General features: G+C 71.5%; 52 protein-coding genes (2 of these 52 cut by a window edge). 29 read left to right on the top strand and 23 right to left on the bottom strand.

Features of this window, described 5'->3' with window-relative positions; translation table 11 throughout:
* The 4 genes from tilS to folE form a co-directional block, all read left to right on the top strand.
* On the top strand, window positions 1-712 hold the 3' portion of the coding sequence (tilS, locus tag AB0N14_RS25535) for a tRNA lysidine(34) synthetase TilS (RefSeq protein WP_366028025.1). It extends 335 nt beyond the left edge of the window; only the last 712 of its 1,047 coding nucleotides appear in the window; its start codon lies beyond the left edge, outside the window; its stop codon occupies window positions 710-712.
* A gap of 231 nt (window positions 713-943) precedes the next feature.
* On the top strand, window positions 944-1,504 hold the full coding sequence (gene hpt / locus AB0N14_RS25540; RefSeq protein WP_103840506.1) for a hypoxanthine phosphoribosyltransferase: 561 nt from the start codon (window positions 944-946) through the stop codon (window positions 1,502-1,504).
* Between the two features lie 234 nt (window positions 1,505-1,738).
* Window positions 1,739-3,760, top strand: coding sequence for an ATP-dependent zinc metalloprotease FtsH (gene ftsH, locus AB0N14_RS25545; protein ID WP_366028026.1), 2,022 nt, complete (start codon window positions 1,739-1,741; stop codon window positions 3,758-3,760).
* Between the two features lie 134 nt (window positions 3,761-3,894).
* The gene (folE, locus tag AB0N14_RS25550; RefSeq protein ID WP_366028027.1) at window positions 3,895-4,500 is read left to right on the top strand and encodes a GTP cyclohydrolase I FolE; all 606 of its coding nucleotides are present in this window, start codon (window positions 3,895-3,897) and stop codon (window positions 4,498-4,500) included.
* 72 nt (window positions 4,501-4,572) lie between these two features.
* On the opposite strand, the gene AB0N14_RS25555 is transcribed toward folE, so the two are convergent.
* From AB0N14_RS25555 to AB0N14_RS25580, 6 genes are all read right to left on the bottom strand, one after another.
* Complete coding sequence (locus AB0N14_RS25555) at window positions 4,573-5,067, bottom strand: DUF3180 domain-containing protein (protein WP_366028028.1); 495 nt, start codon at window positions 5,065-5,067, stop codon at window positions 4,573-4,575.
* 77 nt (window positions 5,068-5,144) lie between these two features.
* Window positions 5,145-5,756, bottom strand: coding sequence for a 2-amino-4-hydroxy-6-hydroxymethyldihydropteridine diphosphokinase (gene folK / locus AB0N14_RS25560; protein ID WP_366028029.1), 612 nt, complete (start codon window positions 5,754-5,756; stop codon window positions 5,145-5,147).
* Complete coding sequence (gene folB / locus AB0N14_RS25565) at window positions 5,753-6,112, bottom strand: dihydroneopterin aldolase (protein ID WP_366028030.1); 360 nt, start codon at window positions 6,110-6,112, stop codon at window positions 5,753-5,755. Before folB ends, folK begins: the two co-directional genes overlap by 4 nt.
* 258 nt (window positions 6,113-6,370) lie before the next feature.
* On the bottom strand, window positions 6,371-6,871 hold the full coding sequence (locus tag AB0N14_RS25570) for a nuclear transport factor 2 family protein (RefSeq protein ID WP_366028031.1): 501 nt from the start codon (window positions 6,869-6,871) through the stop codon (window positions 6,371-6,373).
* Window positions 6,868-7,755 carry a dihydropteroate synthase gene (gene folP, locus AB0N14_RS25575; RefSeq protein WP_366028032.1) on the bottom strand — a complete coding sequence of 296 codons (888 nt, stop codon included), beginning with the start codon at window positions 7,753-7,755 and terminating at the stop codon, window positions 6,868-6,870. The genes AB0N14_RS25570 and folP overlap by 4 nt, the downstream gene beginning before the upstream one ends.
* Before the next feature lie 305 nt (window positions 7,756-8,060).
* Window positions 8,061-9,899 carry a phosphatidylglycerol lysyltransferase domain-containing protein gene (locus AB0N14_RS25580; protein ID WP_366028033.1) on the bottom strand — a complete coding sequence of 613 codons (1,839 nt, stop codon included), beginning with the start codon at window positions 9,897-9,899 and terminating at the stop codon, window positions 8,061-8,063.
* Between the two features lie 210 nt (window positions 9,900-10,109).
* Here AB0N14_RS25580 and AB0N14_RS25585 point away from each other — a divergent pair, with 210 nt between their 5' ends.
* The gene (locus tag AB0N14_RS25585) at window positions 10,110-11,237 is read left to right on the top strand and encodes an alpha/beta hydrolase-fold protein (RefSeq protein WP_366028034.1); all 1,128 of its coding nucleotides are present in this window, start codon (window positions 10,110-10,112) and stop codon (window positions 11,235-11,237) included.
* Between the two features lie 384 nt (window positions 11,238-11,621).
* Entirely contained in the window at window positions 11,622-12,788 is a 1,167-nt protein-coding gene (locus AB0N14_RS25590; protein WP_366028035.1) for a hypothetical protein, read from the top strand.
* Between the two features lie 93 nt (window positions 12,789-12,881).
* On the opposite strand, the gene AB0N14_RS25595 is transcribed toward AB0N14_RS25590, so the two are convergent.
* Both AB0N14_RS25595 and AB0N14_RS25600 read right to left on the bottom strand, forming a co-directional pair.
* Window positions 12,882-14,213 (bottom strand): PH domain-containing protein, encoded by a 1,332-nt coding sequence (locus AB0N14_RS25595; protein ID WP_366028036.1) that lies wholly within the window; start codon window positions 14,211-14,213, stop codon window positions 12,882-12,884.
* On the bottom strand, window positions 14,210-14,701 hold the full coding sequence (locus tag AB0N14_RS25600) for a PH domain-containing protein (RefSeq protein ID WP_366028037.1): 492 nt from the start codon (window positions 14,699-14,701) through the stop codon (window positions 14,210-14,212). Before AB0N14_RS25600 ends, AB0N14_RS25595 begins: the two co-directional genes overlap by 4 nt.
* A gap of 31 nt (window positions 14,702-14,732) precedes the next feature.
* Here AB0N14_RS25600 and AB0N14_RS25605 point away from each other — a divergent pair, with 31 nt between their 5' ends.
* Window positions 14,733-15,884, top strand: coding sequence for an NADH-quinone oxidoreductase subunit D (locus AB0N14_RS25605; protein WP_366028038.1), 1,152 nt, complete (start codon window positions 14,733-14,735; stop codon window positions 15,882-15,884).
* A 79-nt stretch (window positions 15,885-15,963) separates the two neighbouring features.
* On the opposite strand, the gene AB0N14_RS25610 is transcribed toward AB0N14_RS25605, so the two are convergent.
* The gene (locus tag AB0N14_RS25610; RefSeq protein ID WP_366028039.1) at window positions 15,964-16,968 is read right to left on the bottom strand and encodes an SAM-dependent methyltransferase; all 1,005 of its coding nucleotides are present in this window, start codon (window positions 16,966-16,968) and stop codon (window positions 15,964-15,966) included.
* A gap of 129 nt (window positions 16,969-17,097) precedes the next feature.
* On the opposite strand from AB0N14_RS25610, the gene AB0N14_RS25615 reads away from it, so the two are divergent.
* On the top strand, window positions 17,098-18,303 hold the full coding sequence (locus AB0N14_RS25615) for a sensor histidine kinase (RefSeq protein ID WP_366028040.1): 1,206 nt from the start codon (window positions 17,098-17,100) through the stop codon (window positions 18,301-18,303).
* Window positions 18,304-18,354: 51 nt separating this feature from the next.
* Window positions 18,355-19,026, top strand: coding sequence for a response regulator transcription factor (locus tag AB0N14_RS25620; RefSeq protein WP_366028041.1), 672 nt, complete (start codon window positions 18,355-18,357; stop codon window positions 19,024-19,026).
* A gap of 40 nt (window positions 19,027-19,066) precedes the next feature.
* Here the strand turns inward: AB0N14_RS25620 and AB0N14_RS25625 are convergent, their stop codons facing one another.
* Window positions 19,067-20,173: a DUF5937 family protein gene (locus AB0N14_RS25625; RefSeq protein ID WP_366028042.1), complete on the bottom strand. Its 1,107-nt coding sequence runs from the start codon at window positions 20,171-20,173 to the stop codon at window positions 19,067-19,069.
* A gap of 51 nt (window positions 20,174-20,224) precedes the next feature.
* Window positions 20,225-21,445, bottom strand: a complete 1,221-nt coding sequence (locus tag AB0N14_RS25630) for a beta-eliminating lyase-related protein (protein ID WP_366028044.1) — start codon at window positions 21,443-21,445, stop codon at window positions 20,225-20,227.
* Between the two features lie 196 nt (window positions 21,446-21,641).
* Between AB0N14_RS25630 and AB0N14_RS25635 the strand changes: the two genes are divergently transcribed.
* The 10 genes from AB0N14_RS25635 to AB0N14_RS25680 all read left to right on the top strand — a co-directional run bounded on the left by AB0N14_RS25635 (window position 21,642) and on the right by AB0N14_RS25680 (window position 30,065).
* Entirely contained in the window at window positions 21,642-22,574 is a 933-nt protein-coding gene (locus AB0N14_RS25635; RefSeq protein WP_366028045.1) for a DUF2520 domain-containing protein, read from the top strand.
* A complete protein-coding gene (panC, locus tag AB0N14_RS25640) occupies window positions 22,571-23,611 on the top strand; it encodes a pantoate--beta-alanine ligase (RefSeq protein ID WP_366028046.1) in 1,041 nt (346 codons plus the stop codon). The genes AB0N14_RS25635 and panC overlap by 4 nt, the downstream gene beginning before the upstream one ends.
* Window positions 23,608-25,341 (top strand): L-aspartate oxidase, encoded by a 1,734-nt coding sequence (locus AB0N14_RS25645; RefSeq protein ID WP_366028047.1) that lies wholly within the window; start codon window positions 23,608-23,610, stop codon window positions 25,339-25,341. Before panC ends, AB0N14_RS25645 begins: the two co-directional genes overlap by 4 nt.
* Before the next feature lie 5 nt (window positions 25,342-25,346).
* The gene (gene nadC, locus AB0N14_RS25650; protein WP_366028048.1) at window positions 25,347-26,324 is read left to right on the top strand and encodes a carboxylating nicotinate-nucleotide diphosphorylase; all 978 of its coding nucleotides are present in this window, start codon (window positions 25,347-25,349) and stop codon (window positions 26,322-26,324) included.
* A 10-nt stretch (window positions 26,325-26,334) separates the two neighbouring features.
* On the top strand, window positions 26,335-27,138 hold the full coding sequence (locus tag AB0N14_RS25655) for a type III pantothenate kinase (RefSeq protein WP_366028049.1): 804 nt from the start codon (window positions 26,335-26,337) through the stop codon (window positions 27,136-27,138).
* Window positions 27,139-27,320: 182 nt separating this feature from the next.
* Window positions 27,321-28,031: a hypothetical protein gene (locus AB0N14_RS25660; RefSeq protein ID WP_366028050.1), complete on the top strand. Its 711-nt coding sequence runs from the start codon at window positions 27,321-27,323 to the stop codon at window positions 28,029-28,031.
* 91 nt (window positions 28,032-28,122) lie between these two features.
* Window positions 28,123-28,302 (top strand): hypothetical protein, encoded by a 180-nt coding sequence (locus AB0N14_RS25665; RefSeq protein WP_366028051.1) that lies wholly within the window; start codon window positions 28,123-28,125, stop codon window positions 28,300-28,302.
* Window positions 28,303-28,467: 165 nt separating this feature from the next.
* Window positions 28,468-28,932 (top strand): BlaI/MecI/CopY family transcriptional regulator, encoded by a 465-nt coding sequence (locus AB0N14_RS25670; protein WP_366028052.1) that lies wholly within the window; start codon window positions 28,468-28,470, stop codon window positions 28,930-28,932.
* A 9-nt stretch (window positions 28,933-28,941) separates the two neighbouring features.
* Window positions 28,942-29,475 carry an amino-acid N-acetyltransferase gene (locus AB0N14_RS25675; RefSeq protein WP_366028053.1) on the top strand — a complete coding sequence of 178 codons (534 nt, stop codon included), beginning with the start codon at window positions 28,942-28,944 and terminating at the stop codon, window positions 29,473-29,475.
* A gap of 251 nt (window positions 29,476-29,726) precedes the next feature.
* The gene (locus tag AB0N14_RS25680; RefSeq protein WP_366028054.1) at window positions 29,727-30,065 is read left to right on the top strand and encodes an Lsr2 family protein; all 339 of its coding nucleotides are present in this window, start codon (window positions 29,727-29,729) and stop codon (window positions 30,063-30,065) included.
* On the opposite strand, the gene AB0N14_RS25685 is transcribed toward AB0N14_RS25680, so the two are convergent.
* A complete protein-coding gene (locus AB0N14_RS25685) occupies window positions 30,044-30,676 on the bottom strand; it encodes an SCO3374 family protein (protein ID WP_366028055.1) in 633 nt (210 codons plus the stop codon). The two genes, AB0N14_RS25680 and AB0N14_RS25685, sit on opposite strands and share 22 nt — an antisense overlap.
* Window positions 30,677-31,106: 430 nt before the next feature.
* Here AB0N14_RS25685 and AB0N14_RS25690 point away from each other — a divergent pair, with 430 nt between their 5' ends.
* Complete coding sequence (locus AB0N14_RS25690; RefSeq protein ID WP_366028056.1) at window positions 31,107-33,626, top strand: ATP-dependent Clp protease ATP-binding subunit; 2,520 nt, start codon at window positions 31,107-31,109, stop codon at window positions 33,624-33,626.
* 73 nt (window positions 33,627-33,699) lie between these two features.
* On the opposite strand, the gene AB0N14_RS25695 is transcribed toward AB0N14_RS25690, so the two are convergent.
* On the bottom strand, window positions 33,700-36,810 hold the full coding sequence (locus AB0N14_RS25695; RefSeq protein ID WP_366028057.1) for an NACHT domain-containing protein: 3,111 nt from the start codon (window positions 36,808-36,810) through the stop codon (window positions 33,700-33,702).
* 238 nt (window positions 36,811-37,048) lie between these two features.
* Between AB0N14_RS25695 and AB0N14_RS25700 the strand changes: the two genes are divergently transcribed.
* Window positions 37,049-37,609, top strand: coding sequence for a M23 family metallopeptidase (locus tag AB0N14_RS25700; protein ID WP_366028058.1), 561 nt, complete (start codon window positions 37,049-37,051; stop codon window positions 37,607-37,609).
* Window positions 37,610-37,627: 18 nt separating this feature from the next.
* Here the strand turns inward: AB0N14_RS25700 and AB0N14_RS25705 are convergent, their stop codons facing one another.
* Complete coding sequence (locus tag AB0N14_RS25705) at window positions 37,628-38,227, bottom strand: TetR/AcrR family transcriptional regulator (RefSeq protein ID WP_366028059.1); 600 nt, start codon at window positions 38,225-38,227, stop codon at window positions 37,628-37,630.
* 172 nt (window positions 38,228-38,399) lie between these two features.
* Here AB0N14_RS25705 and AB0N14_RS25710 point away from each other — a divergent pair, with 172 nt between their 5' ends.
* The 3 genes from AB0N14_RS25710 (at window position 38,400) to AB0N14_RS25720 (ending at window position 41,040) form a co-directional block, all read left to right on the top strand.
* The gene (locus tag AB0N14_RS25710) at window positions 38,400-39,995 is read left to right on the top strand and encodes an MDR family MFS transporter (protein WP_366028060.1); all 1,596 of its coding nucleotides are present in this window, start codon (window positions 38,400-38,402) and stop codon (window positions 39,993-39,995) included.
* A gap of 129 nt (window positions 39,996-40,124) precedes the next feature.
* Window positions 40,125-40,538 carry a helix-turn-helix transcriptional regulator gene (locus AB0N14_RS25715; protein ID WP_366028081.1) on the top strand — a complete coding sequence of 138 codons (414 nt, stop codon included), beginning with the start codon at window positions 40,125-40,127 and terminating at the stop codon, window positions 40,536-40,538.
* A gap of 58 nt (window positions 40,539-40,596) precedes the next feature.
* Window positions 40,597-41,040, top strand: coding sequence for a VOC family protein (locus tag AB0N14_RS25720; protein ID WP_366028061.1), 444 nt, complete (start codon window positions 40,597-40,599; stop codon window positions 41,038-41,040).
* 57 nt (window positions 41,041-41,097) lie between these two features.
* Here the strand turns inward: AB0N14_RS25720 and cseC are convergent, their stop codons facing one another.
* The 5 genes from cseC to AB0N14_RS25745 form a co-directional block, all read right to left on the bottom strand.
* The gene (gene cseC, locus AB0N14_RS25725; RefSeq protein WP_366028082.1) at window positions 41,098-42,438 is read right to left on the bottom strand and encodes a two-component system sensor histidine kinase CseC; all 1,341 of its coding nucleotides are present in this window, start codon (window positions 42,436-42,438) and stop codon (window positions 41,098-41,100) included.
* A gap of 14 nt (window positions 42,439-42,452) precedes the next feature.
* Complete coding sequence (gene cseB / locus AB0N14_RS25730; protein ID WP_366028062.1) at window positions 42,453-43,157, bottom strand: two-component system response regulator CseB; 705 nt, start codon at window positions 43,155-43,157, stop codon at window positions 42,453-42,455.
* Window positions 43,158-43,182: 25 nt separating this feature from the next.
* On the bottom strand, window positions 43,183-43,839 hold the full coding sequence (locus AB0N14_RS25735) for a hypothetical protein (protein ID WP_366028063.1): 657 nt from the start codon (window positions 43,837-43,839) through the stop codon (window positions 43,183-43,185).
* Complete coding sequence (locus tag AB0N14_RS25740; RefSeq protein ID WP_200422421.1) at window positions 43,827-44,366, bottom strand: SigE family RNA polymerase sigma factor; 540 nt, start codon at window positions 44,364-44,366, stop codon at window positions 43,827-43,829. Before AB0N14_RS25740 ends, AB0N14_RS25735 begins: the two co-directional genes overlap by 13 nt.
* A gap of 360 nt (window positions 44,367-44,726) precedes the next feature.
* A complete protein-coding gene (locus tag AB0N14_RS25745) occupies window positions 44,727-45,692 on the bottom strand; it encodes an A/G-specific adenine glycosylase (protein ID WP_366028064.1) in 966 nt (321 codons plus the stop codon).
* A gap of 240 nt (window positions 45,693-45,932) precedes the next feature.
* Here AB0N14_RS25745 and AB0N14_RS25750 point away from each other — a divergent pair, with 240 nt between their 5' ends.
* Entirely contained in the window at window positions 45,933-46,745 is an 813-nt protein-coding gene (locus tag AB0N14_RS25750; protein ID WP_366028065.1) for a hypothetical protein, read from the top strand.
* Window positions 46,746-46,858: 113 nt separating this feature from the next.
* Here the strand turns inward: AB0N14_RS25750 and disA are convergent, their stop codons facing one another.
* Entirely contained in the window at window positions 46,859-47,983 is a 1,125-nt protein-coding gene (disA, locus tag AB0N14_RS25755; protein ID WP_366028066.1) for a DNA integrity scanning diadenylate cyclase DisA, read from the bottom strand.
* A 76-nt stretch (window positions 47,984-48,059) separates the two neighbouring features.
* Window positions 48,060-49,469 (bottom strand): DNA repair protein RadA, encoded by a 1,410-nt coding sequence (gene radA, locus AB0N14_RS25760; protein WP_366028067.1) that lies wholly within the window; start codon window positions 49,467-49,469, stop codon window positions 48,060-48,062.
* A gap of 224 nt (window positions 49,470-49,693) precedes the next feature.
* Here radA and AB0N14_RS25765 point away from each other — a divergent pair, with 224 nt between their 5' ends.
* Entirely contained in the window at window positions 49,694-51,412 is a 1,719-nt protein-coding gene (locus tag AB0N14_RS25765) for a hypothetical protein (protein ID WP_366028068.1), read from the top strand.
* A 24-nt stretch (window positions 51,413-51,436) separates the two neighbouring features.
* On the opposite strand, the gene AB0N14_RS25770 is transcribed toward AB0N14_RS25765, so the two are convergent.
* Complete coding sequence (locus tag AB0N14_RS25770; RefSeq protein ID WP_366028069.1) at window positions 51,437-52,306, bottom strand: hypothetical protein; 870 nt, start codon at window positions 52,304-52,306, stop codon at window positions 51,437-51,439.
* Between the two features lie 71 nt (window positions 52,307-52,377).
* Between AB0N14_RS25770 and AB0N14_RS25775 the strand changes: the two genes are divergently transcribed.
* From AB0N14_RS25775 to ilvD, 3 genes are all read left to right on the top strand, one after another.
* Window positions 52,378-53,310, top strand: coding sequence for a Ppx/GppA phosphatase family protein (locus AB0N14_RS25775; protein WP_366028070.1), 933 nt, complete (start codon window positions 52,378-52,380; stop codon window positions 53,308-53,310).
* A 166-nt stretch (window positions 53,311-53,476) separates the two neighbouring features.
* Window positions 53,477-54,301: a sugar phosphate isomerase/epimerase gene (locus AB0N14_RS25780; RefSeq protein ID WP_366028071.1), complete on the top strand. Its 825-nt coding sequence runs from the start codon at window positions 53,477-53,479 to the stop codon at window positions 54,299-54,301.
* A 137-nt stretch (window positions 54,302-54,438) separates the two neighbouring features.
* Window positions 54,439-56,292 carry a dihydroxy-acid dehydratase gene (gene ilvD / locus AB0N14_RS25785; RefSeq protein WP_366028072.1) on the top strand — a complete coding sequence of 618 codons (1,854 nt, stop codon included), beginning with the start codon at window positions 54,439-54,441 and terminating at the stop codon, window positions 56,290-56,292.
* A gap of 49 nt (window positions 56,293-56,341) precedes the next feature.
* On the opposite strand, the gene AB0N14_RS25790 is transcribed toward ilvD, so the two are convergent.
* Window positions 56,342-56,952: the 3' end of a serine/threonine-protein kinase gene (locus AB0N14_RS25790; RefSeq protein WP_366028073.1), read on the bottom strand. It continues 1,483 nt past the right edge of the window; only the last 611 of its 2,094 coding nucleotides appear in the window; its start codon lies beyond the right edge, outside the window; its stop codon occupies window positions 56,342-56,344.

Here is a 56,952-nt window from a genome sequence, read left to right on the forward strand (position 1 = left end):
CGCCGTCACCGTCGGCCGTGACGGAGGACCCGAAGCCGCCGCCCGCGACGCGCGCTACGCCGCCCTGGACGCCGCCGCCGACCGCCTCGGCGCGACCGCGATCCTCCTCGGGCACACCCGCGACGACCAGGCCGAGACCGTCCTGCTGGGCCTCGCCCGCGGCTCCGGCATCCGCTCCCTGTCCGGGATGGCCGCGGTCTCGGGGACCGGCGGCCGCTACCGCCGCCCCTTCCTCCACATCGACCGGCAGACCGCCCGCAAGGCCTGCATGACCCAGTCGCTGCCCGTCTGGGACGACCCCCACAACACCGACCCCGCCTACACCCGCTCCCGGCTCCGCCAAGAGGGCCTGCCCGCCCTGGAGAAGGCGCTCGGCAAAGGCGTCGTCGAAGCCCTCGCCCGCACGGCGCAGCTCTCCCGCGACGACGCCGACGCCCTCGACGCCTGGGCCGGCCAGGCCGAGGCCTCCGTCCGCGACGCCTCCGGGCTCCTGGAGTGCGCCAAGCTCTACGCCCTGCCCCCCGCCGTCCGCCGCCGCATCCTGCGCCGCGCCGCCATCGAGGCGGGCGCCCCGGCCGGGTCCCTCTTCGCCCGGCACATCGAGGAGGTCGACCGGCTGATCACCGGCTGGCGGGGCCAGGGGGCCATCAATCTCCCGGGCAAAGTCGTCGCCCAGCGGCAGGGTGGCAGACTGGTGATTCGGCAAGGCTGAGAACACGCCCCCTGCGGGAGGCGCCCGGCCGCCCCTCAGGGGGCCGGTCAGCCACGCGAGCGGGCCAAGGGGCGCGCCGCTGTCGCGAGGAAGAGCGCGGGCACGCCGCGAGAGCAGTAGCCGCCATGCGGCTGCCGCCGCGCGGGGTGACCGGCCGCGGTCGGCCCTCGACGGCGGCACGGCGCTCCCGGACGCGCGCGAGCAATCGAAGCGGCGGGACGACCGAAAGTGATGCGGGTGGACGCGAAAGACATGGGTGCCGACCTCAAGCAGGTGCTCATCACCAAGGAAGAGATCGACGCGAAGCTGGCCGAGCTGGCCGCGAAGATCGACGCGGAGTACGCGGGCAAGGACCTGCTGATCGTCGGCGTTCTCAAGGGCGCGGTGATGGTCATGGCCGACCTGGCCCGGGCACTGTCCACCCCTGTCACGATGGACTGGATGGCCGTGTCCTCCTACGGCGCGGGAACGCAGTCCTCCGGCGTCGTGCGGATCCTCAAGGACCTCGACACCGACATCAAGGGCAAGCACGTCCTGATCGTCGAGGACATCATCGACTCCGGGCTGACCCTGTCCTGGCTGATCTCCAACCTCGGCTCCCGCGAGCCCGAGTCGCTGAAGGTGTGCACGCTGCTGCGCAAGCCGGACGCCGCCAAGGTCGCCATCGACGTCGAATGGGTCGGATTCGACATCCCGAACGAATTCGTCGTGGGCTATGGCCTCGACTACGCGGAGAAGTACCGCAACCTCCCGTTCGTCGGTACTCTCGCGCCCCACGTCTACGGCGGCTGATGAACCCTCCGCGGCCCGGCCGCTCCCGGCCGCCCGCGCGGCGGCCGGATCCCGGATTGAGGTCTTTGTAAGACGTTCGGGAACCACAACGGGTTTCGCGCCGTTGGAGATGCGTGGGCGGTATTGCCGGTAGTCCCCTGCGGCTGAGGGTGGCGATCCTGGGGTACCGTCGGAAGAACTGTTTTTATCAAACTCACTATGGCAGGAGGGACGGGGCGGCACCGCTCCGTATGGATGGACGTGAAGCGATACTTCCGTGGGCCGGTCATGTGGATCGTGCTGGCCGTCCTTGCCGTGGTCGTGTTGATGCAGGTCGTCGGCTCTTCAGGCGGCTACAAAACGGTGGACACCGGCAAGGTCGTCCAGGCGATCAATGACAACAGGGTCGACTCGGCCAAGCTGACCACCGGCGACGAGCAGGTCGTCAAGGTCTCGCTCAAGGACGGCGTAAAGGTCGACGGCAGCTCCAAGATCCAGGCGAGCTACATCGGCGACCAGGGCGTGACCCTGGCCAACACCCTGCAGGACAAGTACCAGAACAAGCAGATCCCGAAGGGCTACACGGTCTCGCCGTCCAAGCAGAACCCCTTCGTCGGCATCCTGCTCTCCCTGCTGCCCTTCGTCCTGATCGTGGTCGTCTTCCTGTTTCTGATGAACCAGATGCAGGGCGGCGGCTCCCGGGTGATGAACTTCGGCAAGTCGAAGGCGAAGCTCATCACCAAGGACACCCCGAAGACGACGTTCTCGGACGTCGCGGGTGCGGACGAGGCGGTCGAGGAGCTGCAGGAGATCAAGGAGTTCCTGCAGGAGCCGGCCAAGTTCCAGGCTGTCGGCGCGAAGATCCCCAAGGGTGTGCTGCTCTACGGCCCGCCCGGTACGGGTAAGACGCTGCTGGCGCGTGCCGTCGCCGGCGAGGCGGGTGTCCCGTTCTACTCGATCTCGGGTTCCGACTTCGTCGAGATGTTCGTCGGTGTCGGTGCCTCCCGGGTCCGTGACCTGTTCGAGCAGGCCAAGGCGAACGCCCCGGCGATCGTCTTCGTCGACGAGATCGACGCGGTCGGCCGCCACCGCGGCGCCGGCCTCGGCGGCGGTCACGACGAGCGCGAGCAGACCCTGAACCAGCTGCTCGTCGAGATGGACGGCTTCGACGTCAAGGGCGGCGTGATCCTCATCGCGGCCACGAACCGCCCCGACATCCTCGACCCGGCCCTCCTGCGTCCCGGCCGCTTCGACCGTCAGATCGCGGTCGACCGCCCGGACATGCAGGGCCGTCTGGAGATCCTGAAGGTCCACCAGAAGGGCAAGCCGGTCGCCCCGGACGTCGACCTGTCGGCCGTCGCCCGCCGCACCCCCGGCATGACCGGCGCCGACCTCGCCAACGTCCTGAACGAGGCCGCGCTGCTGACGGCCCGCAGCGACAAGAAGCTGGTCGACAACCGGATGCTGGACGAGGCGATCGACCGCGTGGTCGCGGGCCCGCAGAAGCGGACCCGGATCATGTCGGACAAGGAGAAGAAGATCACCGCGTACCACGAGGGCGGCCACGCCCTGGTCGCGGCGGCCTCGCCGAACGCCGACCCGGTCCACAAGATCACGATTCTGTCCCGCGGCCGCGCCCTCGGCTACACGATGGTCCTCCCGGACGAGGACAAGTACTCCACGACCCGCAACGAGATGCTGGACCAGCTGGCCTACATGCTGGGCGGCCGCGCGGCCGAGGAGCTCGTCTTCCACGACCCGACCACCGGTGCCGCGAACGACATCGAGAAGGCCACCAACCTGGCCCGCGCGATGGTCACGCAGTACGGCATGACCGAGCGCCTCGGTGCGATCAAGTTCGGCACCGACGGCAGCGAGCCGTTCCTCGGCCGTGAGATGTCTCACCAGCGCGACTACTCGGAAGAGGTCGCCGCGCTGGTGGACGAGGAGGTCAAGAAGCTCATCGAGACGGCGCACAACGAGGCCTGGGAGATCCTGGTCGAGAACCGCGACGTCCTCGACAACCTCGTCCTGGCCCTCCTGGAGAAGGAGACCCTGGGCAAGGAGGAGATCGCCGAGATCTTCGCGCCCGTGGTCAAGCGTCCGCCGCGGCCCGCCTGGACCGGTTCCTCGCGCCGCACGCCGTCCACCCGCCCGCCGGTGCTCTCCCCCAAGGAGCTCGCACTGACGAACGGGGCGAACGGCGCGACCCCGGCGATCGCGAACGCCGAGTCCGTCTCCACGGAGGCGTCTTCGGAAGACCGCCGCGAGAGCTGAACACGGGTCCCACCGGCCCCGGAATTTCGGCCGCGCCCCCCAGGGTTCTAGCCTGGGGGGCGCGGCCGGTTTTGGTAGGCCGCGGATGAGACGCGCGACCCGTGCGCGTCACAGGCGCAGGAGCGAGGCACCACATGACCGACCCGGTGACGCTGGACGGCGAGAGCACGATCGGCGAGTTCGACGAGAAGCGTGCGGAGAACGCCGTGAGGGAACTGCTCATCGCGGTCGGGGAGGACCCGGACCGAGAGGGGCTGCGTGAGACGCCGGGCAGGGTGGCGCGGGCGTACCGGGAGCTTCTGGCCGGGCTCAGGCAGGAGCCCGAGGACGTACTGACGACGACGTTCGACCTGGGCCACGACGAGATGGTCCTGGTCAAGGACATCGAGATCGTCTCCCTCTGCGAGCACCACCTGCTGCCGTTCCACGGTGTCGCCCATGTCGGCTACATCCCGGCCGAGAGCGGAAAGATCACCGGCCTGTCGAAGCTGGCGCGTCTCGTCGAGGTGTTCGCACGCCGGCCGCAGGTGCAGGAACGACTCACCACGCAGATCGCGGACTCGCTCATGCGCATCCTCGAGGCCCGGGGCGCCATCGTCGTCATCGAGGCCGAGCACATGTGCATGTCCGTGCGCGGCATCCGCAAGCCGGGCGCCAAGACGACGACGTCGGCCGTGCGCGGCCAGCTGCGGGACGCCACGACGCGCGCCGAGGCGATGAGCCTGATACTGGCGCGCTGACCGCGCTGACCGCGCTGACCGCGCTGACCGCGCTGACCGCGCTGACCGCGCTGACCGCCTCAGCGCCGTCCGTCAGGAGACGGGTGCCGCGTTGCCGTCGTTGCCGTCTTGGTCGTCGTCCTCCGGGAGCTTGCAGACCCGCTCCAGGAACAGGGCGGCCGCTATGACCGCGATGCCCGCGACGACCGAGAAGCCGGCGTAGATGGCCTGGTCGCGGCGGGAGGGCATGTCCAGGGAGCCCAGGAGGAAGACGCCCGTGCCTCCGTACATGCCGGCGACCAGGGACGCGACCAGGGCACTGGCCTGGCCGAAGACGACCGCGCGGGCCGCCATCAGCGGGTCGACGCCCTTCGCGTCCTGGCGGCGCTCACGCTGGGCCTTCAGACGGGAGCGAAGGGAGAGCGCCGTGGCCAGCAGGACCACGGCGATCAGGGCGAGGACGACGGGGGCGGCCAGCGGGACCCGGGGCAGTGTGCCCACGACGTCCCACAGGCGGGCGCCCGCCCAGGACAGCACTCCGGCCACTACGAACACCGCCACCAGCGTCCTGACGCGCAGCTCTTTCACGATGTCCCTTCGTCGGCCCGGCCGTCGGTCGCACGGGGCGGTGATCCGGGAGGCCCCGGCCCGGTAGACCTTAACGACTACTCGGGCAGCCGGAGTTCCAGGTCTGCGCGGGGCGTGACCCCGTGGCGGGTGACGGCGTCGAGCAGGTGTGCCACCGGGCCGCGGCCGGGCAGCTGGGCCTCCGGGTCGAGGTCGTGCCACGGCGCGAGGACGAAGGCCCGCTCGTGGGCGCGCGGGTGGGGCAGCGTGAGCACCGGGTCGTCGGAGACCACGTCGGCGTACGCGACGATGTCCACGTCCAGCGTGCGCGCCCCCCAGCGCTCGTCGCGCACCCGGTGGAAGGCCTCCTCGACGGCGTGCGCCCGCTCCAGCAGAGAGGAGGGAGGCAGGGTCGTCTTCACGACGACCACCGCGTTGAAGTACGCCGACTGGCTGCCGGGCGCCACGCCCCACGGCTCGGTCTCGTACACCGGCGAGACCGCCTTGACGCGGACGCCCGGCGTGTCCTCCAGGGCGTCTATCGCGCCCTGGAGGTTCTCCAGGCGGTTGCCCAGGTTCGAGCCGATGGAGATCACGGCCCGTTTCGGGTTCTGCAGGGTGGTGTCGGCGGCGTCCACTTTCTCCACGACGGAGGTGGGCACCGGCTGGACGGTCGGGTCGCTCTGACCCCCGGCGAAGAAGGCGGTCATACTCGGCTCCGGGTGATGGTGACGGTCACGTCGTCGAAGGGGACCGTGATCGGGGCGTCCGGCTTGTGGACGCAGACCTCGACCTCCTGGACCGGGGCGTGCTTGAGGCAGGACAGTGCGATGCGCTCCGCGAGCGTCTCGATGAGGTTCACGGGCTCCCCCTCGACCAAGGCGACGACCTCCTCGGCCACGACGCCGTAGTGCACGGTCTTCGTCAGGTCGTCGTCGGTCGCGGCCGGCCGGGTGTCCACGCCCAGGACGAGATCGACGATGAAGGTCTGGCCCTCCTCGCGCTCCTTGGGGAACACGCCGTGGTGCCCGCGGGCCTTCAGGCCGCGCAGCGCGACACGATCCACGCGAATCACTCCTGCAATCGTCGGTAGCGGCCGATTCTCACCGGGTGCGGACGGTACACCGGCCTCGAACGAATCTACCTGCGGACACTGACAGCGTCGGCCCACGGGGGCACGCGCCGACGGCACCGGCAGGAGGGTTCATCGGGCGTTTCCCCTGGGGAACACGGTGGCTCATGGCCAGGTAGCCGCCCATACCCAGGAGTAGGTGATTCCGACCACTTCGGGCCGCCTACCCACTCGCGCGGGCCGTCCACCCCCTCAGACGGAGTCGTCCTCCTCGTCGTCACTGGTTTCAGTCAGCACGGGGGAGGCGTGGTGCGACCAGAGCTTCCAGCCGTCGGACGTGCGGCGGAACACGTTCGTGGCGACCACGAGCTGGCCGACGAGCGGTCCCGGCTCCTCACCGCCGTCGGGGGACGGGCCGCCGCTGAGGATGTTCTCCGTGCAGGTCACGAGGGCGGTGTCGCCCGTCACGGAGACATGGACGTCGGTGAGGAAGAACTGGATGTAGTCGGTGTTCGCCATGATCAGCGCGTACGACCTCAGGACCTCGCCGCGTCCGGTCAGGACGGGCCAGCCGGGGTGGACGCAGGAGACCACGCCGGTGTCGGCCGGGTCGTGGTACTCCTCGTCGACGCCCAGGTCGGAGGGGGCGAGCCAGAGCGAGGACAGCTCCTCGAAGTCACCCCGCTCCATGGCCTCGTAGAAGGCCGTGTTGGCCAGTTCGACCTGTTCGACGTCGGTGTGGGCGGTGCTCACCGGGCTCCTTCGGGGGTTCCGGTCGTGCGTGCGTCCTCCAGGGCGTGGGCGACGCGTACGGCGTCCGCCGTCGCGCGCACCTCGTGCACGCGCACGGCCCAGGCGCCGGCGTGCGCGGCGAGTGCGGAGACGGCGGCCGTGGCGGCGTCGCGCTCCCGTGCGGGCGGGGGTGCGCCCTCGGGGCCGGCCAGGACGCGGCCGAGGAACCGTTTGCGGGAGGCGGCCACCAGGAGGGGGTGGCCGAGGCCGAGCAGGCGGTCGAGGTGGGCGAGCAGGGCGAGGTCGTGCTCGGCGTCCTTGGAGAAGCCGAGACCGGGGTCGACGACGATGCGGTCCGGGGCGATGCCGCCCTCGAGGACGGCCTCCACGCGCGCGTGCAGCTCGTCCACGACCTCGGTGACGACGTCCCCGTACACGCCCTTGACGTTGCCGCCCTGCAGGAAGCCGCGCCAGTGCATGACCACGAAGGGGGCGCCCGTGGCCGCGACGACCGGGATCATCGCGGGGTCGGCGAGGCCGCCGCTGACGTCGTTGACGAGGGCGGCACCAGCGGCGAGGGCCTGCTCGGCGACACTGGCCCGCATGGTGTCGACGGAGACCGTGACGCCCTCGGAGGCGAGGCCGCGCACGACGGGGATGACCCGCCTCAGCTCCTCGGCCTCGTCGACACGGGGGGCACCGGGGCGGGTGGACTCCCCGCCGACGTCGACGAGGTCGGCGCCCTCGGAGACCAGGTCGAGACCGTGCTTGACGGCGACGGTGGTGTCGAACCAGCGGCCGCCGTCGGAGAAGGAGTCGGGGGTGACGTTGACGACCCCCATGACCGCACAGCGGTCCCACACCGGAAGACCGGCCACGCGGCCCCGCCCACTCTTCGTGCTCATACGTTCAGCGTAGGCCCCCGGGGCCTGCCTTTCGGATCAGCTCGGCGTCGCGAGGCGTGGCAAAGACAGGCCCGGGCCCCCCGCACCCGGCTCCCGGGGCGGGGTGACCGCCACAGCGGGTCGGGGCGCCGGGGGGCGGCGCCCCCGGGATACCGCTGGGGCGGAGGATGGCCCGTCGGGCACGGCCTCGCCGGAGACGGCTCCGCCCCGTCGCTGCGCAGTGCGGCTGCGGCCGGGCTCCGGGACGGCCCGGTGGGGCCCCCGGTGGGGGATCGGGGGCCTCGATCGGGCCTGGTCGGGGCCTGTCAGGCCCGGCTGGGGGTCCGTACCCCGCGTTCCGCCACGCCGTGCGCGCAGGGGCGCGGGGCCCGGGACGTGCGGCGCAGGACGCGGGGGAGGGCCAGGTTCACGAAGCCCTCGGCCTGCATGACCGCGAAGCCGATGCGCGGCAGGTCGCGGGTGGAGGCGTACACCATGAACCGCGGCTCCCAGCGCGGCTGGAACTTGGCGTTGAACTTGTACAGGGACTCGATCTGGAACCACCGGGAGAGGAAGACCAGCAGCCCCCGCCACGCCCGCAGCACCGGCCCCGCACCGATCTTCTCGCCGCGGGCCAGCGCCGAGCGGAACATCGCGAAGTTCAGCGAGACGCGCTCGATGCCGAACTTCGGCGCAGCCTGCAGCGCGGCCACGATCAGCAGTTCGTTCATGCCCGGGTCGGCCGAGCGGTCGCGGCGCATCAGGTCCAGGGAGGCCCCGTCCGTGCCCCAGGGGACGAAGTGCAGGACGGCCTTGAGGTCGCCGTACGGTCCTGCCTCGGCGTCAGCCTTGTGGGCCGTCGCGATCAGGCAGTCACCGTCGGCCGGGTCCCCGACACGGCCGAGCGCCATGGAGAAGCCGCGCTCGGTGTCCGTACCGCGCCAGTCCTCGGCCGCCCGTCGTATGCGCTCCAGCTCGCCCTCGCCGAGGTCACGGATGCGCCGTACCCGGGTCTCGTAACCGGCGCGCTCGATGCGCTTCACCATCTGGCGCACGTTGCGCATCGCGCGCCCGGAGAGGGAGAAATCCTTGACGTCCACCACCGCCTCGTCACCCAGTTCGAGGGCGTCCAGGCCGGTCTCGCGGGTCCACACCTCGCCGCCCGTCTCCGAGCAGCCCACGACCGCGGGCGTCCAGGAGTGCGCCTTGGCCTCGTCCATGAACCGCTCGATGGCGCCAGGCCAGGCCTCCACGTCGCCGATCGGGTCGCCGCTCGCCAGCATCACGCCCGACACGACGCGGTAGGTCACCGCCGCCTTGCCGCTCGGTGAGAAGACGACCGCCTTGTCGCGGCGGAGCGCGAAGTGGCCGAGGGAGTCACGACTGCCGTGCTTGTCCAGCAGGGCGCGCAGCCGTCCCTCGTCCTCCTCGGTGAGCTGGGCGGCCGGGTGTTCGGGACGGAACGCCAGGTAGATCGTGGTGATCGCGGTGATCAGACCGAGCGCGCCGAGCGAGAAGCCCACCGTCCAGGAGGTGTTGCCGGTGTAGTCGACCGGGCCCTCGAAGCCGAACAGGCCGTACAGGACGTGCTCGAGGCGGTCGGACAGGCTCGGGTCGCCGACCATGCGGTGCGAGTGGACGCTGACGATGACCAGGCCCAGACCCACGGAACCGGCGCCCATGAGGATGAAGTTGGCCAGTGCGCGCCAGCGGCTGCGCGGGTCGGGCAGGGCCGCGAACTCGCCTCGGTGGCGCAGCAGCGGCACCAGCAGCGCCACCGCGATGAGCACGCCGACGAGCGAGTGGCGGTAGACGTACTCCGACACGGCGCCCGCCGGAAGGAGCAGCACCGCGGCGCGCCACGCCCGGCGCTTGCGCCGGCGCAGCCCGTGGGCCAGGAGCAGCAGCAGGACGCCCGCGCTCAGGGACAGGGCCGCGGCGAAGGGCCCGAACGAGCCGGGCAGGACCTCGGCCATGCGGTGCATCCGGCTGTGCCGGAAGCGCGGGAACACGCCACCGGCGATGTCCAGGACTCCCACGAGGGTGCAGGCCCTGGCGATCAGCGTGGGAACGGCCTCCGGGCGCGGGCCACGGAGTATGCGCCACACCACAGGTGATCGCTCCGGAACCTCACCCGACTTTTCCCCATCTATCCTGACAGACATCGCATCCCGTAGTTCTGCGAGAGACCTTGAGCCCGGTGCCGATTGGGGCATCCGGCGACATTGCGCCCTCTAGGACGGTGTCTCGGGGAGAGAGGTTCACTCCCCATCACAAAGCTGGTTCAAAGGCGACGGAAAGTCCGGGGCAAGGACCGGCGAAACCGCGGGGGCGGGCCCCGCGGCCGTATGGAAAGCGCAGGCAGGAAAGAGCCCATGGGTCTCACGAGCAACAAGGTGCTGGCGCTGGCGATCGTGTTCGCCGTGCTGCTGTTCGTCGGCACGGTGTGGTACTGGCCACGGCTGGCGCGACGGAACTGGCGGGCCGTCAGTGGACGGGTCGGTCTGCTGTTCGCCACCCAGTTGTCGATCTTCGCGTCCCTCGGGATCCTCGCCAACCAGACATTCGGCTTCTACGCCAGCTGGGCGGACCTGTTCGGCCAGGAGAACGAGCAGGGCGTGGTCCTCGCCGGTGGCACCGCGGGGTCGGGCGGCGGGCCCCTCCAGGTCATGGGCACCCAGACGGTGCCCGTGCCGGGTGGCGGGCAGCCGCAGATCGGCGGCCAGATCCAGAAGGTCGCCATAACGGGGAGTGGCACTCATATCGCCACATCGGCACTGGTGTACCTGCCGCCGGAGTACTTCCAGCCGCAGTACCGCGCGAGGACGTTCCCGGTGACCGTCGTCCTCACCGGCTACCCGGGGACGACCGCGGCGCTCGTCAAGGGGCTGCACTACCCGCAGACGGCGCACGATCTGGCAAAGAAGGGCAAGATGCAGCCGATGATCCTGGTGATGATGCGCCCGACCGTCGCGCCGCCGCGGGACACGGAGTGCGCGGACATCCCGGGTGGACCGCAGACGGAGACGTTCTTCGGGAAGGAGCTCCCCTACGCGGTCCGGTCCCACTACAGGGTGGGACCGATCCCCTACGGCTGGGGCATCATCGGCGACTCCACGGGAGGCTACTGCGCGCTGAAGCTGGCGATGCACCACCCGCTCACGTACGCCGCCGGGGCAGGCCTGTCGCCGTACTACAAGGCGGCGGTCGACCCGACCACGGGCGACCTGTTCGGCGGCAAGAAGGACCTGGAAAACCGCGCCGACCTGATGTGGTGCATCAAACACCTGAAGGCTCCCGACACTTCACTGCTCGTCACCAGCAGCAAGGCCGGGGAGAAGGACTACAAGTCCACGCTCCGGTTCATAGACGCGGTGAAGGCCAAGAAGCCGACCAGGATCTCGTCGATCATCCTCGACAGCGGCGGCCACAACTTCAACACCTGGCGGCGCGAGATCCCGGCCGCGCTGCAGTGGTTGAGCGGGCGGCTCAGCGACCGCTGAGTGGCCGAATAGGCGGCGGCTCGGACGGGAATTCCGCACAATCCCAAGACGGGCGGGTCGAGCTCCCCTGACTCGCTTTCGGGTGCGGGAGCCCGGGCCGGAGATCGAGATCACGGCCTCCCGATGAATGATCTTGAAAGTGGGTCCGGGCGGCCCCGGGAAGACGACTGCCGTGCCACGGGAAGGGCCTGGCAGGGCGGTCGCCACCCGCCCAGGGGACCGCTGACAAGATCGTCGGCGTATCGGCGCCGAAGCGAATCGCGTGGATTCGCAAGCCGCCTGTTCCCATTCCGATGCCGATGGGACTGTGTGAACGCTGCGGAGTGGCCGTGTTTTTACCGGGCGTGGCACCATCATTCGCCTACGCGCGGTAAGTTTCTGGCCATGCCACGTGGACGTCACCGTCATTCCCCACCCTTGCACAGGCTGTTGCCTCCTTCGGTGATCGCAGGCGTCTCGGTCGTCTGCGCCGTGGGGCCCTGGTTGTTCACGGAGCCACTGGTGCTCCGTGGGCTGGCCGCGGGTGCCGCGGTCACGACGATCCTGGGCTCGGTCGTCATGCGCCGCTGGGACCTGGCCGCGGGCAAACGCGTCGCCGACCTCACGCGCGCGCGGGCGAGCGACGAATGGCGTCACGAGGAGCGCGTCGCCGAGTTGGAGACCGACCTCGAGGAGTCGCGCGAACTGCGCGCCAAACTGGAGCAGAGGCTCCGCGCCAAGCGCACGGAACTGGCCAATCTCCGCAACGAACACGCCGCCCTGCTGCGGCGGTACGCCACGGCGGAGACGGAGCGCGCGAGCGCCCTGGAGGGCCGCCGCCGGCTGGCGATCGAGGCCGCGCCCGCTTCGCCGGAACTGTCCGCGCCGGTCGCGGACGCGCCCGCCACCGAGCCGGACGACGACGCCGGGCCGGCGCCGTCCGCACCCCGGGCGTTCTCCCCGGCGGGCCCGGCGCTCTTCGCGGCGGCCGACGAGGCGCTGGCACGGCTTGCCCGGCGCGGGGCCGCGGGCGGCGCCGGGGAGCCGGACGACGACTCCGGGGCGGCGAGCGAGAAGGACTCCCCGACGAAGGGCGGCCCGGACGACGACGGCGGCGAGCGCGCCTCCGCCGATCCCGACGCCCCGGAGGCCCCCGAGGCCGGCGCCGAGATCGAAGGCGAGGGCGAGTCGGCCGCCGAGCAGGAGCACCCGGCCGCCTCGGAGGAACAGCAGCCCCAGCCCCCCGCCGCCAAGTCGGCCCACACCACCGGGCACTTCACGGTGCCGACCGCCGTGGCCGTCGTACCGTCGGCTCCGCGTCCGCGCCCGGCCGTCGAGGGTGGGTTCGACTTCTTCGGCACCAAGTCGCGGCAGAGCCTGGAGTCCGTGCAGAACGAGGACCTCGCGGACGTCGTCGGCCAGGAGGCGCTCGCGGTGCACAAGGCGGAGTCCGAGTCCGGCTTCAAGTCCGCGGACCCCGAGGCGCGCGCCGTCGGCCAGGTCATCGACCTGACGGCGCACGACGAGACCGAGCGGATCGACGTCCAGGGGCTGCGGACCGCGGCCTCCTGAACCGCCAGGACGTGGAATGGGGGCGGCGGCACACCAGGTGCCGCCGCCGCTCACGTCGTCCCGACGTCCCGCGTCACGTGGTGGCGCTGTGGCCTACGAGGCCATCCACCGGTCCGGCCGGGCGTCCCGTCGCCCCGTGCGCGACCGGTCCGCCTGCGCGTACAGCAGTTCCGCCGCCTCCTCGGCGTCCCTGAGGCGGGCCGTGACCGTCTTGTTCGCGCCGGTGTCCAGGTGCACGTCGGCGACCCGCCACAGCCGCTGCCACGGCCCCTGCGTCAGCCGTGCGCTCTGCACCTTGGCGTGCGGGACGAGGGACAGGGTGCGGCGCAGCAGGCCGCGCCGGGCGGCGAACACCGCCTCGGTGTCGGCCAGCCCCTGGCCGCGCCACCACATCGGCAGGCACCGGGCCGCGCGCCGCGGCGGCCGGGACAGGGACGTCGGCACGGTCACCCCGGGCAGCACCCGGGCGATCACCGACTCGGCGGCCGCGCGCGGGGCGACCGGGACCAGCACCGAGTCGGACGAGCCGGCCACGTCCAGTTCGACCCGCACCCAGCCGCGCCTCCGCCACAGCAGCGGCTCCACGATCCGTACGCTCTGCACGCGCCCCGGCGGCACCGTCTCGTGCGACCGGTCCAGCAGCCCGTGGTCCATACGGAGCCCGTCCGGCGACTCACCCACCGTCCAGTCGTACGCGCGCACGAAACGCCCCGCCGACCTGGTGGCCGCGCCGCCGAGCAACGGCAGCCCGGCGGCCAGCACCGCCCCCACGCTGTGCGTGCCGAGCCACACCAGCGTCGGCACGACCAGGGCGCCCAGCAGCGAGCCCCAGGTGGCCCCGATGAGGAGGAGGGAGACGGCCAGGTCGCCCGGTGGCACGTGCAGCAGCCGCCGTACCGGCGCCTCGCCGACCTCGTGCGCCGTCTCGGGGGCGAAGCCGGCCGCGCGGGCGAGGAGCTCGGCCCGCAGCGCCCGCGCCTCCCCCTGGCCGAGATAGGCCAGTTCGTCCTTCTTGTGGGTGCCGATGACGTCCAGCTTCAGCTTGGCGACACCTGCGAGGCGGGCCAGCAGCGGCTGGGTGACGTCGACGGCCTGCAGCCGGTCCAGACGGATGTGCGCGGTACGGCGGAACAGCAGGCCCGTGCGGATGCGCAGTTCGGTGTCGGTCACCGAGAAGTGCGTGAACCACCAGCTGAGGAAGCCGTACAGGGCGGCGGCCGGCACCAGGACCGCGAGGCCGATGAGGAGCGCGGTCGCGGTCAGTTTCGCCAGCTGCTCCTGGGCCTGGTTCGGGTCGTGCGCGGCCCAGCCGACGACCACGGCGACCGGCGCCCAGGCGCGCCGCAGCGGGGTCACGGGATGCAGCCGCCGCTCGGTGCCGCGCTGCCCCTCGGGTATGCCGGGCTGTGCCCCGCTGTCGCTCACAGCCCCGCCGATCGGGCCTTGCCCAGCTCGGTCAGCCGGTCCCGCAGCCGCTCAGCCTCGGCCGGATGCAGCCCCGGGATCCTGGCGTCGGTCGCGGCGGCGGCCGTGTGCAGCTGGACGCTCGCCAGCCCGAAGTGACGTTCGACGGGACCGGAGGTCACCTCCACGAGCTGCATGCGGCCGTAGGGCACCACGGTCTCCTCCCGCCACAGCACGCCCCGGCTGATCAGCAGGTCGTCGGCGCGCTCGGCGTACCGCCAGGAGCGCCAGTTGCGGCCGAGCAGCACCCAGCCCCAGGCGAGCCCGGCCAGCGGCAGCAGTGCGAACAGCGCCCACACCGGTCCGGCCAGCAGCCCCGGCAGCAGCGCCACCACGACGGTCCCCAGCCCCAGCCACACCAGCAGCAGCATCCGCCGCATTCTCAGCAGCCCTGGTGGCAGACCCGTCCAGAGGGGCTCCCCGCCCGCCTTCACCGTCCCCGTTTCCATGGCGCAAGCGTACGTACGAGAGACTGGGTCCATGACTCCTACGACGGAGACCATGGTCGGGATCGGCGGCGCCGCGGAGAGCACCGACATGGTGCTCAACATCGGGCCCCAGCACCCGTCCACGCACGGTGTGCTGCGGCTGAAGCTGGTTCTGGACGGCGAGCGGATCAAGCGTGCGGAGCCGGTCATCGGCTATATGCACCGCGGTGCGGAGAAGCTGTTCGAGGCGCGCGACTACCGCCAGATCATCATGTTGGCCAACCGCCACGACTGGCTCTCCGCCTTCTCCAACGAGCTGGGCGTGGTCCTCGCCGTCGAGCGCATGCTCGGCATGGAGGTGCCCGAGCGCGCCGTGTGGATGCGCACGCTCCTCGCGGAGCTGAACCGGGTCCTGAACCACCTGATGTTCCTCGGCTCCTACCCGCTGGAGCTGGGCGGCATCACGCCGGTGTTCTACGCGTTCCAGGAGCGCGAGGAGCTGCAGAACGTCATGGAGGAGATCTCCGGCGGCCGCATGCACTACATGTTCAACCGGGTCGGCGGACTCAAGGAGGACCTTCCGGCGGGATGGACCGCACGCGCGCGTACCGCCGTCCGTGACGTGCGCTCCCGTATGGACCGGTTCGACGACCTGGTGCTCGGCAACGAGATCTTCCGGGGGCGCACCCGGGGCGTGGGCGTCCTCCCGCCGGAGACCGTGCACGCCTACGGCGTCAGCGGGCCGATCGCGCGCGCCTCCGGTGTGGACTTCGACCTGCGCCGGGACGAGCCGTACCTGGCCTACGGGGACCTCCAGGACACCCTCAGGGTCGTCACCCGGCAGGAGGGCGACTGCCTGGCCCGTTTCGAGTGCCTGCTGGAGCAGACGCACATCGCGCTGGACCTGGCCGACGCGTGCCTGGACCGGCTGGCCGAGCTGCCGCCGGGGCCGGTCAACCAGCGCCTGCCCAAGGTGCTCAAGGCGCCCGAGGGCCACACCTACGCCTGGACCGAGAATCCGCTCGGCATCAACGGCTACTACCTGGTCAGCAAGGGCGACAAGACGCCGTACCGGCTCAAGCTCCGCTCGGCCTCGTACAACAACATCCAGGCGCTGACCGAGCTGCTGCCGGGCACGCTGGTCGCCGACATGGTGGCGATCCTGGGGTCGATGTTCTTCGTGGTCGGGGACATCGACAAGTAGCTTCCCGAGCCTTCGAGGCCGGCGAGCCGTTCGAGGTAATCGGGCCCTTCGAGTCTTCGTGGCCTACGAGCCTACGAGCCTACGAGCCTACGAGTCCTTCGAGGGCCGCTTCCGGGATGCCCACGGGCTGGAGCAGCCAGCCGAAGTCGCCGAGGCCGCCGGGCGCGGTGAGCTCGGCGGCGGCTCCGGCGTGCGCGAGGGCGCGTACGTACGCGGTGGGGTCCGTGGAGGCGAGCGTGAGCGGGGGGCGTGCGCCGGTGATCCCGAGGGCTCGCAGCGCGACGCGCTGGGTCAGCAGGCGTGCTCCCGGCAGGGCACACGCGTCCAGGGCCACATGCGCCGTGATGTCGCAGGAGCCGTCCGGCACGGGAGTGCACTCCCGGCCCGCGCGGAACCCGGTGAGCGTCCCGAACGGCGGCCGGGCGTCCGCGCGGTGCGCGTAGTCGACGGCGACGGCCAGCCCGCGCTCGACGGTGGCGACCGCGGCGGCCCACGCGGTGTCCCGGGGCGCGCCGATCTCGGCCCGGGCCCCTTCGGCGGACAGCGGCCACCAGCGTTCCAGCCACGCCGCCTCCGCTCCCGTGACCGGCTCCCCGAGCCGCTCGGTTCCGTCCCGCCGGACCAGGACCAACCGGGGCACGCCGTCGGCGTCCGCCTCCGCGACCTCGAGCGGCACGTTGTCCAGCCACTCGTTCGCGAACAGCAGTCCGGTGATCTTCTCCGGGGGCTTGCCCAGCCACTCGATCCCGGGATCCAGGCCCCGGGGCCTGTCGGCGATCTCCACAGCACACGCGCGCGTGCGGGCGGCCACGTCCCCGGGCAGCGCGTCCAGGACCCCGGCGACCAGTTCGCCCCGCCCCGCCGCCATGTCCACGAAGGTCAGCTCGGCCGGCCGCCCCAGCGCCTCGTCGACCAGGCACAGCAGCCGGGCCACGGCCACGGCGAACAGCGGCGAGGCGTGCACGGACGTACGGAAGTGCGCGGCGGGCCCCTCGGGCCGCCGGTAGAAGCCGTCCGCCCCGTACAGCGCCTCCTCGGCCGCCGCCCGCCATCCCCGCCACTCACCGCTCAGCCGCTGTCCCACGGGGTCAGGCTAGGTGCCTCTCCGACCATGGGGTGCCGACGGGTATCCACCTTGCGGAGTACGTGTGTCCGTCACGGATCGGTCCTCCGGTTGACCCCGCACCCTGCGCGTTTCCCTACTCTGGGTTACGTGCAGCGCCTCTATGACTTCCTCCGCAGGCATCCCACCTGGGTCGACAGTTTCTGGGCCGTCGTCCTGTTCGGGCTCTCCTGCGTGAGTCTGACGAATCTCAACGGGGCGCCGGACCACCACGGATCGCTCCCGGTCGGGCTCGCGGTCTCCGCCGTGCTCTGCCTCGTCGTCGCGCTGCGCCGCCGTATGCCCGAGAAGATGCTGATCGTCGCCGCCGGCATGGGCCTGGCCCAGCTGGTCCTGGACGAGCAGTCGATGATCGCCGACTTCGCCATGCTGGTGATCATCTACACGGTGGCCGCCCTGGGCGCCCGCTGGGCCTCCCGCGTCGGCCTGATCGTCGGCCTGAGCGCGGGCACCCTGGCCACGATCCGCTGGCCGGAACACCACTCGGGTGCCCTGGACAACATCGCGATAGCCGTCTTCCAGACCGTGCCCTTCGCGCTCGCCTGGGTCCTCGGTGACTCCCTGCGCACCCGGCGCGCCTACTTCGCCCAGCTGGAGGAGCGCGCCGCCCGGCTGGAGAAGGAGCGCGAGGCGCAGGCCAAGGTCGCGGTCGCCGCCGAGCGCGCCCGTATCGCCCGCGAGCTGCACGACGTGGTCGCGCACAACGTCTCGGTGATGGTGGTGCAGGCCGACGGCGCCGCCTACGTCCTCGACACCGCTCCCGACCAGGCGAAGAAGGCCCTGGAGACGATCTCCACCACCGGCCGTCAGGCGCTCGCCGAGATGCGCCGGCTGCTCGGCGTGCTGCGCACCGGCGAGCACAAGGAGGAGGGCGAGTACGTCCCGCAGCCCGATGTCGAACAGATCGACGACCTGGTCGAGCAGTGCCGCAGCGCGGGCCTGCCCGTCGACTTCAAGGTGGAGGGCACCCCGCGCCCGCTGCCCAGCGGCGTGGAGCTCACCGCGTACCGCATCGTGCAGGAGGCGCTCACGAACACCCGCAAGCACGGGGGGCCGGGCGCGGGCGCCAGCGTGCGCCTGGTGTACTTCGACGACGGCCTCGGACTGCTCGTCGAGGACGACGGCAAGGGCGCCCCGCACGAGCTCTACGAGGAGGGCGGCCTCGACGGCCAGGGCCACGGTCTGATCGGCATGCGGGAGCGCGTCGGCATGGTCGGCGGAACTTTGGACGCGGGCCCCCGCCCCGGAGGAGGCTTCCGCATCAGTGCCCTGCTTCCGCTGAAACCGGCCCACTGACACGTGCCCGCCCCAGCCCGCCCGACACCCACCGACCGGAGGACCCCCGCCATGCCGATCCGCGTGATGCTCGTCGACGACCAGGTGCTGCTGCGCACCGGGTTCCGGATGGTGCTGGCCGCCCAGCCGGACATGGAGGTCGTCGCGGAGGGGGGTGACGGCGTCGAGGCCCTTCAGGTGCTGCGTTCGACCGAGGTCGACGTGGTGCTGATGGACGTGCGCATGCCGAAGCTGGACGGCGTGGAGGCGACCCGCCGCATCTGCGCGGACCCGAACCCGCCCAAGGTGCTGATCCTCACCACGTTCGACCTGGACGAGTACGCGTTCTCGGGGCTGAAGGCGGGCGCCTCCGGCTTCATGCTCAAGGACGTGCCGCCCGGCGAACTGCTCGCCGCCATCCGCGCCGTGCACAGCGGCGACGCGGTGGTCGCGCCGTCCACGACCCGTCGTCTGCTCGACCGGTTCGCACCGATGCTGCCGGGCGGCAGCACGGAGCCCCGGCACAAGGAGCTGGAGCGGCTCACCGACCGCGAGCGCGAGGTCATGATGCTGGTGGCCCAGGGCCTGTCCAACGGGGAGATCGCGGCCCGGCTGGTGCTGTCCGAGGCGACCGTGAAGACCCATGTGGGCCGCATCCTGACCAAGCTGGGGCTCAGGGACCGGGTGCAGGTGGTCGTCCTCGCCTACGAGACGGGACTCGTCCGGGCGGGCGGGCACGGCTGAGCCACCACTGAGCTGCGGTCGGCCCCGGGCCGGCGCGCGCCTACCTGAGGATGCCCTCCAGGAAGTCGCTGCCGAGCCGGGCCACCGCCGTGACGTCCATCTGGTGCAGGACGTACCGGCCGCGGCGGCGGGTGGTGATCAGACCGGCCTTCTTCAGGACGCCCAGGTGCCGGGATATCTCGGGGGCGGTCATCCCGTGCGCCTGTGCCAGCTCGCTCGTCGTGTACGCGCTGCGGGCCAGATGGCGGCAGATGCGCATCCTCACCGGGTGGGACAGGGCCGTCATCCGCAGGGTCAGCTGCTCCAGCGAGGGCGGTGCCGACAGCTCGGGGGACGCGACCGGGTAGTGCAGCACCGGCTGCCAGCCGTGGCGGTGAAGGACCATCAGGTGCGGCCAGCCGAGGCTCGTCGGGACAAACAGCAGGCCGCCGTCCCCGGTGGCGGTGCGGCCCTCACCGAGCTTGTCCACGACGATCCGGTCCTTCGCCTCGTCCAGCGTCACGGCGGGCGACACAGCCGCCAGCGCCTCCGCCAGACCCTTGCGCCGCAGCAGGTCCGTCTTGTGGCGGGCGTCCGCAGCGAGCTGGTGGCGCAGCCGGGACCAGGCGTCGGCGAAGAACGCCTCGTCGCAGTCCTGAAGGAACTGCCGCAGCCAGGCCCGGGTGCGCGGTGGGTCGGCCAGCAGCCGCTCCGTGAAGCGCAGTTGGCGAGGCCCTCGCGCGGCGGCCAGCTCCAGGGCGCGCCCCCGTACCCCGGCGTCCGAGAGCGCCGTCGGGCCGGACGTGCTGTAGCACGTGGCGCAGGTGAACTCCAGGGCCGCGTCCACGAACTGCTCGTCGCTGAGCTTGTCCAGCAGGTCCATGTCCTCGGCGAGGGTGGCACCGGGGAGGGCCGCGCGGCCCGGGATGCCCGCGTAGGGCAGGAACAGGTCTGAGAACGTGGTCCGCCACAGGAAGTCGGCCTCGCACATCCGGTCGGCCAGGTGCGAGTCGAGCCGGGCGGTCACGCCCGTCACCCATCCCTGAAGGCCCGGATGGTGCCCCGGCTCGGCCAGTGCGTGCAGCGCCATGCTGAGCTCGGCCAGGGGGGAGGGCACGACGGAAACCCTCTCCGGCCGCAGCCCGCTGATGTCGATGTCCACGCTCATGGCCTCATGGTGCACCTCGCCACTGACAGAGCCGTCGTTTGACGGAGGCCGTCAAACGGACCCGTTGACTCCCGGCAGCCGCTCCACGAACTCCACCGCCGCCTTCCTCACGTCGTCCGCCGACCACTCCAGTGCGGCGGCGCGTACGTGGACCTCGGTGAAGGCCAGACCCGGACCGCCGCGGTCCCAGGGGTTGGCGAACAGGAGCGTCCCCGTCTCCTCGCCTTGGCGGACGGCGGCCTGAGCGAGGACGTCCGCGTCGTACGGTAGCCAGACCTGGAACTCGTGGGTGTGCGGCGGGTCCGGGTGCACCCGCGCCCACGGCAGCCCCGACGCCGCGAACCCCTCGCGCAGCGCGGCGGCCACCACGCGCGCGTGGCGCACGTACTCCGGCAGCCGGGGCAGCTCCCGCTCCAGTCCCGCCAGGGCCGACAGCACCGTCGGGAACTGCTGGAAGACCGCGCCGCCGTAGCGGTGCCGCCAGCTCTTCGCTTCGTCGACGAGGGTCCTGGGGCCCGCGAGCGCCGCGCCACCGTACCCGTCGAGGGACTTGTAGAACGACACGTAGACGCTGTCCGCGAGGCCCGCGATCTCCTCCAGCGGACGGTCGAAGTGGACCGTGGTCTCCCACAGGCGTGCGCCGTCGAAGTGCACCACCGCGTCGCGCTCGTGCGCCGCCTCGACGACCTCGGTGAGCTCCTCGAAGGAGGGCAGGACGAAACCGGCGTCCCTGAGGGGCAGTTCGAGCATCAGCGCCCCGAAGGGCTCCTCGAAGTCGCGCACCTCCTCGGCGGTCGGCAGCCGGGGCTCGCTCGTCACGCGCACCGGGCGCAACCCGCTGACCTCGCTGAACGCCTTCCGCTCGTGCACCTCGGGGTGGGCGAGCGCATGCAGGGCCACCGTGGGGTCGCCGGTGCGGCCCGCCCAGCAGCGCAGCGCCACCTGCTGGGCCATGGTCCCGGTCGGGAAGAAGGCGGCGGCCTCCTTGCCCAGCAGCCCGGCGACCGTCTCCTCCAGCGCCTCGACGATCCCCGTGCCGTACATGTCCCCGGCCTCGTCCAGGTCGTACAGGCCCTCCGCGCCGTCCAGCAGCGCCAGCCGCTCCCGCAGCGTCCCCAGGAACCCCGGGCGCGCCAGCACGCGCTCCGCGCCCCGGTAGGCGGCGATCCGGCGCGCCCGCATCCGGCGCCGCAGCTCCTCGGGTGACTCCGCCGGGTCTTCCCCGCCCTCCCGAGCCGGCTCTCCGGCGACCTGTTCAGCCGTTCGCGCCATGTCCCCCTCCGCCCTCGTCCTCATCCCGGGATCATCCCGCGCGCCCGCCCCTGCGGCACCCCGATTTCCATACCGGCCACCACCTGCGGGAACCCCCAGCCTGTGGACAACCGGCCGTCTCGCCCCCCAATCGCGTTAACATGACGAGAAATCGTCCGGTACCCAGAGCGGACTGGAACGGGAAGGCCACCGTCGAGTGAGTACAGTCCAGCAGCCAGACCCCAGGGACCGCCCCGCGCGGCTCACCGTGGGCGTGATCGGAGCCGGCCGGGTCGGGCCCGCGCTCGCCGCGTCGCTCCAGCTCGCCGGGCACCGCCCGGTCGCCGTCTCCGGGGTCTCGGACGCCTCCAGACGGCGCGCCGAGCAGTTGCTCCCGGACGTGCCGCTCGTGACGCCCGCCGAGGTGATGGAGCGCGCCGAACTGGTCCTGCTGACCGTCCCGGACGACACCCTTCCGGGCCTCGTGGAGGGCCTCGCCGAGACCGGGGCCGTACGTCCGGGCCAGCTGCTCGTGCACACCTCCGGGCGGTACGGCACGCACGTGCTCGACCCCGCCCTGCGCGCCGGGGCGCTGCCGCTCGCCCTGCACCCCGCGATGACCTTCACCGGCACGCCCGTGGACGTCCAGCGCCTGGCCGGATGCTCCTTCGGGGTGACCGCGCCCGAGGAGCTGCGGCTGGCCGCCGAGGCCCTGGTGATCGAGATGGGCGGTGAGCCCGAGTGGGTCGCCGAGGAGATGCGCCCGCTGTACCACGCGGCCCTCGCCCTCGGCGCCAACCACCTGGTCACCCTGGTCGTCCAGTCCATGGAGCTGCTGCGCGCGGCGGGCGTCGAGGCCCCCGACCGCATGCTCGGCCCGTTGCTCGGCGCCGCCCTGGACAACGCGCTGCGCTCCGGCGACGCGGCGCTGACCGGCCCCGTCGCGCGCGGAGACGCGGGCACGGTCGCCGCGCACGTCTCCGAGCTGCGCAGGCACGCCCCCCAGACCGTCGCCGGCTACCTGGCGATGGCCCGCGCCACCGCCGACCGGGCCCTGGCCCACGGACTGCTGAAGCCGGAGCTGGCCGAGGACCTGCTTGGAGTCCTCGCCGACGGCACCGACCTGCCCGAGAACGGGGAAGACCGATGAGCCGCCGCCCCTTCGAACTGGCCCCCACGGTGGACGACCTGCGGGACGTCCAGGACCACCACGCGGTGCCGGGACGCACCGCCGTCGTGATGACCATGGGCGCTCTGCACGAGGGCCACGCCACCCTGGTCCGGGCGGCGCGCAAGCACGTCGGCAGCAGGGGCTTCGTGATCGTCACCGTCTTCGTGAACCCGCTCCAGTTCGGCGCGGGCGAGGACCTCGACCGCTATCCGCGCACCCTGGACGCCGACCTGAAGGTGGCCGAGCAGTCCGGCGCGGACGTGGTGTTCGCCCCGTCCGTGGACGAGGTCTACCCGGGCGGCGAGCCCCAGGTGCGGATCTCCGCCGGCCCCATGGGCGAGCGCCTGGAAGGCGCCTTCCGCCCGGGCCACTTCGACGGCATGCTCACCGTCGTCGCCAAGCTGCTCCACCTCACCCGCGCTGACGTGGCCCTGTACGGGCAGAAGGACGCCCAGCAGCTCGCCCTGATCCGCCGGATGGTGCGGGACCTCAACTTCGGCGTGGAGATCGTCGGCGTGCCCACCGTGCGCGAGGAGGACGGGCTCGCCCTGTCCAGCCGCAACCGCTACCTCTCGCCCCAGGAGCGGCACACCGCGCTCGCCCTGTCCCGCGCCCTGTTCGCGGGCCGCGACCGGCACGCCGCCCAGGAGGCGCTGCGCGCGCGTGCCCTGGAGGTGCCCGCCACGCATGCGCGTGCCGAGGCCCTGAGCGCCATAGGCGAGTCGCGCGCCGCCGCCGACGCGCACGCCGTCGCCAAGGCCGCGCCGGGCGGTCCCGCCGCCGTCCGCGCCGCCGCGAAGCTCGTCCTGGACGAGGCCGCCCAGCTGGACCCGCCACTGGTCCTGGACTACCTGGCCCTGGTCGACCCGTCGGACTTCACCGACGTCCCCGACGACTTCACCGGCGAGGCGGTCCTCGCCGTCGCCGCCCGGGTCGGGACGACCCGGCTGATCGACAACATCCCGCTCTCCTTCGGAGCACCCGAACCCGTCGACCCTCACGGAGCCGCCTCGTGACCGGCACAGGCATACGACTGCACGCGCCCGCCCCGGGCTGGTCCATCCCCGCCGACGTCGTGGTGGTCGGCTCCGGCGTGGCCGGCCTCACCGCGGCGCTGCGCTGCGACGCCGCCGGCCTGAACACGGTCGTCGTCACCAAGGCGCGCCTCGACGACGGCTCCACCCGCTGGGCGCAGGGCGGCATCGCGGCGGCCCTCGGTGAGGGCGACAGCCCGGAGCAGCACCTGGACGACACCCTGGTCGCGGGCGCTGGCCTGTGCGACGAGGAGGCCGTCCGCATCCTCGTCACCGAGGGCCCCGACGCCGTACGGCGGCTGATCTCCGCCGGCGCGCACTTCGACACCGACGACGCGGGCGGCATCCAGCTCACCCGCGAGGGCGGGCACCACCGCCGCCGCATCGCGCACGCGGGCGGCGACGCGACCGGCGCCGAGATCTCCCGGGCGCTGGTGGAGGCGGTACGCGCGCGCGGCGTGCGCACGATCGAGAACGCGCTGGTCCTGGACCTGCTCACGGACGCCGACGGCCGTACCGCGGGCGTGACCCTGCACGTCATGGGCGAGGGCCAGCACGACGGCGTGGGCGCCGTGCACGCGCCCGCCGTGGTCCTCGCAACCGGTGGCATGGGCCAGGTCTTCTCCGCGACCACCAACCCCTCGGTGTCCACCGGCGACGGCGTGGCGCTCGCCCTGCGCGCGGGCGCCGAGGTCAGTGACCTGGAGTTCGTGCAGTTCCACCCGACCGTGCTGTTCCTCGGCCCGGACGCGGAGGGCCAGCAGCCCCTCGTCTCCGAGGCGGTCCGCGGCGAGGGCGCCCACCTGGTGGACGCCGACGGGGTGCGCTTCATGGTCGGTCAGCACGAGCTGGCGGAGCTCGCGCCCCGGGACATCGTCGCCAAGGGCATCATGCGCCGGATGCAGGAGCAGGACGCCGAGCACGTGTTCCTCGACGCCCGCCACTTCGGCGCCGACATGTGGGAGCACCGCTTCCCCACGATCCTGGCCGCCTGCCGCGCCAACGGCATCGACCCGGTCACCGAGCCCGTCCCGGTCGCCCCGGCGGCCCACTACGCCTCCGGCGGCGTGCGCACCGACTCCCACGGCCGGACCACCGTGCCGGGCCTGTACGCGTGCGGCGAGGTCGCCTGCACGGGCGTCCACGGCGCCAACCGGCTCGCCTCCAACTCCCTCCTGGAGGGCTTGGTCTACGCCGAGCGCATCGCCGCCGACATCGCCGGAGACCAGACGGAGAACGGCCTCCACGCGCGCGTGCCGCAGCCCGTCCCGTACTCGGAGAAGCCGGCGCACCCGCTGCTGGGCCCCGAGGCCCGCTTCGCGATCCAGCGGATCATGACGGAGGGCGCGGGCGTCCTGCGCTCCGCCGAATCCCTGGCCAAGGCCGCCGACCAGCTCCAGCGGCTGCACACCGAGGCCCGCGACGCCCTCCACGAGAACGGCAAGACCGCCGAGCCCGGCGTCGACACCTGGGAGGCCACCAACCTCCTGTGCGTGGCCCGCGTCCTGGTCGCCGCCGCCCTCCTGCGCGAGGAGACCCGCGGCTGCCACTGGCGCGAGGACCGGGCCGACCGCGACGACGCGAACTGGCGCCGCCACATCGTCGTACGGCTGAATCCCGACCGATCGCTGGCGACACGCACCACGGACACCGCAGACTTCCCCCCGACCCGCCCCGAGGCCCCCGCGCCTCAGCGTCCCCAGGAGCAGTGACCGAAGTGAGTACCCCCGACCTCCCTCTCGCCTCCGACGGCGGCTGCGGCGACGGCTGCGCCTGCGGCGCGGACGGCGACGAGGAATACCTGGAGTGCGGGCTCGACCCCGCGCTCGCCCAGCTCCTGGCCGACGCCGGACTCGACCCGGTGGAGGTCGAGGACATCGCCAACGTCGCCATCCAGGAGGATCTGGACCACGGCGTGGACGTGACGACGGTCGCGACGATCCCCGAGGACGCGGTCGCCACCGGCGACTTCACCGCGCGCGAGGCGGGCGTCGTGGCGGGCCTCAGGGTCGCCGAGGCCGTGATCTCCGTGGTGTGCACCGACGAGTTCGAGGTCGAGCGCCACGTGGACGACGGCGACCGGGTGGAGGCCGGCCAGAAGCTGCTGACCGTCACCACCCGCACCCGTGACCTGCTCACCGCCGAACGCAGCGCGCTGAACATCCTGTGCCGCCTGTCCGGCATCGCGACGGCCACGCGCGCGTGGGCGGACGCCCTGGAGGGCACCAAGGCGCGCGTACGGGACACCCGCAAGACGACGCCGGGCCTGCGCTCCCTGGAGAAGTTCGCGGTCCGCTGCGGCGGCGGCGTCAACCACCGCATGTCCCTCTCGGACGCGGCCCTGGTGAAGGACAACCACGTCGTCGCGGCCGGAGGCGTGGCCCAGGCCTTCCAGGCGGTCCGTGAGATGTTCCCGGACGTGCCGATCGAGGTCGAGGTCGACACCCTGCACCAGCTGCGCGAGGTCGTCGACGCGGGCGCGGACCTGATCCTCCTGGACAACTTCACGCCCACCGAGTGCGAGGAGGCGGTGGCGATCGTCAAGGGCCGCGCCCTGCTGGAGGCCTCGGGCCGCCTGACCCTGGGGAACGCCAAGGCGTACGCGGACACGGGCGTCGACTTCCTGGCGGTCGGGGCGCTCACGCACTCCTCCCCGATCCTGGACATCGGCCTGGACCTGCGAGCGGCGGAGTAGGTAGAGCCCCATGCTGCTGACCATCGACGTAGGCAACACGCACACCGTCCTCGGCCTGTTCGACGGCGAGGACATCGTGGAGCACTGGCGCATCTCCACCGACGCCCGCCGCACGGCCGACGAGCTCGCGGTCCTCCTCCAGGGCCTGATGGGCATGCACCCGCTCCTGGGCGACGACCTGGGCGACGGCATCGACGGCATCGCGATCTGCGCCACCGTGCCGTCCGTGCTGCACGAACTGCGCGACGTGACCCGTCGCTACTACGGAGACGTGCCCGCGGTCCTCGTGGAACCCGGCGTCAAGACGGGCGTACCGATCCTGACCGACAACCCCAAGGAGGTCGGCGCCGACAGGATCATCAACGCGGTCGCCGCCGTCGAGCTCTACGGCGGCCCGGCGATCGTCGTGGACTTCGGCACGGCCACGACGTTCGACGCGGTCAGCGCGCGGGGGGAGTACGTCGGCGGTGTCATCGCACCCGGCATCGAGATCTCGGTCGAGGCGCTGGGCGTCAGGGGCGCGCAGCTGCGCAAGATCGAGGTGGCCCGGCCGCGGAGCGTGATCGGCAAGAACACGGTCGAGGCGATGCAGGCGGGCATCGTCTACGGCTTCGCGGGCCAGGTGGACGGCGTGGTCACCCGCATGGCCAGAGAACTGGCGGACGACCCGGACGACGTCACGGTCATCGCGACGGGCGGCCTGGCTCCCATGGTCCTGGGCGAGTCGGCGGTGATCGACGAACACGAACCATGGCTGACACTGATCGGCCTGCGGTTGGTGTACGAACGGAATGTGTCACGTATGGGGGGCTGAGGCGCCCGTAAGGGGCGCGGGTCTGTGTCGATATGCGGCTCCGCCGCGTGGGCGCGACGAGCCACAACGAGGCAGCACGCGCCGAAAGGCGAACAGCCACCCGCGCCCCCACCTGGGGGAACTCCAGAGCGACACGACACCCGGAGAGACCCGGTTTGTCCGATTAGCGGTAGCGTCCCCGCATGCCCACGCCACACGGATCCCGAGGCGCCCTGGCCTTCGGCGCGGAGGAGCTGCGCGTGCTCCGCCGCGCCCTCGCCCTCGCCCTGAACCCCCGCACCGCTTCCGCCGAGGACGTCCAGGACTGCCTCCGCCTCGCCGAGTCCGTCGACGCGGCGGTACGCGAGGGGGACCGCCTCAGGGCCTTCCTGCTGGCCGACCTCGCCCGCTACCGGGCCGCCCTCCCCGGCGCCGCCGGCGGCTACCTCACCCTCCTCCAGGACGCTCTGCGCGCCGGCTACCGCCCTGCCCCGGACGACCTCGCCGCGCTGCGCGCCCTGCGCGGCACGCCCCTGGCCGCCGCCCTGCTCGACCGCTGCCGGGCCCTGGTGCCCCCACAGGCGACGTTCGCCCCCTCGCGACGTACGCCCGGCACGAGGACTTCGGCACCGGCCGAGCCCGGCGGACGCGCGCACCTCACTCCCCGCAGGTCCGCGGCCCCCGTCTGCCGTGCGCGTCTGACGGCCCTGCCCGGCGGCCGTGCGAGCGAGGAGGAGCGGCCCGAGGAGCCGACCCGCAAACCCGAGCGCAAGCCGGAGAAGCCCGCTCCCCGCCGTGAGCCGCAGGCCCCGCGCCCGACGCGCCGCCCGATCCCGACCCCCGGCGAGGTCTTCCCGCCGAAACGGAAGCCGAGCCCCCCGGCCCACTCCCACGGGCAGCTCGCGGCCGGCTAGGGCCTGTCGAACGGACGGACCCGGATCGGGCGCAATCCGATGACGCCCACCCGACCGGGATCCTTCGGACACCCCTGGCTACTCTTGACGCATGGACTACGTCTCCGCGCTCGTGCCCCCGGTCGTCATGGCCGTGTTCTTCATCGGGCTCATCCGGGTGATCGTGAAGACCCAGGGCGGCGCCAACAAGGCCAAGGAGGACGCCGCCGTCGACGCGGCCCTCGCACACGCGGAAAGCGCTCCCCAGAAGTCCGGGAACGCCGACGCCTGATCCCCTTTTGCGGCCCTCGGGCCTTCCGGACGGCACGCGGTGCCACCGGGCGTACGACTCATGCCCTGAGCGCTTTTAGGCGTCGTACGCCCTTTTTGCTGTGGTTTGTCGCGTAAGCGCACGTTCCGCAAGCCATTGGTGGCTTCTCCCACTATTGTGCTGAGCGTGCCTCGCCCATTGGGAGAACTCGAAGACGCGGTCATGACGCGGGTGTGGAAGTGGAACCGCCCGGTGACCGTTCGAGAAGTCCTGGAAGACCTTCAGCAGGAACGGTCCATCGCCTACACCACGGTGATGACCGTTTTGGACAATCTCCATCAGAAGGGCTGGGTCCGCCGGGAAGCGGAAGGCCGGGCCTATCGATATGAGGCGGTCTCCACCCGCGCCGCCTACGCGGCCGCCCTGATGAACGACGCCTGGTCGCAGAGCGACAACCCGGCCGCCGCGCTTGTCGCCTTCTTCGGCATGATGAGCGACGAACAGAGACAGGCACTCCGTGACGCGATGCGCATCGTGCAGGGCCCGGAGAGCACCCAGGAGCCCCAGAGTGCCGAAACGGGCCCCGAGAACCCGGCCGGGACACCCGAGGAGAACAACCCCGCCTCGGCGGAGGGCGACACCGGGCGATAGCGTCCGCTCATGCCAGCGAAGCGCCCCGAAGCCACCACAAAAGCCATCACTGTCCGACGGGCCAGGACGAGCGATGTCCCGGCGGTGCGCCGCCTCCTCGACTCCTACGTCCGCCGCGGCATCCTGCTCGACAAAGCGACCGTCACGCTTTACGAGGACATCCAGGAGTTCTGGGTCGCGGAACGAGACGACAACGGCGACCTCGTGGGCTGCGGCGCCTTGCACGTGATGTGGGAGGACCTGGCGGAAGTCCGCACTCTCGCGGTGATGCCCGAGGCCAGGGGCCTGGGCGTGGGCCACCAGTTGCTGGAGAAGTTGCTGCAGACCGCTAGGTGGCTCGGCGTTCGCCGCGTTTTCTGTCTCACCTTCGAAGTCGACTTCTTCGGGAAGCACGGGTTCGTGGAGATCGGTGAGACGCCCGTCGACCAGGATGTCTACGCCGAGCTCTTGCGTTCCTATGACGAGGGCGTGGCGGAGTTCCTCGGTCTCGAACGAGTGAAACCGAACACCTTGGGCAACAGCCGGATGCTTCTGCATCTGTGATCGCCGGGCGATCGCAGGCGACTATTCAGCCGCGCTTCAGCCTGACGACCTTGCCCAGGTTCCCTATGTCCGAAACGCGCATGTTTCCGGTCTCCCGGCCGCCCGTCGGTCTCTCCCGGGGGGTTTGTGTTTTTCCGGCAAAAGCGGTTTGCTTTCCGACGTACTGCAGTACTGCATATAACAGGGGACGCGAAACGGGCGGCACCGGCCGCAGACCCTCGGCCCTGAAGTTATCGATGAAAGGAAATCCGGTGGCACAGAAGGTTCAGGTCCTTCTTGTCGACGACCTCGACGGTGGCGAGGCGGACGAGACCGTCACGTTCGCACTGGACGGCAAGACGTACGAGATCGATCTCACGACCGCCAACGCGGACAAGCTGCGCAGCCTTCTCGATCCGTATGTGAAGGGCGGCCGCCGCACCGGAGGCCGTGCTTCGGGTGGGCGTGGAAAGGCCCGTGCGGCCGCTTCCGGTGGCAGCCAGGACACCGCGCAGATCCGCGCCTGGGCGAAGGAGAACGGTTACGAGGTCAACGACCGTGGCCGTGTTCCGGCGACCATCCGCGAGGCCTACGAGAAGGCGATGGGCTGAGCGCACGCGCGCCGCAGCCGGACCCGGTGGCACTGCGTCGCCACCGTGTCGACCAGCCGTACCAGATCGGGGGCGCCCCCACCGCCCCCCACGGCCGACAACGTCGGCAGCACCTGTTCGACCTCGCACCCCGGCTCGGGGGGCCGCAGCCAGACGGCGGCCCCCTGTGAAACGGCCCGGTCCAGGGGAAGCGGCCGGGATCCCGGGGTGCCGGCCGGATCCGGCACCGAAGCCGGCGCCCATCCCGGCGGCAGCGGCGCCTCCGTCCACCCGCCCGCCCCGGTGGCCGTGAGGTCCAGGGCCAGCGCTCCCCACTCCAGCCAGTCGAGCAGCCCCGGCAGCTCCTCCGCGCTGCCCGCCGCCACCAGCAGCCGCATCCGCCCGGCGCACAACGCGACCGGGGACGCGGGCCCCAGGTGCCTGAGCGCGGCGAAACCGGCCTCCGCGGGCACCTCCAGCACGTCGAAGCGCACCCCGGTGACCAACCGCACCGGCTCTCCGGGCGCCGTCGCCCAGCCCAGCCCGTTCTCGTACCACTGACGCACCGTGCCGCTCGTGCCGGGATCGAGTGGCTTTCGGGGATGGGGCACCGGGCGGACCGTGTGGACCATGTACAGAGCAACCGCCCGAGTCGGCGTCAGGTTACGCTGGGTGGCCGATCGATTGCGGCAAGTGCCAAAAAAAGGGGCGTACGGGGGTGTTCGGCGGCGCAAGGATGTTCGCCCGTAGCGGAGGGAAACGGTGCGCGCGGCATGGAGTGTCGGTGTCGGCGGGTAAGACATTCCTAGTGGGAGGGGGCGTTGTGCGGGAGAGGCTGTCTCACGTTCGCCATGGGCGTACTGGTGAGTGGGGTATCTGCCTGGCCTGCGGGAACATCGTCTCGCACCATCGGGTTGGAGCAGATGTCGGCGTTCGGGGTCAGGAGGCCATCGACGGTGTCGGCAGTTGGAATGAGCGGTCCCCGCTTGCGGGACTAAGCTGCGGAAGGACAGGGAGGGGAAGTTCCCCCCACTGCCTGACCGCTCTGAGGAGCGATTAACGATGTTCGAGAGGTTCACCGACCGCGCGCGGCGGGTTGTCGTCCTGGCTCAGGAAGAAGCCCGGATGCTCAACCACAACTACATCGGCACCGAGCACATCCTCCTGGGCCTGATCCACGAGGGTGAGGGTGTCGCCGCTAAGGCCCTGGAGAGCCTCGGGATTTCGCTCGAGGCGGTCCGCCAGCAGGTGGAGGAGATCATCGGCCAGGGCCAGCAGGCCCCGTCCGGGCACATCCCCTTCACCCCCCGTGCCAAGAAGGTCCTGGAGCTGTCGCTCCGCGAGGCCCTTCAGCTGGGCCACAACTACATCGGCACGGAGCACATCCTGCTCGGCCTGATCCGCGAGGGCGAGGGCGTCGCCGCCCAGGTCCTGGTCAAGCTCGGAGCAGACCTCAACCGTGTCCGCCAGCAGGTCATCCAGCTGCTGTCGGGCTACCAGGGCAAGGAGACCGCCGCCGCGGGCGGCCCGGCCGAGGGCACGCCCTCGACCTCTCTCGTCCTGGACCAGTTCGGCCGGAACCTCACCCAGGCCGCTCGTGAGTCCAAGCTCGACCCGGTCATCGGGCGCGAGAAGGAGATCGAGCGGGTCATGCAGGTGCTGTCCCGCCGTACCAAGAACAACCCGGTGCTCATCGGCGAGCCCGGCGTCGGCAAGACGGCGGTCGTCGAGGGCCTGGCGCAGGCCATCGTCAAGGGCGAGGTGCCCGAGACCCTCAAGGACAAGCACCTCTACACCCTCGACCTGGGCGCGCTGGTCGCCGGCTCCCGCTACCGCGGTGACTTCGAGGAGCGCCTGAAGAAGGTGCTCAAGGAGATCCGCACCCGCGGCGACATCATCCTGTTCATCGACGAGCTGCACACGCTGGTCGGTGCGGGTGCCGCCGAGGGCGCCATCGACGCGGCCTCCATCCTGAAGCCGATGCTGGCCCGCGGTGAGCTGCAGACCATCGGCGCCACCACGCTCGACGAGTACCGCAAGCACCTGGAGAAGGACGCGGCCCTGGAGCGCCGCTTCCAGCCCATCCAGGTCGCGGAGCCGTCGCTGCCGCACACCATCGAGATCCTCAAGGGTCTGCGCGACCGTTACGAGGCGCACCACCGCGTCTCCATCACGGACGAGGCCCTGGTCCAGGCCGCCACCCTGGCCGACCGCTACATCTCGGACCGCTTCCTGCCGGACAAGGCGATCGACCTGATCGACGAGGCCGGTTCCCGGATGCGCATCCGCCGGATGACCGCGCCGCCGGACCTTCGCGAGTTCGACGAGAAGATCGCGGCCGTCCGCCGGGACAAGGAGTCCGCGATCGACTCCCAGGACTTCGAGAAGGCGGCTTCTCTCCGTGACAAGGAGAAGCAGCTGCTCGCCGCGAAGGCCAAGCGGGAGAAGGAGTGGAAGGCCGGCGACATGGACGTCGTCGCCGAGGTCGACGGCGAGCTGATCGCCGAGGTGCTGGCCACGGCCACGGGCATCCCGGTCTTCAAGCTGACCGAGGAGGAGTCCAGCCGCCTGCTCCGCATGGAGGACGAGCTCCACAAGCGGGTCATCGGCCAGGTGGACGCCGTCAAGGCGCTGTCGAAGGCGATCCGCCGTACGCGTGCGGGCCTGAAGGACCCGAAGCGTCCGGGTGGTTCGTTCATCTTCGCCGGTCCGTCCGGTGTCGGTAAGACCGAGCTGTCCAAGGCGCTGGCGGAGTTCCTGTTCGGTGACGAGGACGCGCTGATCTCCCTCGACATGTCGGAGTTCAGCGAGAAGCACACGGTGTCGCGTCTCTTCGGTTCGCCCCCCGGTTACGTGGGCTACGAGGAGGGCGGCCAGCTGACGGAGAAGGTGCGCCGCAAGCCGTTCTCGGTGGTCCTCTTCGACGAGGTCGAGAAGGCTCACCCGGACATCTTCAACTCGCTGCTGCAGATCCTGGAGGACGGTCGCCTGACCGACTCCCAGGGCCGGGTCGTGGACTTCAAGAACACGGTCATCATCATGACGACCAACCTCGGCACCCGGGACATCTCCAAGGGCTTCAACCTCGGCTTCGCCGCCGCGGGCGACACGAAGACCAACTACGAGCGCATGAAGAACAAGGTGTCGGACGAGCTCAAGCAGCACTTCCGGCCCGAGTTCCTCAACCGCGTCGACGACGTGGTGGTCTTCCCGCAGCTGACCCAGCAGGACATCCTGGCGATCGTCGACCTGATGATCGGCAAGGTCGACGAGCGGCTCAAGGACCGGGACATGGGCCTCGAGCTCGCCCAGTCCGCGAAGGAGCTGCTGGCGAAGAAGGGCTACGACCCCGTGCTGGGCGCCCGGCCGCTGCGCCGCACGATCCAGCGCGAGATCGAGGACACGCTGTCCGAGAAGATCCTCTTCGGGGAGCTGCGTCCGGGCCACATCGTGGTCGTCGACACGGAAGGCGAGGGCGACGCCCAGAAGTTCACCTTCCGTGGTGAGGAGAAGTCGGCTCTGCCGGACGTTCCGCCGATCGAGCAGGCGGCCGGTGGCGGTCCGAACCTGAGCAAGGACTGACCCCTCCGGGGATGAGACGGAAAGGGGCTGCCCCGGGACTTCGGTCCCGGGGCAGCCCCTTTTCCGTGTGCGGTCACAGCACGCTGTCGGTGCGCTCGACGACGGGCCGGACCGGCAGAAGATCCAGGACGTGATCCGGGAGGTCGGACACGTCCGGGGCGAGGCGAAGGGTGAGGTCTTGCAGCCCGGGGAAGAGCGTGGGGAGTTTCGAGAGGTCCTCGGTCCCGGTGAACATGTTCAGCCGCAGCCGGGTGATCCGGACCAGAACGGGGCCCGTTTCCCAGCCGGTGGCATTCCAGATGAGCCGCAGATCCTCCAGGGCCGGCAGGGCGGCGATCTCCTCGAAGTGCTCCGGGGGAAGCTCTTTCGGAAGGGAGGCCAGGCTCAGCCTCTTCACCGTGTGCAGGTGCCGTAGCCCGCGCAGTCCGGTGAACCGCAGTGCCTTTTCGGAGAGCCGAAGGTATTCCAGGGGGTGGTGTTCCCGGGGGAGGACGGCGTCGAGGGAGTCGCCGTGCAGCCGGATACTGAGGTCGAGCCCCGTCACGGTGGGTCCGAGTCGGGCCAGTGCCTTCGGCGTCCCCAGACGAGAGGTGCCGTGCAGCGACAGCCGGGTGATCGGCAGTTCCGCGAGCGGCGAGAGATCGTCGACGTCCGGGTCCAGGCTCCCGAGATCCAGTTCGTTCAGCCGCCCCTGATCGGAGAGACAGCTCAGGTCACGCAATGCGCGGTTGTCGCGGACGACCAGCTTGCGCACCTGGTCCGGACGGAGTGCGGCCCTGATGTCGTCCGAGCCGATGTCGCCGACGATCTGGAGCAGGGACGGCCCGCCCAAGTCCCGCAGAACGCGCAGTTCGGCCGCCGAGTGCGCCGCGAAGTACAGGCCCTCCGGCCGTAGATGCGCGATCACCTCCTCCGCGTACCGCTCGGTGTGGAAGCGGTGCCAGGTCCACGTCAGTTGCGCCCGCACGGACAGGGCGGGATGTGACCGGAACCGGGCCAGTACCGGAATGGCCGCTTCGGTGCCGATCAGCGACGCGGTGATGACCACCGCCCTCGCCTCCGCGTCCGTCAGTCCCTCCGGGCCCGGAAGCAGTTCCAGGACGAGGGGGCCGGCCTCGGCGAGGGCGCGGGCCTCCGCCGTCGTACGGGGTGGGATGAGCGCGGCGGCCTCGGACTCCACCCGGGCGCGGACACAGGGATCGAGTTCCGTCGCGTGTTCGAGCGAGGCGAGCGCCAGGAGCCGGATGCGCGTGCCGGCCACTGCCGGGGCCCGGTCGGCGGAGGCGCTCAGATCGTGCAGCAGTTCGGCCCTCTCCCGCGGCCGTGCGTGCGCCACCGCCATGCGGATCACGTCCGCCCACTGTTCGTCGGCGGCGCCCCGCACCAGCAGCCCGAAGTCCCCGTCCTCGACCGCCGCCTTCGCGCCCAGGTAGTCCTGGAAGGTGCGGTGGACGAACTCGACCGTACCGGGGGCGGGTTCGCGCAGCAGTCCGCTGCGGACCAGGAGGTGGCGCAGGATCTGTCCGGCGTCGCCCTGGGAGGCGGCGGCCGGCAGCGAGGGCAGCCCGTCGGCGATGATCCGCTCCGCGCGCTCACGGTCCATCTCGGACTGGTTGTTGCGGATCAGCCAGTACGCCAGGCGCTGCAGCAGCTGGATCTGCGGCGCCTCGGTCAGGTGGATGCCGTCCTGCCGGACGAACATGTCCCGCTCCTCGTCGCGCCGCGCCAGCAGCATCGACAGGGCCGCCTCGTACAACTCCTGCCTGCCGTGCGGCAGATACCCCCGCCGGTCCCGGTGCAGGGCGCAGATCAGCCCGCACATCAGCGGGTTGGTGGCGAGCCGGCCGAGGTCCGGTTTGGTGTGTACGGCGTCCAGGAGCGAGTGTTCGTAGTCGTCGAGGCGGTCGGTGTCGGGGGCGCCGACGCGGGCCGCGGTGTGCCAGCGGCGGACGAACGCGGCGACGTCGTCGCGGCCCATGGGGGCGAGGGAGAGTTCGGTGAAGCCGTCGGGGGCGAGCCAGTCCTCGCGCACGGCGGAGGGGCGCGAGGTCACGAGCCACTGGTTGCCGGGGTAGACGTCGAGCAGGTCGCGCAGCCAGCGCCGGGTGCGTTCCCGTTCGCGTTCGGGGATCTCGTCGACGCCGTCGACGAGCAGGAGCGCGCGGCGGGCGGTGAGGACCCGGTCGGCCCAGCCGGGCGGCTGGGTGGCGTGGAAGGGGACGCGGACGGCGTCCAGGAAGGCGTCGGGCGCCGGCAGCCCGCCGGGGCGGCGCAGGAGGGTGCGCAGCGGCAGGACGAACGGGATGCGGTCGCCGCGCTCACCGCGGGCCGCCGTCACCGCGAGCCACTGCACCAGCGTGGTCTTGCCGGAACCGGCGACCCCGCGCAGCAGGATCCGGTCGTGGCCGGTGAGGGCCTGGTCGGCGGGCAGGGCCGCGGAGGCGGTGGCGATACGGGCGTCGGTCTCGTCGTCCGGGCGCAGTGCCTGGAGGCTGAGGTAGGCCGCGTCGAGGGGCCAGCGCTCCGGGGAGTTGACGAGATCGATTCCGTAGATGGTCAGGTGGCTGTGCTTGGTGGCGACATAGGCGAGGTAGCGCTGGTCGAAGGCCGGGTCGGTGCCGCCGGTGGGCGGGGTGCGGGCGATCAGCTCGTCGATCTTCGCGATGATCTCGGCCTGCCGCCGGGTCTGTTCGACGAGGGTGCGGGGTACAAAGGTGGACCGCTGCGTGAAGAAGTGCAGGATGTGCAGGCAGGCGATCTCCAGGACGCGCTCGTAGAAGAGGGTGGCGTCGAGGGAGAGGTCGCGGTCGGGGGTGCCGCTCGCGGCCCGCAGGTGCAGGGCGAGGGTCTGGTGACCCAGTCGCACGGCCTGGACGTCGGTCATGTCGAGGTCGCCGAGGGCATGCAGGGTGGTGGCCAGGGCGAGGACGACGGCGGGTGTCTCGTCCTCGGGCAGCGGGCGTTCGCCCTCCGCCGTGACGGCTCGCCTGACCAGCTCGGCGGCGAGCTTGGTGAGCTCCTTCTCGGCGAGGGCGCGCTTCTCGCCGCGGAACGAGACGAACTCCGAGACGCGCACCGGCTTGTCGACGAGCCCGGCGCCGGGCCCCTCGGTGACGAAGAGCCGCTTCACAAGCGGGGTGACCACGCTGGAGGCCACCTTGACGCCCAGGGCCGCTGGATCCATCTGCTCCCCCGCGCTCGGTCCGTGACGGTGGGTCAGCCTAGCGGGCGCCGGGTGATATGCCGCACAGGGGGGAGGAGCTGGTACGAGGGCGCCTAGTAGCGGCCGCCGCCAGGCAATGCGTCCACGGAGGGACGATCTCGCCACGAGTACGGCATGTCCTCGTAGATCGGACGTTTGGTAATCAAGAGGTCCGACTTGTACCAAGAAACGGTCAAGTCACCTACCTCTCGAGGTTTCCATGTCTCAGAGCGTCATGCCCTCCTCCCCCCGTACGTCCCGGATGCGTGCCCGGCTGGCCGTGCTGGCCGCCGGTGCCGGGGCTTCAGCCGTGCTGGGGGCCGGTGTGGCGGCCGCCGCCGGGAGCGGCGCGGTGAGCGCCGCGTCCTGGGTCCATCCGGTCAGGAACTACTCGCTCACGGCCGGCTTCAACCAGGCCGGCGGCATGTGGAAGTCCACCCACAGCGGGCAGGACTTCGCCGTGCCGAGCGGGACGAGCGTCGTCGCCGCGCACGCCGGGACCGTCGTCAAGGCCGGAGCGGACGGCGCCGGGGACGGGGCGGCGTACGGCAAGGCCGTCGTCATCAGGCATGCGGGCGGCACCTACTCGCAGTACGCCCACCTCTCGCGGATCGACGTCAGGGTCGGCCAGGCCGTCGCCACCGGTCAGCGCATCGCGCTGTCCGGCAACACGGGCAACTCCAGCGGCCCGCATCTGCACTTCGAGGTCCGTACGACCCCGCACCACGGATCCGCCGTCAACCCCGTCGCCTACCTGAGGGGCAGGGGCGTGGCCGTCTGAGACGTGCCCGGGCCCTCCTTATGCTGTCCCCTCGCCCGAGTGGGCCTGCGTGACCAGGTCGATCGCGACCTCCAGGACCGCCTTGCGCTTGTCCTCCGGATCGCCCTCGACCTCCTGCAGGACGAACATCCCCGCGTGCATCGTGAACAGCGCGCTGACGCAGCGGATCTGGTCGGTCAGGGAGGCGTCCGGGTCCCGGATGATGTCGCGCATCTGCAGCATCCGGTCCTTGAACTGGTTGCCGATGCTCAGCTCGCGGACCGTGGCCTGGTTCTCCTGCATGAAGCGGAAGAGCGGGGCCGCGCCGGCCAGCGCCTCGCTGTAGCGGCGCAGTACCTCCTGCTTGGTCTCGAGGGTGTGCGGCTGCGCCTTGCCCCACTCGATCAGTTCGTCGATCGGGCGGGTCAGGTCCTCGAAGATGCCGGCGAGGATCTCTTCCTTGGTCTTGAAGTGGTAGTAGAGCGCGGCCTTGGTGACGTCCAGGCGCTCGGCGATCTCCCGCAGCGAGGTCTTCTCGTAGCCTTGCTCGGCGAAGAGGTCGAGCGCCACGTCCTGGATGCGCTGGCGGGTGTCCCCGCGCCGCTGCCGCTTGGTGCCTTCCATGGTGGTGCCGCCCATCCTCGTACTCCTCGCACTCCCGGAGAACCTGTGTGCAGGCCTCCTTGCCGAGCCTACGAAACTTACTTGACGCACGGCTAGTTACGGGGCTATCTTCCCCAATAATAGTGAACTAGCCGGGCGACAAGTAAGTAGCCGGGCGGCGGGCAGTACCAAGGGGAGTCTGGGGACCATGGCGGACAGTGCGGCACCGGCCGCTGACGGCGAGAAGAGTGAGAAACAACCTCGGAGCATACGGGTCGTCCTGCTCGCGCTGATGATCACGATGATGCTCGCCATGCTCGACAACATGATCGTGGGCACGGCGATGCCGACCATCGTGGGCGAGCTGGGCGGCCTCGAACACCTGTCGTGGGTGGTGACCGCGTACACCCTCGCCACCGCCGCCGCCACGCCGCTGTGGGGCAAGCTCGGCGACATGTACGGCCGCAAGGGCTCGTTCATGACCTCGATCGTGATCTTCCTGGTCGGCTCCGCGCTCAGCGGCATGGCGCAGAACATGGGCCAGCTCATCGGCTTCCGGGCCGTCCAGGGCCTCGGCGCCGGCGGTCTCATGGTCGGCGTCATGGCCATCATCGGTGATCTGATCCCGCCGCGGGAGCGCGGCAAGTACCAGGGCATGATGGCCGGCGTCATGGCGCTCGCGATGATCGGCGGTCCGCTGGTCGGCGGCACCATCACCGACAACTGGGGCTGGCGCTGGGCCTTCTACATCAATCTGCCGCTCGGTGTCGTCGCGCTGGTCGCCATCAGTGCCGTGCTGCACCTGCCGCAGAAGCGGTCCCAGGCCCGTGTCGACTACCTCGGCGCCGCGCTGCTGACCATCGGCATCACCTCGATCGTGCTGGTCACCACCTGGGGCGGGTCCCAGTACGCGTGGACGTCCGCGCGGATCATGGAGCTGATCGGGATCGGTGTCGCCGCGCTCGTCGGATTCCTGTTCTGGCAGACGAAGGCCGTCGAGCCGGTCGTGCCGCTGCACATCTTCCGCAGTCGGAACTTCTCGCTGATGTCGGCGATCGGTTTCATCACCGGGTTCGTGATGTTCGGTGCGACGCTGTTCCTGCCGCTGTACCAGCAGTCCGTGCAGGGTGCTTCCGCGACCAACTCGGGGCTGCTGCTGCTGCCGATGCTCGGCGCCATGCTCGTGGTGTCGATGATCGCGGGGCGGGTCACCACCAACAGCGGGCGGTACAAGGTCTTTCCGGTGGTCGGCAGCGTGCTGATGATCGCGGGCCTCTTCCTGCTGTCGCAGATGGACACGGGGACCAGCCGGTTCACCTCGGGTGTGTACATGGCCGTGCTGGGCGCCGGGATGGGCTGCCTGATGCAGGTCACCATGCTGGTGGCGCAGAACAGCGTCGAGATGCGGGACATGGGTGTCGCCTCGTCGACCACGACCCTCGCGCGGACGCTGGGCTCCTCCTTCGGCGTCGCGATCATGGGCGCGCTGTTCAACAACCGGGTGCAGCACGTGATGGCCGAGCGGGCCGGTGCGCTGGGGTCGAAGATCACCGAGCAATCGGCGCAGCTGGACGCGAAGAGCCTTCAGAAGCTGCCGGCGGCGGCGCGGGAGGCGTACCAGCACGCGGTGTCCGCGGGCACGCACTCGGCGTTCCTGCTCGGCGCGGTGGTGGCCGTGCTCGCGCTGGCTGCGGCGGTGTTCGTGAAGGAGGTCCCGCTGCGGGGGGCTGGGCCCGACAAGCAGGCCGGGGGCGCGGCTGGGGACGCCGCGGATGTGCCGCCGGCGGTTGCAGAGGCCGTCTGACCGGCACGGGCTCCGGCCCGAGGCCCCCGGGTGCGCCCGGGGGCCTTTCCCTGCGCGGACGGGCACACACGGTCGAGTCTCGCCCCCTCCCTGTCAGTACCGCGTGGCAGCATCGGGGGCGTGGACAAGATGCGGCAGTTGCGGCTGGCCAAGGATCTGATGGACCGGGACTGGGCCGACCCCGCGCTCGATCTCGGGGCCGTGGCCGACCGTGCCGGGTACTCGCGATATCACTTCCTGCGGGCCTTCAAGGAGGCGTACGGCGAGACGCCGCGGCAGTATCTGACGCACCGGCGCATCGAGCGCGCCGAGGACCTGCTGCGGACCGCGAATCTGTCCGTGACCGAGATCTGCCATCTCGTGGGGTTCAGCAGCGTCGGGACGTTCTCGGCGCGGTTCAAGGCCTGGACCGGGCTCACGCCCAGCGAGTACCGCGCCAAGCACGTCGGCCGCGGCGCCGCGCTCATACCCGGGTGTTACGCGATGCTCTGGGCGGGCGGATTCCGCATGAGGGAGCAGCGCAATTCCGGAGAAGCGGGGTGAAGGGTCCGCTGCTTACCGTGGCAGCGCGCACCGTACCTCTCACCTCCAGGAGCACACCATGATCAAGGGGCTCGCCATCACCACCGTCTGGGTCCTCGACCAGGACCGGGCCAAGGAGTTCTACACGCAGAAGCTCGGCCTCGAGGTCCGTACGGACATGACCATGGGCGACGGCGGCATGCGCTGGCTCACCGTCGGCGCCCCGGACCAGCCCGACGTCGATCTGACGCTCATGGTGCCCGGTCCGCCCGCGATGGATCCCGAGTCCGCCGAGATGATGAAGAAGCTCATCGCAAAGGGCGCTCTCGGTGCCGGTGTGCTGGCCACCGACGACATCCACGGCGACTACAAGCGGCTCAAGGACCGCGGCGTGGAGTTCCTCCAGGAGCCGCAGGAGCGGCCGTACGGCACCGAGGCACTCTTCCGCGACGACTCCGGCAACTGGTTCTCCTTCACCCAGCGCCGCGAGGGCGGTCTGGACTTCGAGAAGGAGTGGAGCTAGCCGGCTCTGCCCTGTCCTTCTGCCGACCTCGGTACTGCGGCCTCCCGGTCCCGCTCCTTACTTTCCCGACAGCGGCAGCATCGGGAAGCTGCCCGTGTCCGTCGGCGCGTGCTCCGGCAGCCACAGCACCGCCACCGCCCCCTCGGCCGGCACATGCTCCGGCACCCCGGGCGCCCGGATGTTGCGGAACGTCAGCCGGGCGCCCAGCACCCGCGCCTGCCCCGCCGCGATCGTCAGACCCAGGCCGTGGCCCTGGCCCGAGCGGTCCGACCTGCCCGTACGGAACCGGCTCGGGCCCTCGGCCAGCAGCTCCTCGGGGAAGCCGGGCCCGTGGTCACGTATCCGGATCACCCGGCCCTCGACGGACACCTCGATGGGCGGCTTGCCGTGCCGTGCCGCGTTCGCCAGCAGGTTGAACAGCACCCGCTCCAGACGGCGCGGGTCCGTGGTGACCTCCGACTCGTGGATCACCCTGACCTCGACGTCCGCGTCCTTCGCGGCCATCCGCCGGGTCACGAACTCACCCAGCATGATGTCCTGCAACTCGGCCCGCTCGGACGCGCCGTCCAGACGAGCCACCTCCAGGACGTCCTCCACGAGCGTCCGCATGGCCTTCGCGCGGTCCAACACCAGTTCGGTGGGGCGGCCCGGCGGCAGCAGCTCCGCCGCGGTGAGCAGGCCCGTGACCGGCGTGCGCAGCTCATGCGCGATGTCCGCCGTCACCCGGCGTTCCGCCTCCAGCCGCTGCTGCAACGCGTCCGCCATCGCGTCCACCGCCCGCGCCAGATCGTCCGTCTCGTCGCGTACGACACCACCGATCGCGTCCCGTACGCGCACGTCCGCCTCGCCCTTGGCGACCCGGTTCGCCGCGGCGGCCGCCTTGCGCAGCCGGCCCGACAGCTGCCCGCCGATCAGCACGCCGAGCGCGGAGCCGCCGAGGACGACCGCGATCGAACCGATGATCAGGGCCTGGTCGAGGTCCTTGATCACCCCGACGCTGCGGTCCGTGCGGGTGTGCAGGGACAGCACCCGGCCGTCCTTGAGCGGTACGGCGGCCCAGGTGTCCGGCACCCCGTTGCGGTCCCAGGACGCGAAGGTGGCGCGCCTGCCCTGCATGACCTTCTCCAGCAGATCCCGCGGGATGGCCGGATCGTCGATCTTGGTCCCGAACGTCTGGGTGCGCCCGGACTCGTACATCCGCTGCGCCACCTGGATGCGCTCGTCGGCGAGGTCGCGTGCGCTGTTCAGCATCGACACCTGCGCCGCGTTGTGCACGACCAGGCTCAACGCGATCGCGACGAGCGCTCCGACCAGGGCGATCGCCGCGCTGAGCTTCCATCTCAGACCGGTGCGTATGGCCGCGTCCTCGGGGACGAGGCGGCCGATGATCCCCCGCATGCTCCTGTCCTCGCTCACGCCTTCAACTTGTAGCCGAAGCCGCGGACCGTCTCGATCCGGTCCTGGCCGATCTTGGTGCGCAGCCGCTGCACATGGACGTCGACGACACGGGTGTCCCCGCCCCAGCCGTAGTCCCACACGCGCTCCAGCAGCTTGTCGCGCGACAGCACGGTGCCGGGCGCCGACGAGAACTCGAGCAGCAGGCGCATCTCGGTCGGCGTCAGGGCCACCGGCTGCCCGGCCCGCCGGACCTCCATCCCCTCGGTGTCGACCTCCAGGTCGCCGAAGGTGAGGACCCCGTCGTCCCCGGACGAGGTGTCCTCGGCCGCCCGGCCGGCGCCGCTCGCGTGCCCGAAGCGGCGAAGCACCGCACGGATGCGCGCCACCAGCACGGCGCCGTCGAAAGGCTTGGTCACGTAGTCGTCGGCGCCCGCTTCCAGACCGAGCACCACGTCGATCGAGTCGGCCCGCGCGGACAACATGATCACCGGCACGGTCGACTCGTCGCGGATGCGCCGGCACAGGCTGACCCCGTCCAGGCCGGGAACCATCACGTCCAGCAGGGCGATGTCGGGACGGCGGGCGCGGAACGCCTCCAACCCCGACAGGCCGTCGGGCATGGCGGTCACCGCGAAGCCGTCCCGCTCCAGCGCGAGCTGGGTGGCCTCGCGGATGACGTCGTCGTCCTCGACGAACAGGACGTGTGTCTGCTCTGCCATCCGCTGCTCTCAGTAGGGGTCCGTGTCAGTTCTTGGTGGGGGCGGCGGTGCCGCTGTTGCCCACAGCGTTGCTGTACTCGTTGCGCGTGCGGGATATCTCGGTGAAGTGGCTGGTCCTCCAGTCGTAGGTGATCACTTCCTCGCTGGAGGGGTACGACACCGGGTCGCCCTTCTCGTACATCTGCTGGGTCACCACCAGGTCGCCGCGGTCGATCTCCGCGTAGACCGGCGGCTCCTCGGCCTTGAACACATTCTGGTACCTGTGGTTCTTCATCCGGTACACGTACGAGCCGATCCCGACCGCGTCACCGCACGTCATCACGTTGACCACGATGTCGTCGACATCGCCGCCTGTGAGGTCGCCGTAGGACACGTCGACCGGATACTCGTCGGCCACGCAGGGCTTCAGGTCCTCCTTGACCACCTTGGCGACCTGCGGGTCATCTTTGACGATCTTCACCACTTCGGCGCGTGTGGGCTCCTTGGTGGTGGGCGACGGCGACGGCGTGGCGGCACCCGAGATCACCGGGTCGCTGCCCGCGGGGCCCTCGTCCCGGGCGCCCGCGCCGCCGGTGGCGCAGGCGGAGACGAAAAGCCCGAGGGCGGTGACCGCGGCCACCGCCGCCGTCACCGCCTTCAGGGCTCCGCTGAGCCGTATGACCCCCGTGCCTAGGCCGCGCAACGCTCCCGCTCCTCACGCTCCAGCGCGCGTGCGTCCAGGTCGCGGGCTTCCAGCTCCTCCCGGAGCCGGGCGAGCGCCCGGTGCAGCGTGCTCTTGACCGTACCGGCCGACATGCCGAGGGCGGCGGCCGTCTCCTCCGTGGACATCTGCTCCCAGTGTCGCAGCACGACGACGCTGCGCTGCTTGGGAGCGAGCACCTTCAGCACGTCCATCAGCAGGGCACGGGCCGCGTGCTGCTCCGTGGAGTCCTCCACCGACGCGTCCGGGAGCTGCTCGGTGGGGACCTCCTCCAGTTTGCGCGAGCGCCACCACTCGGTCCGCGTGTTGATCATGACGCGGCGCAGGTAGGCGTCGGCCAGCCGCTTGTCCGCGATGCCGTCCCAGCGGCCGTACGTGCGCACCAGCGCGGTCTGCAGCAGGTCCTGGGCGTCGGTCGGGTCGGGGACCAGCCGGCGCGCGCTGCGCAGCAGCGCGTCCTGCCGGGTACGTACGTACTCTTCGAACTCGAGCACCTCGCCGTGCGCCATTCCAACCGCCTCCGTTCCCCGTTTTCCGACCTGTGGTCCGGCTGCGCCCCGCAGCCCGGCCGGTTCCTCACAACCTCGAGTGGGCTCGTCCCGAGCCCCGGTGCCGCACTGTCGGCGGCACGCATATGAAGTTACGGACGAGTTGTCACGGCGTTGTCCGTTCCAGGCTGCGGAGAGCACTCGGCTGTCCGTCGGTTGTGTAACAGGCGTAGGAACGGGGTAAAGGCAGGCGGGAGTTGGGGCGGGTACGGGGTGATTCGTCAGGCGGGTAGGGGGCGGGAGGCTGTGATGTGGCGGCGGTGTCGCTGTGACGGGACCAAGGGATGGCTGTGAAGTCACCGAGCGGGGCGCTCGGACGGGTCAGGTGAGGGGCAGGCGGTAGAGGCGCCCCGGGAGGGGCTCCACCAGGCCGTCGGAGACCAGGCCGTCCAGGGCGCGGGCGCGCTGCACCGGGTCGTCCCACACGCGGTCGAGCATCGACTGCGGTACCGGGCCCACGGCCTCCCGCAGCACGGCCAGCAGTCGGCCGCGCACCTGACGGTCGGTGCCCGCGTACGTCTGGCCGCGGCGCGGCGGGCCGTCGTGCTCGGGCTTCCCGGCCAGCCGCCAGGCGCAAAGCGTGGCGACCGGGCAGCGGTGGCAGTTCTCGTTCTTCGCCGTGCAGATCAGCGCGCCCAGTTCCATGGAGGCGGCGGCCCAGCGCGCGGCGGTGCGCTCGTCCTCCGGCAGCAGTTCCCGGGCGAGCCTGCGCTCGGCGGCGGTGGTGGCGTTGGGCGGGTACTGCACGCCGGTGACCGCGCGGGCCAGGACCCGGCGCACATTGGTGTCGAGCACCGGGTGCCGCTGGCCGTACGCGAACGACGCGACGGCGGCGGCCGTGTACTCGCCGATGCCGGGCAGGGCGAGGAGCTGGGCGTGGTCGGTGGGGACGTCGCCGCCGTGCCGTTCCGTTATGGCGACCGCGGCGCCGTGCAGGCGGAGGGCGCGGCGGGGGTAGCCGAGGCGGCCCCAGGCGCGGACCGCTTCGCCGGGGGGTTCCTTGGCCAGGTCGGCCGGGCGGGGCCAGCGGGTGAGCCACTGCTCGTAGACGGGCAGGACGCGGTTGACCGGCGTCTGCTGCAGCATGAACTCACTGACCATCACGCCCCAGGGGCCGGCCTCCGGGCGCCGCCACGGGAGATCACGGGCGTGCTGCTCGAACCAGGCGATGACCGGGCCGTGCAGGACCGTGCCGGGGGCTTGGCCGGTGGCGGTGGAGCCGGGGGTGCCGTCGGTCTGGGCGGTGGCGGTGGCGGTGGCGGGGGTGGGGGCGGTGGGTGCAGTCATGGCGTAGTCGATCCTGCCATGCCGGGGGTGGTCGGGTGGGGGACCGGCTCGGGGTCGTTTTGTCCGGGATGACCTCTCGTGGGCTCCGGCGGTCGGGCTCGGTGTCCGTGGGTGAGGGCACCTCCCCGGAGAGCCACCGGCTCGGCGGACGCGGTTCTCCGAGATGATGATCCGGAAAAGTTGTGGCCCGGGCGGCGGGTGGGGCCAGGTGTGGGGGAGATCTCTCGTACAGTTTGCGCCGTGGGATCTCTGCGCAATCCGGTTGGGCCGCTTCCCTCCTCCATCTACTGGCGACGGAGGGCCGTAGTGCTGTCCGTGGTCGCCCTGTTGGTGCTGCTCGTCGTGTGGGCGGTCACCTCGTCCGGCGGCGGCGGGAAGAACAAGGCGGACGGCTCGAACGGCAAGCGTCCCACGTCGTCGATCACGCCGGGCCCGTCCGGTACGGGGCCCGCGATCAGTCAACGCCCGGGCGGGCGTGACGAGTCGGGCGGTGGCGACGGTTCCGGGTCCTCCGGGTCGTCGGGCTCCGGAGCCTCCGGCGGAACGGGCGGCGCCGGATCCGGTGGCACGGGCGACGGGGCCAACGGCGGTGGCAGCGGCGGCACTTCCTCTTCCGCCGACCAGCTACCCGTCGGCGGCGGCGCGATGCTGCCCAACTGTGCTTCGGGCGCGGTGCAGTTGACGCTGCGGAGCCTGCACAACACCTACGAGCCCGGGGACACCCCCACCTTCCAGCTGATCGCCAAGAACACCTCCGGCAGCGACTGCAAGGTCGACCTCGGCCCCAAGTACGCGGTGCTGACGATCACTCAGACCGGAAGCGGCAACGCCTTCTGGACCTCGGCGGACTGCCCCGGCGGCTCGGGCGGCGCGCTGTTCCGGGTGCCCGCGAACGAGCAGGTCACCTACACCGTGAAGTGGGACCGCAAGCACAGCGCACCCAACTGCGCGACACCGCCGGCGGGTTCCGCGCCGGCGGGCACCTACCTGGTCGAGGCGAAGGTCCCCGGCTTCCCGAAGACGCAGACGTCGTTCGTGCTGGCGAAGGACTAGGGGCCTGTCTTTCGCATGAGCTCGGCGTCGCGGGCCCCGGCCCGCGGGTACGGCAACCCCGACTGCCGGGTGCCGTGCACGTCACAGTGCCCCGGCCCCGGCTCAGCCGTCGGTCAGACGTACCGTTCGAGGATCGAGGACTCCGCCAGCCGCGACAGGCCCTCGCGTACGCTCCGCGCCCGGGCCTCGCCCACGCCGTCCACCGTCTGCAGGTCGTCCACGCTGGCCGCGAGCAGTTTCTGGAGGCCGCCGAAGTGCTCCACCAGGCGGTCGATGATCGCGCCGGGCAGCCGCGGGACCTTCGCCAGCAGGCGGAAGCCGCGCGGGGACACCCCGGAGTCGAGCGCCTCGGGGGAGCCGGTGTAACCCAGCGCCTTGGCGACCGTGGACATCTCCAGGAGCTCCGCGTGGCTCAGCGCGTCCAGCTCGGCCAGCGCCTCCTCGACCGTGCGGGAACGCTTCGCGGTCGGTTCCGGCACGTAGTCGCGGACCACCAGTTCGCGCTCGGGCTCCACGCCCGCGATCAACTCGTCGAGTTGGAGGGCGAGGAGGCGGCCGTCCGTGCCCAGCTCGACCACGTACTCCGCGATCTCGGTGGCGATGCGGCGCACCATCTCCAGCCGCTGCGCCACCGCGGAGACGTCCCGGACCGTCACCAGGTCCTCGATCTCCAGCGCGGACAGCGTCCCGGCCACCTCGTCCAGGCGGAGCTTGTACCGCTCCAGGGTGGCCAGGGCCTGGTTGGCGCGGGACAGGATCGCCGCCGAGTCCTCCAGGACGCGGCGCTGCCCGTCGACGTACAGCGCGATCAGCCGCATCGACTGGGAGACGGAGACCACCGGGAAGCCGACCTGCTTGCTCACCCGGTCCGCCGTACGGTGCCGGGTGCCCGTCTCCTCCGTGGGGATCGTCGCGTCGGGCACGAACTGCACGCCCGCCCTGAGGATCTTCGACAGGTCCGAGGACAGCACGATGCCGCCGTCGAGCTTGCACAGCTCGCGCAGGCGGGTCGCCGTGAACTCGACGTCCAGGACGAAGCCGCCCGTGCACATCGCCTCGACGGTCTTGTCCGAGCCGAGCACGATGAGGCCGCCGGTGTTGCCGCGGAGCACGCGCTCCAGTCCGTCACGCAGGGGCGTGCCAGGTGCCACGGCGCTCAGTGAGGCGCGCATCAGGCGATCGGAACCGGCACTCCCACCGGACTTTCCGGGAGCTGCTGCCCGGTCGTTGGCTGCCACTGCACTCCTCCGGTCGCAGGTTCTGGGGCGCTCCCGTATCGCACACTCGGTTCGACGGGCGAGACCAGGGCAAAGTCTACCGGCGGTCCTCCTCCTCCCGTGGGGCCTCTCGGCGACGGGAGCGGGGGAGGACCCGCAGCGCGTCCCCCACGTCCGCCACTTCCAGCACCTTCATCCCGGACGGGATCCTCCCAGGATCGGTAGGTACGAGGGCGTGGGTGAAGCCCAGGCGGTGGGCCTCGGCCAGGCGGCGCTGGACGCCCGTGACCCGTCTGACCTCTCCGGCGAGGCCGACCTCGCCGATCGCCACCAGGTTCTTGGGCAGCGGGGTGTCGCTCGCGGCGCTCGCCAGTGCCAGTGCCACCGCCAGGTCGGCGGCCGGTTCGGAGAGCTTCACGCCGCCGACGGTCGCGGAGTAGATGTCCCGCTTGCCCAGGGCGCTGATCCGGCCGCGCTGTTCCAGCACGGCGAGCATCATCGAGACGCGGGAGGTCTCCAGGCCGGACGTCGTACGCCGCGGGGAGGGGATCTGCGAGTCGACGGTCAGGGCCTGCACCTCGGCCACCAGGGGGCGGCGGCCCTCCAGGGTGACGGTGAGGCAGGTGCCGGGGACCGGCTCGTCGCGGCGGGTCAGGAACAGGCCGCTGGGGTCCGCGAGACCCGTGATGCCCTCGTCGTGGAGCTCGAAGCAGCCGACCTCGTCCGTGGCGCCGTAGCGGTTCTTGACGCCCCGGACCAGGCGCAGGCGCGCGTGCCGGTCGCCCTCGAAGTGCAGGACGACGTCCACCAGGTGCTCCAGCAGGCGCGGGCCCGCGATCGCGCCGTCCTTGGTGACGTGGCCCACCAGGAGCGTGGCCATGCCGCGCTCCTTGGAGGCGCGGATCAGGGCCCCGGCGACCTCGCGCACCTGGGCCATGCCGCCGGGCGCGCCGTCGATCTCCGGGGAGGCGACGGTCTGGACCGAGTCGAGCACGAGCAGGGACGGCTTGACCGCGTCCAGGTGGCCGAGGACGGCCGCGAGGTCCGTCTCCGCCGCCAGGTAGAGGTCGTCGTGGATGGCTCCGATGCGGTCGGCGCGCAGCCGCACCTGGCTCGCGGACTCCTCGCCGGTCACATACAGCGTGCGGTGCTCGTCGCTCGCCGCCTTCGCCGCGACGTCGAGCAGCAGCGTGGACTTGCCGACGCCGGGTTCGCCCGCCAGCAGCACGACCGCGCCCGGTACGAGTCCGCCGCCGAGGACGCGGTCCAGCTCGGGCACGCCGGTGGGGCGGGCGGCGGCCTGCCGCCCGTCGACCTGGCCGATCGGCAGGGCGGAGGTGGTCACCCGCCCCGGTGTCGTCGTCCGCACGGCGGGCGCGCCGTACTCCTCGATCGTCCCCCAGGCCTGGCATTCGGGGCAGCGGCCGAGCCACTTGGCCGTCTGCCAGCCGCACTCGGTGCAGCGGTAGGACGGCCGGTCCTTGGAGGTCTTCGTACGGGCAGCCATGGTCGAAACCGTAGCGGGGGCCACTGACAACCGGCTCAGGGCAACCGGGAGCAGAGCCTCGGCAGGGCGGTCCTACAATCCGGCGCCCTGCCGCCCTGCGCGCCCCCCAAGATGCGGAATACATCGTTCCTGTCCCCTTATGAGGGATCGTTTCACCCGTACGGAGTAAAAGTGCTCAAGGGGGAAGAAGGTGCCGGTCATCGCCGCCTACGGTCGCACGGGTGATGAGCAGCAGGCCGGAGATCTCGACGCACGCCACCGGCGCACACCCGGCGCGCTACGACGCGCGGCAGCGGGGAAGCGCGCCCCGTGGCGCGACCCCTCGCACCCTGGCGCAGCGCCTGCCCGCGCGCTATGACCCCTACGTGGACGGGCTGTTCACCTACTGCCTGTCCGTGCTGTGCGATCACGACGCGGCGACCGAGACCCTCGGGGACGCCCTCGCGCTCGCCGAGCGCCGCGGCACCCGCGGCCCGCGGTCCCACGACGACCACCGCGCCTGGCTGTACGCCCTCACCCGCTGGTCCTGTCTGCGCCGCCTCGCCGAGGCGCGCCACCGCCGGGCCGGGCGCGACCGCGACCTCGGCGCGCACAAGGAAGCCGCCGACCGGCGCGCCGCCGCGGCCCTCGGCACCACCCCCGAGCCGACCGAGGAGACCGAGGAGCTACGCCGCCGCGAGCTCGCCCAGCTCGCCTGGCCGGAGGCCGCCGGCACCACCCCCGAGCAGCGGGAAGCGCTGGAACTCGCGGTACGCCACCAGCTCGCCCCCCGCGAGGTCGCCGCCGTGCTCGGCCTGGACCCCACCGCCACCCGGGAGCTGCTGGCCGCCGCCGCCTGCGAGGTGGAGCGCACCCGTGCCGCCCTCGCCGTCGTCGAGACCGGCACCTGTCCGGACGTCGCCCGCCTCACCGGCGACCACCAGCTCGTCCTCAGCGCCGCCCTGCGCCGCGAACTCGTCCGGCACGTCGACGACTGCCCGCGCTGCCGCCGCACCGCCGAGCGCGCCGTTCCCGGCACCTGGCCCGGCACCAGCGTCACCCCCGCCGCGCTACCCGTCCTTCAGGCCCCGCGCGCGGCCCTGCACACCGCGATGACGCACGCCGTACGCGCGCGTGGCGGCGCCCCCCGCTTCGACCGGCGCGGCTTCCCCATGGATCCGAAGGACCACGCGGCCCGCCGCGACCGCCTCCGCGCGCGTGCCGTCACCACGACCGTCGTCGCAACCGTGGTCGCCGCCCCGGTGTTCGCCCTGTGGGCCGCCTACCGCGGCCCCCTCACCGGCGAGGCCGCCGACGGCCGCCCCGTCACCGCGCGCGAGGTGGAGGGCACGGCGCCGCTCGGCGGCGAGGGCGCGGGCGGGTACGAGAACGCGGGCAACGCCAGCGCGAGGCCCGGCGCCCGCGTCCCCGGCAAGGACGGACGCACACCCGACGTCTCCGTCGAGGTCATCGGCGTGTCGACGGGCGCCCCGGGCGAGGGGCACCTGGCGGTGACGGCCCGCAACGACGGCACCACCACCTTGATCACCCTCACCGCGTCCGGCGGCTCACCGGTCCACTGGTCCGCGACCACGGGCGCCTCCTGGCTGTACATCAACCAGTCCTCGGGCACGCTCGACCCCGGCGCGTCGTTCACGATCCGCGTCTACGTCGACCACCTCCACGAGCCCGCCGGCCCCTGGCACGCGCAGGTGGCGGTGGCCCCGGCGGGCGCCGTCGTCTCGATCGACGGCTACGGCGCGGCGGGCCCGTCCGAGCCGCGCCCCACCCCCACCCGGACCGTACCGTCCGACCCCTCACCGACCGGTCCGCCGCCCGGCTCCGACCCCACCCCAGGCGACCCGACCCCGACCGACCCGCCGACCTCCAGCCCGTCGCCCTCCGACCCATCGGCCTCCAGCCCGACGCCCACCGACAGCGGCGCGCCGAGCCCCGCCTCGTAGGCCGCCTTGTCCGTGCCGATACCGTCAGGCCACGGGATCCGCGGGATGCGGTGCCACCAGCGGCAGCTGCGACGCCAGGCGCTGCTCGCACAGCTCGGCCAGGCGGTCGTACCCCGCCTTGCCCATCAGCTCGGTCAGCTCCGCCCGGTAGGAGACGTACACCGGCTCGCCCGCGCCGTGCGCCGACGTCGCCGACGTGCACCACCAGTGCAGGTCGTGGCCGCCCGGACCCCAGCCCCGGCGGTCGTACTCACCGATCGACACCTGCAGCACCCGGGTGTCGTCGGGCCGGTCGATCCACTCGTACGTGCGCCGGATCGGCAGCTGCCAGCACACGTCCGGCTTGGTCTCCAGCGGTTCGCGGCCCTCCCTGAGGGCGAGGATGTGCAGCGAGCAGCCCGCGCCGCCCGCGAACCCGGGGCGGTTCTGGAAGATGCACGAGCCCTGGTACGGGCGGGTCTGCCGGGACCCTTCGTCGTCCTCCGCGACCCAGCCCGTCTCCGTGCCCACGTCATGGTGCTGCCAGATCTCCGGGGTGAGCCGTGCCACGTGCTCGGCCACCCGCTTCTCGTCGTCCTCGTCCGAGAAGTGCGCCCCCAACGTGCAGCACCCGTCGTCCGCGCGGCCCGCCTGGATGCCCTGGCAGCCGCTCCCGAAGATGCAGTTCCAGCGCGAGGTCAGCCATGTCAGATCGCAGCGGAAGACCTGCTCGTCGTCGGTCGGATCCGGAAACTCCACCCATGCGCGCGCGAAGTCGAGCCCCTTCTCGTCACTCGCCTTCAGGGCTTTCTTCGCCATCTTCAGGGCCTTCTCCGACGGGGACGCCTTCGCCTGCGAAGAATCCTGCGATCCCTTGGAGGATTTGTCGGTCTTCGCCTTTTTCGTCTTTGGCACGCCTCCAGAGTAAGTGGCCCCGGACCGCTCCGGGGACGGCAGATCCCGACACTGGCAGTAGCGTTCCGTACATGAGACTCGGTGTCCTCGACGTGGGTTCGAACACGGTGCATCTGCTGGTGGTGGACGCCCACCCCGGCGCGCGCCCCCTGCCCGCGCACTCGCATAAGGCGGAGCTGCGGCTCGCCGAACTCCTGGACGGCGGTGGAGCCATCGGCCGGGAGGGCGTGGACAGGCTGATCGCCGTCGTCCGGGACGCCCTCCAGGCCGCCGAGGACAAGGGCGTCGAGGACCTGCTGCCGTTCGCCACCTCCGCGGTGCGCGAGGCCGGCAACGCCGACGACGTCCTCGCCCGGGTCGAGGACGCCACGGGCGTCGAGTTGCAGGTGCTGACCGGCGAGGAGGAGGCCCGGCTGACCTTCTTCGCCGCCCGCCGCTGGTTCGGCTGGTCCGCGGGCAAACTCCTCGTCCTCGACATCGGCGGCGGCTCCCTGGAGATCGCCTACGGCATCGACGAGGAACCCGACGCCGCGGTGTCCCTGCCGCTGGGCGCCGGCCGGCTGACCGCCGCCTGGCTGCCCGGCGACCCGCCCGACCCCGAGGACGTCAGGGCGCTGCGCCGCCACGTACGGACCGAGATCGCCCGCACGGTCGGCGAGTTCAGCCGCTTCGGGGCGCCCGACCACGTCGTCGCCACCTCCAAGACGTTCAAGCAGCTCGCCCGCCTCGCCGGGGCCGCCCGCTCCGCCGAGGGCCTGTACGTCCAGCGCGAGCTGAAGCGGGAGTCACTGGAGGGCTGGGTGCCCCAGCTCGCCGGGATGACGGCCGCGCAGCGCGCGGAGCTCCCGGGCGTCTCCGACGGCCGCGCGGGCCAGCTGGTGGCCGGGGCGCTGGTCGCGGAGGCGGCGATGGATCTGTTCGGCGTGGAGACGCTGGAGATATGCCCCTGGGCACTGCGGGAGGGCGTGATCCTGCGGCGGCTGGACCACATGGGCTCTGTGTGAGCCCGCAGGGGCGCGGGTCTGCGACAGATGCGACTCCCCGGCGTGGGCGCGAGCGGCCACGGCCCGTGACGCCGAGCTGATCCACAAGACAGCCCCTAGTGACCTCGGCCACCCCCACCCCCCACTCCCGGCCCAACCGCCGGAGGCACCCCGTACCCTGTCCCTCGTGGCAGAACCAGCGGTGCGCATCCCGGATGCGAAGGTCGCGCTGTCGACGGCCTCCGTCTACCCGGAGTCGACGGCGACGGCCTTCGAGATCGCCGCGCGCCTCGGGTACGACGGGGTCGAGGTCATGGTGTGGACCGACCCGGTCAGCCAGGACATCGAGGCGCTGCGCCGACTCAGCGACTACCACCAGATCCCCATTCTGGCCGTCCACGCCCCCTGTCTGCTGATCACACAGCGGGTGTGGTCCACCGACCCCTGGGTCAAACTCCAGCGGGCCCGCGCGGCCGCCGAGAAGCTCGGCGCCGGCACCGTCGTGGTGCATCCGCCCTTCCGCTGGCAGCGGCAGTACGCGCGTGACTTCGTCGACGGCGTCTGGCGCATGGCGAACGAGACAGATGTGCGGTTCGCCGTCGAAAACATGTACCCGTGGCGCTACAGGGACCGCGAGATGCTCGCCTACGCCCCCGACTGGGACGTCACGAAGGACGACTACCGGCACTTCACGATCGACCTCAGCCACGCCGCGACGGCCCGCACGGACGCCCTGCAGATGCTCGACCGCATGGGCGACCGCCTCGGCCACGTCCACCTCGCCGACGGCAACGGCTCGAACAAGGACGAGCACCTCGTCCCCGGCCGCGGCGTACAGCCCTGCGCCGAGGTCCTGGAGCGGCTGGCTCTGGGCGGCTTCGACGGGTACGTCGTCATCGAGGTCAACACCCGCCGCGCCATGTCCGGCGCCGAGCGCGAGGCGGACCTCGCGGAGGCCCTCGCCTTCACCCGGCTGCACCTGGCGTCGGCGGTGCGGGTGCCCCGCCGGTGAGCGTGCTCGGACCCAGCTGAGACCCGCGTCCCGCATTCCGGACATCGTGTCCGTCCCTTGGAGCACCGGCGTACGCTCGACGTGAGCCAGAACTCCGCCAGGCTCCCTGGTGGAACTCTCCGAAGGAGCGAGCGACGATGCCCGAGCTGAGGTCCCGCACAGTCACCCACGGCCGCAACATGGCGGGCGCCCGCGCCCTTATGCGCGCCTCCGGTGTACCCGGTGCGGACATCGGACGGAAGCCGATCATCGCCGTCGCCAACTCCTTCACCGAGTTCGTCCCGGGCCACACCCACCTCCAGCCGGTCGGCCGGATCGTCAGCGAGGCGATCAAGGAGGCCGGCGGTATTCCGCGTGAGTTCAACACCATCGCGGTGGACGACGGCATCGCCATGGGCCACGGCGGCATGCTGTACTCCCTGCCCTCCCGCGACCTGATCGCGGACAGCGTGGAGTACATGGTGGAGGCCCACTGCGCCGACGCCCTGGTCTGCATCTCCAACTGCGACAAGATCACCCCGGGCATGCTGATGGCCGCGCTGCGCCTGAACATCCCGACGGTCTTCGTCTCCGGCGGCCCCATGGAGTCCGGCCGGGCCACCCTGGTCGACGGCACCGTCCGCACCCTCGACCTGGTCGACGCGATCTCCGACGCCGTGAACGACAAGGTCTCCGACGAGGACATCCTCCGTATCGAGGAGAACGCCTGTCCGACCTGCGGCTCGTGTTCCGGCATGTTCACCGCCAACTCGATGAACTGCCTGACCGAGGCGATCGGCCTCTCCCTCCCCGGCAACGGCTCGGTCCTCGCCACCCACACCGCCCGCGAGCAGCTGTACGTGGACGCGGCCCGCACGGTCATGGACCTCACCCGCCGCTACTACGAGCAGGACGACGACACGGTCCTGCCGCGCAACATCGCCACCTTCTCCGCCTTCGAGAACGCGATGGCCCTCGACATCGCGATGGGCGGCTCCACCAACACGATCCTGCACCTGCTGGCGGCGGCCCAGGAGGCGGGCGTCCCCTTCGGCCTGGAGGAGATCGACCATGTCTCGCGCCGGGTCCCGTGCCTGGCGAAGGTCGCCCCGAACGTCGCCAAGAACCGCACGTACTACATGGAGGACGTGCACCGCGCCGGCGGCATCCCCGCCCTCCTCGGCGAGCTGCACCGCGCGGGCCTGCTGAACGAGGACGTGCACGCCGTCCACAGCCCCTCCCTCGCGGACTGGCTGAAGACGTGGGACGTCCGCGGCGGCTCCCCCTCCCCGAAGGCCGTGGAACTGTGGCACGCGGCCCCCGGCTGCGTCCGCTCGGCCGAGGCGTTCTCCCAGTCGGAGCGCTGGGAGGCCCTCGACGAGGACGCGGAGAACGGCTGCATCCGCTCCGCGGAGCACGCGTACTCCAAGGACGGCGGTCTCGCGGTCCTCAAGGGCAACCTGGCCGAGGACGGCTGCGTGGTGAAGACCGCGGGCGTCGACGAGTCGATCTGGACCTTCGAGGGCCCGGCGGTGGTCTGCGAGTCGCAGGAGGAGGCCGTCGAGAAGATCCTCACCCAGCAGGTCAAGGAGGGCGACGTCGTCGTCATCCGCTACGAGGGCCCCAAGGGCGGCCCCGGCATGCAGGAGATGCTGTACCCGACCTCGTACCTGAAGGGCCGGGGCCTCGGGAAGGCCTGCGCGCTGATCACGGACGGCCGCTTCTCCGGCGGCACGTCGGGCCTGTCGATCGGCCACGCGTCCCCCGAGGCGGCCTCCGGCGGCACGATCGCCCTGGTGCGGGACGGCGACCGCATCCGCATCGACATCCCGAACCGCACGATCGAGCTCCTGGTGTCCGACGAGGAGCTCGACACCCGCCGTGCCGCGCTGAACGGCGTCTACGCCCCCGCGAACCGCGACCGCAAGGTCTCCGCGGCACTGCGCGCGTACGCCGCGATGGCGACGAGCGCGGACAAGGGCGCCGTGCGCGATGTGACCAAGCTGGGCTGAGGGTTCACTCCGGGAAGGGCCGTCCGTCGCCGGGCGGCCCTTTCGCGTCCTACCAGCGGGCCGGCTCGCGTCCGTCGACGGCGAAGACGGTGCCGTCGGGGGCGGTGGCGTAGACGTGGTGGTCGATGACCAGGGGTTCGGGCAGCGCGGCCATGACCCGGTCCGAGCTCGGGCCCAGCCGTGGCCGGGTCTGACCGGTGAGCTTCCCGTCACGGGCGTCGACGGCGATGAGCCGCCCGTCGGCCGCCGTGAAGTACACCTGCCCATCGGCCACGACCGGCGCCGAGCCGCGGCTCACCGACGTTTCCAGATGCCACAGTTCCTTCCGCGTGTCCAGGTCGACGGCCTTCAGCGCACCGCCCGCCGCCAGGAGGTAGACGACGGTTCCGTGCACGGTGGCGTGCGCGCTCTCCAGCGCGATGGTCAGGGGTACGCGGCGCTCCGACCCGGAACCGGGGGCGTAGCGGACGACCGCTCTCGTCTCCCCGTAGGCGCCCAGGGAGAGGAAGAAGAGGGAGCCGTCCTCGGAGGCGAAGGGTTCGAGCTGCCCGCTGAGCCGGGCGTCCCACCGCACGTCGCCGGTCACCGGGTCCACCGCGGTGACGCGCGTCCTGCTCCCGTCGTCGGAGACGCTCGCCGCGTACGCCGTCGGGTCTCCGG

Source organism: Streptomyces sp. NPDC051104, assembly GCF_040682835.1.
Classification (GTDB): domain Bacteria; phylum Actinomycetota; class Actinomycetes; order Streptomycetales; family Streptomycetaceae; genus Streptomyces; species Streptomyces cynarae.

Coding starts and splice junctions, on each gene's coding strand:
- AB0N14_RS25605 (WP_366028038.1), top strand. CDS start 14,733: ATGACTCCTACGACGGAGACCATGGTCGGGATCGGCGGCGCCGCGGAG.
- AB0N14_RS25745 (WP_366028064.1), bottom strand. CDS start 45,692: ATGACTGCACCCACCGCCCCCACCCCCGCCACCGCCACCGCCACCGCC.
- AB0N14_RS25765 (WP_366028068.1), top strand. CDS start 49,694: ATGAGCAGCAGGCCGGAGATCTCGACGCACGCCACCGGCGCACACCCG.
- AB0N14_RS25690 (WP_366028056.1), top strand. CDS start 31,107: ATGTTCGAGAGGTTCACCGACCGCGCGCGGCGGGTTGTCGTCCTGGCT.
- AB0N14_RS25655 (WP_366028049.1), top strand. CDS start 26,335: ATGCTGCTGACCATCGACGTAGGCAACACGCACACCGTCCTCGGCCTG.
- AB0N14_RS25775 (WP_366028070.1), top strand. CDS start 52,378: ATGAGACTCGGTGTCCTCGACGTGGGTTCGAACACGGTGCATCTGCTG.
- radA (WP_366028067.1), bottom strand. CDS start 49,469: ATGGCTGCCCGTACGAAGACCTCCAAGGACCGGCCGTCCTACCGCTGC.
- AB0N14_RS25695 (WP_366028057.1), bottom strand. CDS start 36,810: ATGGATCCAGCGGCCCTGGGCGTCAAGGTGGCCTCCAGCGTGGTCACC.
- folP (WP_366028032.1), bottom strand. CDS start 7,755: ATGAGCACGAAGAGTGGGCGGGGCCGCGTGGCCGGTCTTCCGGTGTGG.
- AB0N14_RS25660 (WP_366028050.1), top strand. CDS start 27,321: ATGCCCACGCCACACGGATCCCGAGGCGCCCTGGCCTTCGGCGCGGAG.
- AB0N14_RS25715 (WP_366028081.1), top strand. CDS start 40,125: ATGCGGCAGTTGCGGCTGGCCAAGGATCTGATGGACCGGGACTGGGCC.
- folE (WP_366028027.1), top strand. CDS start 3,895: ATGACCGACCCGGTGACGCTGGACGGCGAGAGCACGATCGGCGAGTTC.
- folK (WP_366028029.1), bottom strand. CDS start 5,756: ATGACCGCCTTCTTCGCCGGGGGTCAGAGCGACCCGACCGTCCAGCCG.
- AB0N14_RS25625 (WP_366028042.1), bottom strand. CDS start 20,173: ATGAGCGTGGACATCGACATCAGCGGGCTGCGGCCGGAGAGGGTTTCC.
- AB0N14_RS25630 (WP_366028044.1), bottom strand. CDS start 21,445: ATGGCGCGAACGGCTGAACAGGTCGCCGGAGAGCCGGCTCGGGAGGGC.
- ftsH (WP_366028026.1), top strand. CDS start 1,739: ATGGACGTGAAGCGATACTTCCGTGGGCCGGTCATGTGGATCGTGCTG.
- AB0N14_RS25590 (WP_366028035.1), top strand. CDS start 11,622: ATGCCACGTGGACGTCACCGTCATTCCCCACCCTTGCACAGGCTGTTG.
- AB0N14_RS25740 (WP_200422421.1), bottom strand. CDS start 44,366: ATGGCGCACGGCGAGGTGCTCGAGTTCGAAGAGTACGTACGTACCCGG.
- AB0N14_RS25700 (WP_366028058.1), top strand. CDS start 37,049: ATGTCTCAGAGCGTCATGCCCTCCTCCCCCCGTACGTCCCGGATGCGT.
- AB0N14_RS25580 (WP_366028033.1), bottom strand. CDS start 9,899: ATGTCTGTCAGGATAGATGGGGAAAAGTCGGGTGAGGTTCCGGAGCGA.
- AB0N14_RS25620 (WP_366028041.1), top strand. CDS start 18,355: ATGCCGATCCGCGTGATGCTCGTCGACGACCAGGTGCTGCTGCGCACC.
- AB0N14_RS25710 (WP_366028060.1), top strand. CDS start 38,400: ATGGCGGACAGTGCGGCACCGGCCGCTGACGGCGAGAAGAGTGAGAAA.
- AB0N14_RS25675 (WP_366028053.1), top strand. CDS start 28,942: ATGCCAGCGAAGCGCCCCGAAGCCACCACAAAAGCCATCACTGTCCGA.
- AB0N14_RS25585 (WP_366028034.1), top strand. CDS start 10,110: ATGGGTCTCACGAGCAACAAGGTGCTGGCGCTGGCGATCGTGTTCGCC.
- ilvD (WP_366028072.1), top strand. CDS start 54,439: ATGCCCGAGCTGAGGTCCCGCACAGTCACCCACGGCCGCAACATGGCG.
- hpt (WP_103840506.1), top strand. CDS start 944: ATGCGGGTGGACGCGAAAGACATGGGTGCCGACCTCAAGCAGGTGCTC.
- AB0N14_RS25705 (WP_366028059.1), bottom strand. CDS start 38,227: ATGGGCGGCACCACCATGGAAGGCACCAAGCGGCAGCGGCGCGGGGAC.
- AB0N14_RS25720 (WP_366028061.1), top strand. CDS start 40,597: ATGATCAAGGGGCTCGCCATCACCACCGTCTGGGTCCTCGACCAGGAC.
- AB0N14_RS25685 (WP_366028055.1), bottom strand. CDS start 30,676: ATGGTCCACACGGTCCGCCCGGTGCCCCATCCCCGAAAGCCACTCGAT.
- cseB (WP_366028062.1), bottom strand. CDS start 43,157: ATGGCAGAGCAGACACACGTCCTGTTCGTCGAGGACGACGACGTCATC.
- cseC (WP_366028082.1), bottom strand. CDS start 42,438: ATGCGGGGGATCATCGGCCGCCTCGTCCCCGAGGACGCGGCCATACGC.
- AB0N14_RS25600 (WP_366028037.1), bottom strand. CDS start 14,701: ATGGAAACGGGGACGGTGAAGGCGGGCGGGGAGCCCCTCTGGACGGGT.
- AB0N14_RS25665 (WP_366028051.1), top strand. CDS start 28,123: ATGGACTACGTCTCCGCGCTCGTGCCCCCGGTCGTCATGGCCGTGTTC.
- panC (WP_366028046.1), top strand. CDS start 22,571: ATGAGCCGCCGCCCCTTCGAACTGGCCCCCACGGTGGACGACCTGCGG.